The organism is Rhizobium grahamii CCGE 502, from assembly GCF_000298315.2.
Taxonomy (GTDB): Bacteria; Pseudomonadota; Alphaproteobacteria; order Rhizobiales; family Rhizobiaceae; genus Rhizobium; species Rhizobium grahamii.
In genome coordinates this window covers 55,918-105,761 of sequence record NZ_AEYE02000002.1, presented here as the reverse complement: position 1 = coordinate 105,761, position 49,844 = coordinate 55,918, and the positions used below count along the sequence as shown (strand labels likewise).

At 60.6% G+C, this 49,844-nt stretch carries 52 protein-coding genes and 1 tRNA gene (1 of these 53 running past the window's edge); 31 read left to right on the top strand and 22 right to left on the bottom strand.

Annotated features, from left to right (window positions below):
• The 7 genes from RGCCGE502_RS01135 to msrA form a co-directional block, all read left to right on the top strand.
• A partial coding sequence (locus RGCCGE502_RS01135) for an ABC transporter permease subunit (RefSeq protein WP_016552323.1) occupies nucleotides 1–433 on the top strand: 433 nt, incomplete at its 5' end.
• Nucleotides 433–1,581 carry an ABC transporter permease gene (locus tag RGCCGE502_RS01130; protein WP_016552322.1) on the top strand — a complete coding sequence of 383 codons (1,149 nt, stop codon included), beginning with the start codon at nucleotides 433–435 and terminating at the stop codon, nucleotides 1,579–1,581. The genes RGCCGE502_RS01135 and RGCCGE502_RS01130, both read left to right, overlap by 1 nt.
• Nucleotides 1,578–3,215 (top strand): ABC transporter ATP-binding protein, encoded by a 1,638-nt coding sequence (locus tag RGCCGE502_RS01125; protein WP_016552321.1) that lies wholly within the window; start codon nucleotides 1,578–1,580, stop codon nucleotides 3,213–3,215. The genes RGCCGE502_RS01130 and RGCCGE502_RS01125 overlap by 4 nt, the downstream gene beginning before the upstream one ends.
• Before the next feature lie 8 nt (nucleotides 3,216–3,223).
• A complete protein-coding gene (locus RGCCGE502_RS01120) occupies nucleotides 3,224–4,183 on the top strand; it encodes a 2-hydroxyacid dehydrogenase (RefSeq protein ID WP_016552320.1) in 960 nt (319 codons plus the stop codon).
• Nucleotides 4,184–4,273: 90 nt separating this feature from the next.
• Nucleotides 4,274–4,624 carry a hypothetical protein gene (locus RGCCGE502_RS01115; protein WP_016552319.1) on the top strand — a complete coding sequence of 117 codons (351 nt, stop codon included), beginning with the start codon at nucleotides 4,274–4,276 and terminating at the stop codon, nucleotides 4,622–4,624.
• A 171-nt stretch (nucleotides 4,625–4,795) separates the two neighbouring features.
• Nucleotides 4,796–6,100 carry a nicotinate phosphoribosyltransferase gene (pncB, locus tag RGCCGE502_RS01110; RefSeq protein ID WP_016552318.1) on the top strand — a complete coding sequence of 435 codons (1,305 nt, stop codon included), beginning with the start codon at nucleotides 4,796–4,798 and terminating at the stop codon, nucleotides 6,098–6,100.
• Nucleotides 6,101–6,491: 391 nt separating this feature from the next.
• Complete coding sequence (gene msrA, locus RGCCGE502_RS01105; RefSeq protein ID WP_016552317.1) at nucleotides 6,492–7,013, top strand: peptide-methionine (S)-S-oxide reductase MsrA; 522 nt, start codon at nucleotides 6,492–6,494, stop codon at nucleotides 7,011–7,013.
• Nucleotides 7,014–7,527: 514 nt separating this feature from the next.
• Here the strand turns inward: msrA and RGCCGE502_RS01100 are convergent.
• Nucleotides 7,528–7,617, bottom strand: a tRNA-Ser gene (locus tag RGCCGE502_RS01100).
• A gap of 229 nt (nucleotides 7,618–7,846) precedes the next feature.
• On the opposite strand from RGCCGE502_RS01100, the gene RGCCGE502_RS01095 reads away from it, so the two are divergent.
• The 9 genes from RGCCGE502_RS01095 to deoA all read left to right on the top strand — a co-directional run bounded on the left by RGCCGE502_RS01095 (nucleotide 7,847) and on the right by deoA (nucleotide 16,385).
• Nucleotides 7,847–8,164, top strand: coding sequence for a hypothetical protein (locus tag RGCCGE502_RS01095; protein ID WP_016552316.1), 318 nt, complete (start codon nucleotides 7,847–7,849; stop codon nucleotides 8,162–8,164).
• Nucleotides 8,165–8,423: 259 nt separating this feature from the next.
• A complete protein-coding gene (locus RGCCGE502_RS01090; protein WP_016552315.1) occupies nucleotides 8,424–9,416 on the top strand; it encodes a BMP family lipoprotein in 993 nt (330 codons plus the stop codon).
• Nucleotides 9,417–9,484: 68 nt separating this feature from the next.
• Nucleotides 9,485–10,996 carry an ABC transporter ATP-binding protein gene (locus tag RGCCGE502_RS01085; protein ID WP_016552314.1) on the top strand — a complete coding sequence of 504 codons (1,512 nt, stop codon included), beginning with the start codon at nucleotides 9,485–9,487 and terminating at the stop codon, nucleotides 10,994–10,996.
• 7 nt (nucleotides 10,997–11,003) lie between these two features.
• Nucleotides 11,004–12,107, top strand: coding sequence for an ABC transporter permease (locus tag RGCCGE502_RS01080; protein ID WP_016552313.1), 1,104 nt, complete (start codon nucleotides 11,004–11,006; stop codon nucleotides 12,105–12,107).
• A gap of 12 nt (nucleotides 12,108–12,119) precedes the next feature.
• Nucleotides 12,120–13,091, top strand: coding sequence for an ABC transporter permease (locus tag RGCCGE502_RS01075; protein WP_016552312.1), 972 nt, complete (start codon nucleotides 12,120–12,122; stop codon nucleotides 13,089–13,091).
• A 4-nt stretch (nucleotides 13,092–13,095) separates the two neighbouring features.
• Entirely contained in the window at nucleotides 13,096–13,485 is a 390-nt protein-coding gene (locus tag RGCCGE502_RS01070; protein WP_016552311.1) for a cytidine deaminase, read from the top strand.
• Nucleotides 13,482–14,285, top strand: coding sequence for a purine-nucleoside phosphorylase (locus RGCCGE502_RS01065; protein ID WP_016552310.1), 804 nt, complete (start codon nucleotides 13,482–13,484; stop codon nucleotides 14,283–14,285). Before RGCCGE502_RS01070 ends, RGCCGE502_RS01065 begins: the two co-directional genes overlap by 4 nt.
• Complete coding sequence (deoC, locus tag RGCCGE502_RS01060) at nucleotides 14,282–15,058, top strand: deoxyribose-phosphate aldolase (protein WP_016552309.1); 777 nt, start codon at nucleotides 14,282–14,284, stop codon at nucleotides 15,056–15,058. Before RGCCGE502_RS01065 ends, deoC begins: the two co-directional genes overlap by 4 nt.
• 1 nt (nucleotide 15,059) lies before the next feature.
• Nucleotides 15,060–16,385: a thymidine phosphorylase gene (gene deoA, locus RGCCGE502_RS01055; RefSeq protein WP_016552308.1), complete on the top strand. Its 1,326-nt coding sequence runs from the start codon at nucleotides 15,060–15,062 to the stop codon at nucleotides 16,383–16,385.
• Here the strand turns inward: deoA and RGCCGE502_RS01050 are convergent.
• From RGCCGE502_RS01050 to RGCCGE502_RS01020, 7 genes are all read right to left on the bottom strand, one after another.
• Nucleotides 16,369–16,890 carry a TIGR02281 family clan AA aspartic protease gene (locus tag RGCCGE502_RS01050; protein ID WP_016552307.1) on the bottom strand — a complete coding sequence of 174 codons (522 nt, stop codon included), beginning with the start codon at nucleotides 16,888–16,890 and terminating at the stop codon, nucleotides 16,369–16,371. The genes deoA and RGCCGE502_RS01050 overlap by 17 nt on opposite strands.
• Nucleotides 16,891–17,051: 161 nt before the next feature.
• Nucleotides 17,052–17,681, bottom strand: coding sequence for a uracil phosphoribosyltransferase (gene upp, locus RGCCGE502_RS01045; protein WP_016552306.1), 630 nt, complete (start codon nucleotides 17,679–17,681; stop codon nucleotides 17,052–17,054).
• 108 nt (nucleotides 17,682–17,789) lie between these two features.
• Nucleotides 17,790–18,758, bottom strand: a complete 969-nt coding sequence (locus RGCCGE502_RS01040) for an adenosine deaminase (RefSeq protein WP_016552305.1) — start codon at nucleotides 18,756–18,758, stop codon at nucleotides 17,790–17,792.
• Entirely contained in the window at nucleotides 18,755–19,975 is a 1,221-nt protein-coding gene (locus tag RGCCGE502_RS01035) for a phosphopentomutase (protein WP_016552304.1), read from the bottom strand. The genes RGCCGE502_RS01040 and RGCCGE502_RS01035 overlap by 4 nt, the downstream gene beginning before the upstream one ends.
• A 99-nt stretch (nucleotides 19,976–20,074) precedes the next feature.
• Complete coding sequence (locus RGCCGE502_RS01030) at nucleotides 20,075–20,650, bottom strand: TadE/TadG family type IV pilus assembly protein (RefSeq protein ID WP_016552303.1); 576 nt, start codon at nucleotides 20,648–20,650, stop codon at nucleotides 20,075–20,077.
• Nucleotides 20,650–21,264, bottom strand: a complete 615-nt coding sequence (locus RGCCGE502_RS01025; protein WP_016552302.1) for a TadE/TadG family type IV pilus assembly protein — start codon at nucleotides 21,262–21,264, stop codon at nucleotides 20,650–20,652. Before RGCCGE502_RS01025 ends, RGCCGE502_RS01030 begins: the two co-directional genes overlap by 1 nt.
• A 107-nt stretch (nucleotides 21,265–21,371) precedes the next feature.
• Nucleotides 21,372–21,782 (bottom strand): pilus assembly protein N-terminal domain-containing protein, encoded by a 411-nt coding sequence (locus RGCCGE502_RS01020; RefSeq protein ID WP_016552301.1) that lies wholly within the window; start codon nucleotides 21,780–21,782, stop codon nucleotides 21,372–21,374.
• A gap of 401 nt (nucleotides 21,783–22,183) precedes the next feature.
• Between RGCCGE502_RS01020 and RGCCGE502_RS01015 the strand changes: the two genes are divergently transcribed.
• From RGCCGE502_RS01015 to RGCCGE502_RS00970, 10 genes are all read left to right on the top strand, one after another.
• The gene (locus RGCCGE502_RS01015; protein ID WP_016552300.1) at nucleotides 22,184–22,381 is read left to right on the top strand and encodes a Flp family type IVb pilin; all 198 of its coding nucleotides are present in this window, start codon (nucleotides 22,184–22,186) and stop codon (nucleotides 22,379–22,381) included.
• A 99-nt stretch (nucleotides 22,382–22,480) separates the two neighbouring features.
• Nucleotides 22,481–22,993, top strand: a complete 513-nt coding sequence (locus tag RGCCGE502_RS01010; RefSeq protein ID WP_016552299.1) for an A24 family peptidase — start codon at nucleotides 22,481–22,483, stop codon at nucleotides 22,991–22,993.
• A 109-nt stretch (nucleotides 22,994–23,102) separates the two neighbouring features.
• Nucleotides 23,103–23,918, top strand: coding sequence for a Flp pilus assembly protein CpaB (gene cpaB, locus RGCCGE502_RS01005; protein WP_016552298.1), 816 nt, complete (start codon nucleotides 23,103–23,105; stop codon nucleotides 23,916–23,918).
• Nucleotides 23,919–23,929: 11 nt separating this feature from the next.
• Nucleotides 23,930–25,423, top strand: a complete 1,494-nt coding sequence (locus RGCCGE502_RS01000; protein WP_016552297.1) for a type II and III secretion system protein family protein — start codon at nucleotides 23,930–23,932, stop codon at nucleotides 25,421–25,423.
• Nucleotides 25,424–25,440: 17 nt separating this feature from the next.
• Nucleotides 25,441–26,172, top strand: coding sequence for a CpaD family pilus assembly protein (locus RGCCGE502_RS00995; protein WP_016552296.1), 732 nt, complete (start codon nucleotides 25,441–25,443; stop codon nucleotides 26,170–26,172).
• A gap of 15 nt (nucleotides 26,173–26,187) precedes the next feature.
• The gene (locus tag RGCCGE502_RS00990; protein WP_016552295.1) at nucleotides 26,188–27,465 is read left to right on the top strand and encodes a CpaE/TadZ family protein; all 1,278 of its coding nucleotides are present in this window, start codon (nucleotides 26,188–26,190) and stop codon (nucleotides 27,463–27,465) included.
• A gap of 28 nt (nucleotides 27,466–27,493) precedes the next feature.
• Nucleotides 27,494–28,963 (top strand): TadA family conjugal transfer-associated ATPase, encoded by a 1,470-nt coding sequence (locus RGCCGE502_RS00985; protein ID WP_016552294.1) that lies wholly within the window; start codon nucleotides 27,494–27,496, stop codon nucleotides 28,961–28,963.
• Between the two features lie 4 nt (nucleotides 28,964–28,967).
• Nucleotides 28,968–29,975 carry a type II secretion system F family protein gene (locus tag RGCCGE502_RS00980; RefSeq protein ID WP_016552293.1) on the top strand — a complete coding sequence of 336 codons (1,008 nt, stop codon included), beginning with the start codon at nucleotides 28,968–28,970 and terminating at the stop codon, nucleotides 29,973–29,975.
• Nucleotides 29,976–29,987: 12 nt separating this feature from the next.
• Complete coding sequence (locus tag RGCCGE502_RS00975) at nucleotides 29,988–30,971, top strand: type II secretion system F family protein (RefSeq protein ID WP_016552292.1); 984 nt, start codon at nucleotides 29,988–29,990, stop codon at nucleotides 30,969–30,971.
• Between the two features lie 84 nt (nucleotides 30,972–31,055).
• Nucleotides 31,056–31,688 (top strand): LysE family translocator, encoded by a 633-nt coding sequence (locus RGCCGE502_RS00970; protein WP_016552291.1) that lies wholly within the window; start codon nucleotides 31,056–31,058, stop codon nucleotides 31,686–31,688.
• A gap of 2 nt (nucleotides 31,689–31,690) precedes the next feature.
• Here RGCCGE502_RS00970 and RGCCGE502_RS00965 read toward each other — a convergent pair whose 3' ends face one another.
• Entirely contained in the window at nucleotides 31,691–32,518 is an 828-nt protein-coding gene (locus tag RGCCGE502_RS00965) for a tetratricopeptide repeat protein (RefSeq protein WP_016552290.1), read from the bottom strand.
• A gap of 142 nt (nucleotides 32,519–32,660) precedes the next feature.
• Between RGCCGE502_RS00965 and RGCCGE502_RS00960 the strand changes: the two genes are divergently transcribed.
• From RGCCGE502_RS00960 to RGCCGE502_RS00950, 3 genes are all read left to right on the top strand, one after another.
• Nucleotides 32,661–34,049, top strand: coding sequence for a leucyl aminopeptidase family protein (locus RGCCGE502_RS00960; RefSeq protein ID WP_016552289.1), 1,389 nt, complete (start codon nucleotides 32,661–32,663; stop codon nucleotides 34,047–34,049).
• Between the two features lie 117 nt (nucleotides 34,050–34,166).
• Nucleotides 34,167–34,517, top strand: coding sequence for a MarR family transcriptional regulator (locus RGCCGE502_RS00955; protein WP_016552288.1), 351 nt, complete (start codon nucleotides 34,167–34,169; stop codon nucleotides 34,515–34,517).
• Between the two features lie 10 nt (nucleotides 34,518–34,527).
• The gene (locus RGCCGE502_RS00950; RefSeq protein WP_016552287.1) at nucleotides 34,528–35,385 is read left to right on the top strand and encodes a C40 family peptidase; all 858 of its coding nucleotides are present in this window, start codon (nucleotides 34,528–34,530) and stop codon (nucleotides 35,383–35,385) included.
• On the opposite strand, the gene RGCCGE502_RS00945 is transcribed toward RGCCGE502_RS00950, so the two are convergent.
• From RGCCGE502_RS00945 to purU, 8 genes are all read right to left on the bottom strand, one after another.
• The gene (locus RGCCGE502_RS00945; protein ID WP_016552286.1) at nucleotides 35,378–36,769 is read right to left on the bottom strand and encodes an amidase; all 1,392 of its coding nucleotides are present in this window, start codon (nucleotides 36,767–36,769) and stop codon (nucleotides 35,378–35,380) included. The two genes, RGCCGE502_RS00950 and RGCCGE502_RS00945, sit on opposite strands and share 8 nt — an antisense overlap.
• Nucleotides 36,770–36,803: 34 nt before the next feature.
• Nucleotides 36,804–37,670, bottom strand: a complete 867-nt coding sequence (locus RGCCGE502_RS00940) for an ABC transporter permease (protein ID WP_040673854.1) — start codon at nucleotides 37,668–37,670, stop codon at nucleotides 36,804–36,806.
• A 1-nt stretch (nucleotide 37,671) separates the two neighbouring features.
• Nucleotides 37,672–38,619 (bottom strand): ABC transporter permease, encoded by a 948-nt coding sequence (locus tag RGCCGE502_RS00935; RefSeq protein ID WP_016552284.1) that lies wholly within the window; start codon nucleotides 38,617–38,619, stop codon nucleotides 37,672–37,674.
• Nucleotides 38,620–38,666: 47 nt separating this feature from the next.
• On the bottom strand, nucleotides 38,667–40,196 hold the full coding sequence (locus RGCCGE502_RS00930; RefSeq protein ID WP_016552283.1) for an ABC transporter substrate-binding protein: 1,530 nt from the start codon (nucleotides 40,194–40,196) through the stop codon (nucleotides 38,667–38,669).
• 112 nt (nucleotides 40,197–40,308) lie between these two features.
• On the bottom strand, nucleotides 40,309–41,316 hold the full coding sequence (locus RGCCGE502_RS00925) for a P1 family peptidase (RefSeq protein WP_019279595.1): 1,008 nt from the start codon (nucleotides 41,314–41,316) through the stop codon (nucleotides 40,309–40,311).
• 120 nt (nucleotides 41,317–41,436) lie between these two features.
• Nucleotides 41,437–41,631: a hypothetical protein gene (locus RGCCGE502_RS00920; RefSeq protein WP_016552281.1), complete on the bottom strand. Its 195-nt coding sequence runs from the start codon at nucleotides 41,629–41,631 to the stop codon at nucleotides 41,437–41,439.
• A 516-nt stretch (nucleotides 41,632–42,147) separates the two neighbouring features.
• Nucleotides 42,148–45,075 (bottom strand): aminotransferase, encoded by a 2,928-nt coding sequence (locus RGCCGE502_RS00915; protein ID WP_016552280.1) that lies wholly within the window; start codon nucleotides 45,073–45,075, stop codon nucleotides 42,148–42,150.
• Between the two features lie 108 nt (nucleotides 45,076–45,183).
• Complete coding sequence (gene purU, locus RGCCGE502_RS00910) at nucleotides 45,184–46,068, bottom strand: formyltetrahydrofolate deformylase (protein WP_016552279.1); 885 nt, start codon at nucleotides 46,066–46,068, stop codon at nucleotides 45,184–45,186.
• Nucleotides 46,069–46,404: 336 nt separating this feature from the next.
• On the opposite strand from purU, the gene RGCCGE502_RS00905 reads away from it, so the two are divergent.
• On the top strand, nucleotides 46,405–46,737 hold the full coding sequence (locus tag RGCCGE502_RS00905; RefSeq protein ID WP_040673861.1) for a hypothetical protein: 333 nt from the start codon (nucleotides 46,405–46,407) through the stop codon (nucleotides 46,735–46,737).
• Between the two features lie 2 nt (nucleotides 46,738–46,739).
• Here the strand turns inward: RGCCGE502_RS00905 and RGCCGE502_RS00900 are convergent, their stop codons facing one another.
• From RGCCGE502_RS00900 to RGCCGE502_RS00880, 5 genes are all read right to left on the bottom strand, one after another.
• Nucleotides 46,740–47,219 (bottom strand): DoxX family protein, encoded by a 480-nt coding sequence (locus RGCCGE502_RS00900; protein WP_016552277.1) that lies wholly within the window; start codon nucleotides 47,217–47,219, stop codon nucleotides 46,740–46,742.
• Between the two features lie 16 nt (nucleotides 47,220–47,235).
• On the bottom strand, nucleotides 47,236–47,994 hold the full coding sequence (locus tag RGCCGE502_RS00895; protein ID WP_016552276.1) for an HvfC/BufC N-terminal domain-containing protein: 759 nt from the start codon (nucleotides 47,992–47,994) through the stop codon (nucleotides 47,236–47,238).
• Nucleotides 47,995–48,004: 10 nt separating this feature from the next.
• A complete protein-coding gene (gene bufB / locus RGCCGE502_RS00890) occupies nucleotides 48,005–48,859 on the bottom strand; it encodes an MNIO family bufferin maturase (RefSeq protein WP_016552275.1) in 855 nt (284 codons plus the stop codon).
• Between the two features lie 66 nt (nucleotides 48,860–48,925).
• Nucleotides 48,926–49,210 carry a BufA1 family periplasmic bufferin-type metallophore gene (locus tag RGCCGE502_RS00885; RefSeq protein ID WP_016552274.1) on the bottom strand — a complete coding sequence of 95 codons (285 nt, stop codon included), beginning with the start codon at nucleotides 49,208–49,210 and terminating at the stop codon, nucleotides 48,926–48,928.
• Between the two features lie 41 nt (nucleotides 49,211–49,251).
• Nucleotides 49,252–49,521: a BufA1 family periplasmic bufferin-type metallophore gene (locus RGCCGE502_RS00880; protein WP_016552273.1), complete on the bottom strand. Its 270-nt coding sequence runs from the start codon at nucleotides 49,519–49,521 to the stop codon at nucleotides 49,252–49,254.
• Between the two features lie 228 nt (nucleotides 49,522–49,749).
• On the opposite strand from RGCCGE502_RS00880, the gene RGCCGE502_RS00875 reads away from it, so the two are divergent.
• Nucleotides 49,750–49,844, top strand: the beginning of a protein-coding gene (locus RGCCGE502_RS00875; protein ID WP_016552272.1) for a sigma-70 family RNA polymerase sigma factor. 472 nt of this gene lie beyond the right edge of the window; 95 of the gene's 567 nt are visible here — the first part of the coding sequence; its start codon is at nucleotides 49,750–49,752; its stop codon lies beyond the right edge, outside the window.

Here is a 49,844-nt window from a genome sequence, read left to right as displayed (position 1 = left end):
TTACTTCTGGCACCTGACGCTGCCGCTGATCTCGCTTTCGCTTGCCGCCTTCGCGACGACGACACTGCTGACGAAGAATTCCTTCATCGAGGAGATCAAAAAGCAGTATGTGGTGACTGCGCGGGCCAAGGGCCTGAACGAGCGGAAGGTGCTCTACGGCCACGTCTTCCGCAACGCCATGCTGATCATCATCGCTGGCTTTCCCGGCGCCTTCATCTCCGCCTTCTTCACCGGCTCGCTACTAATCGAGAACATCTTCTCGCTCGATGGGCTGGGGCGGCTCGGCTATCTCTCGGTGGTCAACCGCGACTACCCCATCGTGTTCGCGACGCTCTACATCTTCTCGCTGCTCGGCCTGTTCGTCAGCCTGATCTCCGACCTGATCTACACTTGGATCGATCCGCGCATCGACTTCGAGCGGAGGGACGTCTGATGGACACCGCCGCCAATCCAACGACCGCCACGCCGGTCAAGCCGCCGCGTAAGGGCCTGCTTTCGCCGACCAACATCAGACGCTGGAAGAATTTCAAGGCCAACCGGCGTGGCTACTGGTCGCTCTGGCTGTTCCTCGTGCTGTTCGTGCTCAGCCTGTTTGCCGAGTTCATCGCCAACGACCGGCCGATCGTCGCGTCCTACAAGGGCGAGATACTCTTTCCTGTGCTGGTCAATTATCCGGAAGAGAAGTTCGGCGGGTTCCTCGCCGAGACCGACTACCGCTCCGACGTGATCTCGGACGAGATCAACGCCAATGGCTGGATGATCTGGCCGCCGATCCGCTACTCTTATCGTTCGGTCAACTCGAATATCCCGCATTCGGCGCCGACCGCGCCCTTCTGGCTGATGAGCAAGGAGGAGCGTTGCTCCGGATATCCGCAGGGAGCGGCCGACCCCGGCTGCAACTTTGGCAACCTTAATTGGCTCGGCACCGACGATCAGGCGCGTGACGTGCTTGCCCGCGTCATCTACGGCTTCCGTATTTCCGTGCTCTTCGGCCTCGTGCTGACAATCTGCTCGGCCGTCATCGGCGTCACCGCCGGCGCGATCCAGGGCTATTTCGGCGGCTGGACGGACCTCTTGCTGCAGCGCTTCATCGAGATCTGGGCGTCGATGCCGGTGCTCTACATCCTCTTGATCATCGCGGCCATCCTGCCGCCCGGCTTCTTCGTGCTGCTCGGGATCATGCTGCTGTTTTCCTGGGTCGGTTTCGTCGGCGTGGTGCGCGCCGAGTTCTTGCGGGCGCGCAATTTCGAATATGTCAGGGCAGCGCGGGCGCTCGGCGTCGGGAACCGCACGATCATGTGGCGGCACCTGCTGCCGAACGCGATGGTGGCGACGCTGACCTTCCTGCCGTTCATCCTGTCGGGCTCGATCACCACGCTGACGTCGCTCGACTTCCTCGGCTTCGGCATGCCGCCGGGCTCGCCTTCGCTCGGCGAGATGATCGCGCAGGGCAAGGCCAATCTGCAGGCGCCGTGGCTCGGTCTGACCGCGTTCTTCACCATGTCGATCATGCTGTCGCTATTGATCTTCATCGGCGAGGCGGTTCGTGATGCATTCGATCCCAGGAAGACGTTTCAATGAGTGACGCTGCTGAAACACTGCTGTCCGTACGCGATCTCTCGGTGGCATTCCACCAGGGTGACGAAACATCGCTGGCTGTCGATCGCGTCTCCTTCGATATCCGCAAGGGCGAGGTCGTGGCGCTGGTCGGCGAGTCCGGTTCGGGCAAGTCGGTCTCCGCCAACTCGATCCTGCGGCTGCTCCCCTACCCCTCCGCAAGCCACCCCTCCGGCGAAATCCTGTTCAAGGGCAAGGACCTCCTGAAGGCATCCGACAAGGCGTTGCGCGAGGTGCGCGGCAACGACATCACGATGATCTTTCAAGAGCCGATGACCTCGCTCAACCCGCTGCACACGATCGAGAAGCAGATCGCCGAGATTCTCGAGCTGCATCAGGGCGTGACGGGACAGGCGGCGCGCAAGCGTATCCTCGAACTGCTGAACCAGGTGGGCATTCGCGAGCCGGAGAAGCGGCTGAAGGCCTATCCGCACGAACTGTCAGGCGGCCAGCGGCAACGCGTAATGATCGCCATGGCGCTGGCCAACCGGCCGGAGCTTTTGATCGCCGACGAGCCGACGACCGCGCTCGACGTGACCGTGCAGGCGCAGATCCTCGAACTGCTGCGGCAGCTGAAGGGCCAGCATGGCATGTCCATGCTGTTCATCACCCACGACCTCGGCATCGTCCGCAAGTTTGCCGATCGGGTCTGCGTGATGACCAAGGGCAAGATCGTCGAGACCGGCACGGTGGAAGAGGTCTTCCGCAATCCGAAGCACGATTATACCCGGCATCTCCTGGCCTCCGAGCCGCGCGGCGAACCGCCGGTTGCCGATTCTTCAAAGCCTGTGGTGATGCAGGGATCGGATATCCGCGTCTGGTTCCCGATCAAGGCCGGGCTGATGCGCAAGGTGGTCGATCATGTGAAGGCCGTCGACGGCATCGATCTGCAGCTGCGCGCCGGCCAGACGCTCGGCGTCGTCGGCGAATCCGGTTCCGGCAAGACGACGCTTGGCCTCGCGCTGACACGACTGATTTCCTCGCAGGGCCGGATCAGCTTTGTCGGCAAGGATATAGCCAGCTATTCATTTACGGAGATGCGGCCGCTTCGCAATCAGTTGCAGGTGGTGTTCCAGGATCCCTACGGCTCGCTCAGCCCGCGCATGTCGGTTGGCGACATTATCGCCGAGGGGCTCAAGGTGCATGAGCGCTCGCTCTCCTACGAAGAGCGCGACCAGCGAGTCTGCTGGGCGCTGGAGGAAGTCGGGCTCGATCCGCTGACCCGCTGGCGGTATCCGCACGAATTCTCGGGCGGGCAGCGCCAGCGCATCGCCATTGCCCGCGCCATGGTGTTGAAACCGCGCTTCGTGATGCTGGACGAGCCGACATCGGCGCTCGACATGAGCGTTCAGGCGCAGGTCGTCGATCTCCTGCGCGATCTGCAGAAGAAGCACGATCTCGCCTACCTCTTCATCAGCCACGACCTGAAGGTGGTGAAAGCACTGGCAAACGACGTCATCGTCATGCGCTTCGGCAAGGTCGTCGAGCAGGGATCGTCGGCCGATATCTTCGGCGCGCCGAAGGACGACTATACCAAGGCGCTGATGGCTGCCGCCTTCAACATCGAGGCGGTCCCGACGCCCACCGTCCAACAGTAAAGACGATCATGCCCGCAAAACCACCCATTCTCGTCGACCTGAAGTTCGACCCCGAAACCGTTGCCCGCATCCTGAAAACGGCCTTTGCGGATCGCGGCAGCATCAATCTCGCAGATCCCGTCAACAAGCATCGCGATCTGACCGGTATCGACTATGCGCTGCTCTGGAAGCCGGACGCGGACCTCTTCACGCGCGCCCCCAATCTGAAGGTCATCTTCTCCGGTGGCGCCGGCGTCGACAGCTTCATGAACCTGCCGGGCTTGCCTGACGTCCCCATCGTTCGCTTTTCCGACCGCAGCCTGACGACGCGAATGAGCGAATGGGTGGTGATGCAGTGCCTCATGCATCTCCGCCAGCAGCATCAGCACGATAAGGATCAACGCGCGCGCATCTGGGGCAAGCTGGTTCCGCCTGAGGCCGCCGAAATCAGCGTCGGCATCATGGGCCTCGGCGTGCTTGGGCAGGATGCGGCGTACAAGCTGAAGGTCATGGGCTTCAACGTCATCGGCTGGTCGCGCAGCCGCAAGGAGATCGACGGCGTCGAGACTTACGATTCCAGCCAGCTGGATGAATTCCTCTCCAAGACCGATTTCCTCGTGGGTCTGCTGCCGCTGACACCGGAGACCACAGGCTTCTACAATGCGGCGCTGTTTTCGAAGCTGAGGCAGGGCGGCGCGCTCGGCAAACCGGTGTTCATCAATGCCGGCCGCGGAAAGAGCCAGGTGCAGGCCGACATCGTCGCCGCGGTTAAGGGCGGCGTGCTCGGCGGCGCGTCGATCGATGTCTTCGCGGTCGAGCCGCTTGCCTCCGACGATCCGCTCTGGGGGCTGGAAAACGTGTTCATCACGCCGCACGATGCGGCAGTTTCCGATGAGACAGCACTCTTCCGCCACGTCGAGCGCCAGATCGCCCGCTACGAGGACGGCGAGCCGCTGCAATTCGTCGTCGATCGGCAGAGGGGCTACTAAGCGCCGGAACCATGCTGCTTTCCGTTCGTTTTTCTCCGAGGTGAGGTGGCGAGCCGATGACGGCTTGCGCGACATCGGAAGGAGGCAAGCATGGCTCAGCAGACCGAAACGCGCTGGGAAGAAGCGGACGGCAAGCTTCATGTCGAGGAGACGATTTCACCTGTGAAGGCAAAACAGGGCCGGACGGGAACCCGGATTCTCATGGTCTTGATCGTCGCGCTGGTGCTTGCCTTCATCGTATGGATTCCCGTCGAAATCTGGGGCAAGAAAGAGTCAGCGGACGTCGCGCCCCAGCAGCCGGGACAGCAGATCCAGTCGCAGCAGTCAGCACCGACACCATCGCCTTCGCTGCAGAGCGGCAATGCGGTGCCGACCGAGACACCGACTCAGCCGCCGGCGTCGAACACGGCGCCGGCAACGCCCAAGCCTCCTGCACAATAGGAACGGGCGGGTCAAGGCGGTCACACTACCAAGCTTCCTGTCGGACCGCCGGCGGGAAGCCTTTCTGTTTGCGCTGGACTTTACCGGCTGATTTTTCGATAAGAAAAGCACACGAACCGGTTTTCGTGCGCCGGTCGGCGCACCTTCCCCGGCTGGGAATGGGCGGAGTACATGGCCAAGACTGATATCGCACGGCGCGTCTACAATCACGCCTGGAAGCTCGATCCGATTGTTCGCAGCCTGATCGACACGGACTTCTATAAGCTGCTGATGCTGCAGATGATTTGGAAGCTCTACCCTGAGGTCAACGCCACCTTCACGCTCATAAACCGCACCAAGCGCGTGCTTTTGGCCGAAGAGATCGACGAGGGCGAACTGCGCGAGCAGCTCGATCATGCCCGCACCCTGCGTCTCTCCAAGAAGGAAACGATCTGGCTCGCTGGTAACAGCTTCTACGGCCGCGCGCAGATTTTCGAGCCTGAATTTCTTGCCTGGCTCTCGCATTTCCAGCTGCCGGAATACGAACTGTCGAAACGCGACGGGCAGTACGTGCTCGACTTCCATGGATCGTGGAAGGACACGACCATGTGGGAAATCCCGGCGCTCGCCATCATCAACGAGCTGCGGTCGCGCTCCGCCATGAAGGCGCTTGGACCGTTTACGCTCGATGTGCTTTATGCCCGCGCGAAAGCGCGTATGTGGGAAAAGGTGGAGCGGCTGCGCGAATTGCCTGGCCTGCGGATCTCCGACTTCGGCACGCGCCGCCGCCACAGCTTCCTTTGGCAGCGCTGGTGCGTCGAAGCCTTGAAGGAAGGCATCGGGCCTGCCTTCACCGGTACCAGCAACGTGCTGCTCGCCATGGATTCAGATCTCGAAGCCGTCGGCACGAACGCCCACGAGCTGCCGATGGTGGCCGCGGCCCTTGCCCAGACCGACAAGGAATTGCACAACGCGCCCTACAAGGTGCTGAGGGACTGGAACAAGCTCTATGGCGGCAACCTGCTGATCGTGTTGCCGGATGCGTTCGGAACGGCAGCGTTCCTGCGCGACGCGCCCGAATGGGTCGCCGATTGGACGGGCTTCCGACCTGACAGCGCACCGCCCGTCGAAGGCGGTGAGAAGATCATCGAATGGTGGAAAAAGATGGGCCGTGATCCGCGCCAGAAGCTGCTTATTTTCTCGGACGGCCTCGATGTCGACGCGATCATCCACACCTACAAGCACTTCGAAGGCAAGGTGCGGATGAGTTTCGGCTGGGGCACCAACCTCACCAACGACTTCGCCGGCTGCGCGCCGACCGAGATCTCCGGTCTCAATCCCATCTCAATCGTCTGCAAGGTCATTGACGCCAACGGCCGCCCGGCAGTGAAACTATCGGACAATCCGCAGAAGGCAACCGGTGACCCGGCGGAGGTTCAACGCTATCTGAAGTTCTTCGGTACGGAGGATCGCGTCGATCAGGCGGTACTTGTGTAGGCGCTAAGCCCGAGTCTTCCGCGCGGATCCCTGGGACATATTTTACAGCGGAGGACGGTTCGACATCCGATCCGACTTGCTACCCGGTGTTGCATTGGTTGAACCGCAGGACCCAATCTGCTGCGCACATTTCCTGGCCGTTCGAGAACCCGCCATCAGCCGATAGGCTCACTCTTCAAATCTCCGCGGGGCAGGATGTCGTCGAGCGAAGTTATGCCGCCGCCAAGGCTCCCTATGTCTGCTCCTACATGAAGCGGTAGCTTGAGCCGCTAGCCCTGAAAAGCAGACAGCAAAACGCGGTCTGGCAAAATGGGGCGTCAATCCCCATCTATGGCGCAAGAAATGGTCGCAGATGTCTGTGCCCATCGTTTGACTGGAAAGGACGTTTCCAATGACTGTAGAGCGTGCGGTACTGGCGGGCGGTTGCTTCTGGGGCATGCAGGACCTCATCAGGCGGCTCCCTGGCGTGGTATCCACTCGCGTGGGCTATACCGGTGGCGAGGTCGCCAATGCGACCTACCGGAATCATGGCAACCACGCCGAGGCGATCGAGATCCTGTTCGATCCGGCAAAGACCAGCTACCGGGACATCCTCGAGTTCTTCTTCCAGATCCATGATCCGACGACAATGAACCGGCAAGGTAACGATATCGGCGCCAGCTACCGATCGGCGATCTTCTACGCCGACGACGCTCAGCAAGCGACCGCCGAGGACACCATTGCCGACGTCGATGCCTCCGGCCTGTGGCCCGGAAAGGTTGTCACCGAAGTTGTTCCGGTCGGCGACTTCTGGGAAGCGGAGCCTGAGCATCAGGATTATCTGGAACGCATTCCTAATGGCTACACCTGCCACTTCGTGCGGCCTGGTTGGAAACTGCCGAAACGGCCCCGCAGCACGGCCGCCGCCGGATAACAGCGCGCTAGCTTGCCCGCGTGGCGTTCGAACGCGTACTGAGAAGAGGCCTTGCTGTTGGAGCAGGGCCTCTTGGTTTCAGGCGAATGGCTGGGGACAACAGCCGCCAACGCCGCCTCCGCAGCGAATGATCCGGTTCGTACCAACAATCGCCGGTCACGGTTGGTATACGTCACAGCCGCATCGTCCATAAGGGGTGCTTGAGTTCCTTTCCCAAAGCGCTACATTCGACTTACGGAATTCGCCTTCGATAGGCTGACCACGGAGGTACTGGCAGCCATCGTCGAGGCGGATTGAGGAAGGTCGGTACGATATCGTTCCGACCTTTTTCCTTCTCGCGGCTCATCTGAAGGCGGCCGTCACTTCACCCTACATCGTTGCTTTGCGAGGTACAGCGTCAGTACTCGCGAAAGGCTGGCTCAGACAATCGACCAGAAATGCGGGCTGAAACACGGGCGCTAGGCGCAAGCTTGCCGCTAAACAGCTGAAATGACGCAATCCTCGGAAAGCCAAATGGCGGACAGAGAGGGATTCGAACCCTCGGTACGCTTTCACGTACACACGCGTTCCAGGCGTGCGCCTTCAACCACTCGGCCACCTGTCCTTTGGCGGTCTGCATCGCGGCGGATGCAAATCGTCGGAACGGCCGCGATATATACCGATGAATTTTTGTCGATCAACCCAAATCTAACAGTTTTTTGACTTCTTGCGGTAAAAGTGCGCTCAGGCCCTCCATTGCAGCTCCACCCCTCCATAACTATCTTTTGTAGAGGTTGACGAATGACGCGGCTGGCCGGGAAAATACCTGGCATGTTTGATCGCCGGAGAGTTTGATGCGTTTCCTTTTGCGTTTGGCAAGTCTCGTTGCGCTGGCCGTCGCCGTCATCGCCGGTACGATTGATTCCATTCAGTCCGTTGCCGCCTCGTCGGTAGTCATCACTCCCATGGGTGACGCATGGCAGGACCTCAGCCCCTCGTCGCTGGAAACCCTGCAATCCACCGTCGCCTATTACATCCATCCGCGCTTCTACACGCTTGCCTTCCAATGGCTGATGCTCCAGCCGGCCTTTGCCGTGTTCCTGGTGCTGTCCCTGATGTTGTGGATGGTGGGCTACAAGAAGCCCCCGGTGGCTGGCCGCTTTGCGGCATGACAAGCGGTCTTGGCGAAGCCAAAAATGCCGAGAAAAATCGCAACCCGACGATGATTTTGTACAAAATTCAGCCCGCCTGAGCTGATTTTTGGCAATTGCGGCAAATCTTTACCAGTCGAAAAATTTCTCGTGAATTTTTTTTTGAGCCATGCAAGGATGCGCGCAGCCAGGCCTCCGGGGGGAGGTCGGTGGTTCCGCAGACATGCCTAAACGGCTTGCGGGAGGACCCAAACAATTAGAAACAATAGGGCTGCAACTCATGAAAAAATCCCTTCTGACTCTCCTGGCCGTGGCTGCCATGTCCACGACGGCGCTCGCCGCCGACGTCAAGCCGGCGCTCGTGTACGGCACCGGCGGGAAGTTCGATAAGTCCTTTAACGAAGCAGCCTACAACGGCGCTGAAAAGTTCAAGAAGGAAACCGGGATCGCTTATCGCGACTTCGAGCCGACCGGCGACACCCAGGGCGAGCAGGCCATCCGTAACTTCGCGAGCCGCGGCTTCAACCCGGTTATCGCCGTGTCCTTCGCCTGGACTTCGGCCATCGAGAAGGTCGCAGCCGAATTCCCCGACACGAAGTTCGTCATCGTTGACGCCGTCGTCGACAAGCCGAACGTCCGTTCTGTCGTCTACAAGGAAGAAGAAGGCTCCTTCCTCGTCGGCACGCTGGCCGGCCTCGCTTCGAAGACCGGCAAGGTTGGCTTCGTCGGCGGCATGGACATTCCGCTGATCCGCAAGTTCGAATGCGGTTATGAGCAGGGCGCCCGCTCGGTCAAGGCCGATGTCGAAGTGTTCCAGAACATGACCGGTACGACCGGCGCTGCCTGGAATGACCCGGTCCGTGGTGGCGAACTCACCAAGAACCAGATCGACCAGGGCGCTGATGTCATCTACGCGGCAGCCGGTGCGACCGGCCTCGGCGTCCTGCAGACAGCAGCCGACAACAAGAAGCTTTCGATCGGCGTCGACAGCAACCAGAACCACCTGCACCCCGGCTCCGTCCTGACCTCGATGGTCAAGCGCGTCGACCTTGCCGTCTACAACGGCTTCAGCGACGTCAAGGCTGACAAGTTCACGGCCGGCGTGCTCGCGCTCGGCGTCAAGGAAGACGGCGTTGCAGCCGCCATGGACGACAACAACAAGGCGCTGATCACGCCTGACATGCAGGCTGCGCTCGACAAGGCCAAGGAAGGCATCATCGCGGGGACCATCAAGGTTCACGACTATACCTCGGACAATGCTTGCCCGAAGTGATCCGTGACTGAGACGGGCGTATGGCGAACTTGTTTCGCCATACGCCCTTTTCGTATTTGGAGCCTGCTGTGACAGACACGCCCGCTATCGAACTTGTGGGCATCGACAAGAAATTCGGTGCCGTTCACGCCAACAAGGACATCAATCTTGCCGTTGCCAAGGGCACGATTCACGGCATCATCGGCGAAAACGGTGCCGGCAAATCGACCCTGATGTCGATCATCTATGGCTTCTACCATGCCGACAGCGGTGAAATCCGCGTCAACGGCAATCCCGTCACCATCAAGGACAGCCAGGCCGCGATCGCGACCGGCATCGGGATGGTGCACCAGCACTTCATGCTGGTCGACAATTTCACGGTGCTCGAGAACATCATGCTCGGCGCCGAGGGCGGCGCCCTGCTCGCTAAAGGCGTTTCTTCCGCGCGCGCCGAGCTGCGCCGCCTTGAGAAGGACTACGGCCTCGAAGTGAATCCCGATGCGCTTATCGAAGAGCTTCCGGTCGGGCTGCAGCAGCGCGTCGAGATCCTCAAAGCCATGTACCGCGGCGCCGAGATCCTGATCCTCGACGAGCCGACCGGCGTGCTGACGCCTGCCGAAGCGGACCACCTTTTCAAGATCCTTCGCGTCCTGCGCGACCAGGGCAAGACCGTCATTCTGATCACTCACAAGCTGCGCGAGATCATGGCGATCACCGACACCGTTTCAGTCATGCGCCGTGGCGAGATGGTTGCGACCCGCAAAACATCCGAGACGACGGTCGAGGAGCTGGCCGAACTGATGGTGGGTCGCCGCGTCCTGCTGCGCGTGCAGAAGGGCGAAGCCAATCCCGGCAAGGTGATCCTGTCGGCTCGTAACCTGACCGTTAGGGACAATCGCGGCGTCACCATGGTCGACAACGTGTCCTTCGATGTCCGCGCTGGCGAGATCGTCGGCATTGCCGGCGTTGCCGGCAATGGGCAATCCGAACTGCTAGAAGCAATTGCCGGCATCCGAAAGCCGCATTCCGGCGAGATTTTCCTCGACGGCCAGCCGATCGACAAGGCCGATCCGGCGCGGCTGCGAGAACTCGGTCTCGCCCACATTCCGGAAGACCGGCATCACATGGGGCTGGTACTGAAGTTCGAGGAATACGAAAATTCCGTCCTCGGCTACCACCGCAATCCCGCCTACAACAACGGCCCACTGCTCGACCTCGACGCGATCCGCAAGGACGCCATGGAGAAGATCGAGAAATACGACATTCGTCCGCCGAACCCGCGGCTGAAGACCGCTAACTTCTCCGGCGGCAACCAGCAGAAAATCGTCGTGGCGCGCGAAATCGAGCGCGATCCGACGGCACTGATCATCGGTCAGCCGACCCGCGGCGTCGATATCGGCGCCATCGAGTTCATTCACCGCCGGATCATCGAGATGCGCGACGCGGGCAAGGCGATCCTGCTCGTCTCCGTCGAACTCGACGAAATCCGCGCCCTTTCAGACCGTATCCTTGTCATGTTCGCCGGCCACGTGGTCGGTGAGAAGACGCCCGATGCCGGTGAACAGACCCTCGGCCTGATGATGGCCGGCATTGCCGCGTGAGGCCTTGATGAGCACTGCTTCCGTTCCACTTCCAAATTGGATCAACTACGGCCTCATCCCGCTGTTGAACCTGCTCGTTGCCTTCCTGATCTCCGGCTTTGTCGTCTGGCTGATCGGAGAGAGCCCACTTGCGGCTCTGTCGCTGCTGATCGAAGGCGCGCTCGGCAGCGGCGAAGGTATCGGTTTTACGCTTTATTACGCGACGAGCTTCATCTTCACCGGCCTCTCCGTTGCCGTCGCCATTCATGCCGGCCTGTTCAATATCGGCTCGGAAGGTCAGGCCTATCTCGGCGGTCTCGGCTGCGCGCTGGTAGCGCTGGCGCTAGACCACTATGTCCCATGGTATGTGACCATGCCGGTGGCGGTCGTCGGGGCTGGCCTGTTTGGCGCTGCCTGGGCCTTCATTCCCGCTTTCCTGCAAGCAAAGCGCGGCAGCCACATCGTCATCACCACCATCATGTTCAACTATATCGGCGCGGCGCTGATGGTCTACCTGCTGGTGCATGTGCTGATCGTGCCTGGCAAAATGGCGCCGGAAACCCGCACCTTCCTTGAAGGCGGCCAGTTGCCGAAGCTTGGCTGGCTGATGAACCTGTTCGGCGCCAAGCTTGGCGCCGCGCCGTTCAACGTCTCGTTCCTCATCGCTCTCGTTGCCGCCTATTTCGTCTGGCTGCTGATCTGGCGCACCAAGCTCGGCTTTGAGATGCGCACGCTCGGCGTCAGCCAGAGCGCCGCGGCCTACGCCGGCATTCCATACGCCCGTATCGTCATGATTGCGATGCTGCTGTCCGGTGCGCTTGCCGGCATGATGGCGCTGAACCCGGTCATGGGATCGTCCGCCCGTCTGCAGGTGGAGTTCGTCGGCGGTGCCGGCTTCGTCGGCATTGCCGTGTCGCTGATGGGGAGAAATCATCCGGTCGGGATCATCTTCTCCGCGATCCTGTTCGGCATCCTCTACCAGGGTGGTGACTGGATCTCCTTCGAGATGCCCAACATCACCCGCGAAATGATCCTTGTCATTCAGGGTCTCGTGATCCTCTTTGCCGGCGCGCTCGAATACATGTTCCGCCCCGCGATGGTTCGCGTCTACCAACAGTTCAAGGCCGCGTGAGGGGAACGGACGATGGATTATTATGACATCTTCATCAGCGTCCTGAGCTCCACGATCCGCCTGTCGATCCCGCTGATCTTCACGGCGCTGGCCGGTCTCTTCTCGGAACGTGCCGGCATCTTCGATATCGGCCTCGAGGGCAAGATGCTCGGCTCGGCGTTTGCGGCAGCCTGCGTCGCTTACCTGACGGGCTCGGCATGGCTCGGCCTCGGTGCCGGCATCATCTGCTCCGTGGCGCTCAGCCTCGTGCACGGCTTCGCCTCGATCACCAATCGCGGCAATCAGATCATCTCGGGCGTTGCGATCAACTTCTTCGTCGCCGGTATCACGATCGTTCTCGGCGGCGCTTGGTTCGGCCAGGGCGGCCGCACGCCGCAGCTGCTTCCCGAGGCTCGCTTTGTGCCGATCACGCTGCCGGGTGCCGATGCCGTCCGTGAAGTTCCGATCATCGGCCCGCTCTATGCCAACGTGATCTCGGGCAACAACATCCTGACCTATCTTGCCTTCGTCGCGGTGCCGCTTTCCTGGTGGATCCTTTATCGCACACGCTTCGGCCTGCGGCTGCGCGCCGTCGGCGAGAATCCGGGCGCTGTCGATACGGCGGGCATTTCGGTGAGCTGGCTGCGCTATCGCGCGGTCATGTGCGCCGGCATCCTATGCGGCTTCTCCGGGACCTATCTCGCGATCGCGCAATCGGCGGCTTTCATCAAGGATATGTCGGCCGGCAAGGGCTACATCGCGCTTGCGGCGCTGGTCTTTGCCAAATGGAAGCCGGTGCCCGTCATGTTCGCCTGCCTGCTCTTCGGCTTTCTCGATGCGCTGGCCAACTTCATGCAGGGCAAGCAGGTGCCGCTGATCGGCGAAGTGCCGGTGCAGATCTTCCAGGCGCTGCCTTATATCCTGACCTGTGTCCTGCTCGCCGGCTTCATCGGCGTGGCAATCCCGCCCAAGGCGGGTGGTGTCCCCTATACGAAGGAACGTTGAGAACATGTCCCACGATCTTTTCGAGGCCGCGCGCGGCGCGATGGCCTTCGCCCATGCTCCCTATTCGAAGTTCCCGGTCGGCGCCGCGATCCGCGCCGAGGACGGAAAGGTCTATACCGGCGCCAACATCGAGAACTTGTCTTTCCCTCAAGGTTGGTGCGCGGAACCGACGGCCATCAGCGCCATGATCATGGGCGGCGCCAAGAAGATCGTCGAAATGGCTGTCATCGCCGAAAAGCTGCCGCTCTGCCCGCCCTGCGGCGGCTGCCGGCAGAAGATCTCAGAGTTCGCTTCCAAGGATACGAAGATCTATCTCTGTGACGAGGTCGGCGTGCAGAAAACGATGACCATGGAAGAGCTTCTGCCGTTCAGCTTCGAGACTGAACTCGGATGAGCGCCGCGCTCGACGTGCTTGCCGGAAGGCTCGGCGGCCTTTCGCCGCGCTACGGTATCGTGCTTGGCTCCGGTCTCGGTTCGCTTGTCGGCGAGGTGACGGACGCGCAACGGATTCCATACCGCGACTTACCGGGCTTCCCGGTCAGCGCGGTTTCGGGTCATGCCGGAGAAGTGGTTGCCGGTTCGCTTGGCGGAGTGCCGGTTATCATGCTGTCCGGTCGCGTGCACTTCTATGAGAAGGGCGATGCTGGCGCGATGAGGCTGCCCATCGAAGTTCTCAAGGGTCTTGGCATCGAGACCCTGATCCTGACCAATTCCGCGGGATCGCTGCGAGACGATATGCCGCCCGGTTCGGTGATGCAGATTACCGATCATATCAACTATTCCGGCATGAACCCGCTGATCGGCGAGGAAAGCGATCGGCGTTTTGTCGGCATGACCAGCGCCTATGATGCCAGCCTTGCCGACAAGATGCGCAAGGCCGCCGAGAAACTCGGCATCCCCTTGTCGCAGGGCGTCTACATGTGGTTTTCCGGCCCAAGCTTCGAGACACCGGCTGAAATCCGCATGGCCCGTATCCTCGGCGCGGACGCGGTTGGGATGTCGACCGTGCCGGAGGTCATTATCGCGCGAATGCTGGGCTTAAGGGTTGCAGCGGCGTCGGTAATCACCAACTATGGAGCGGGCATGACAGGTGGTGAGCTGAGCCATGAGGAGACCAAGGACATGGCTCCGATCGGCGGCTCCCGCCTCGCCGCCATACTCAAAGAAATGATTGCAGGAGATCGCGCACAATGACCAGTCATTCCAGCAAGGAGACGGCCGCCGTCGCCCTTTCCCTCCTCGATCTCACCAACCTCAAGGATGATTGCACCGAGGCTCAGATCGACGCGCTGTGCGCCCGGGCGCAGACCCCTTATGGCAACACGGCGGCGATCTGCATCTGGCCGCGCTTCGTTGCCCGCGCCCGCGCCCAACTTGGTACCGCTCATCCGGTACGGATCGCGACGGTCGTCAACTTCCCCTCGGGCGAGATGGAAGTCGCCGACGTTGCAGCGGAAACCCGCGAAGCGATTGCCGACGGCGCCGATGAAATCGACCTCGTGATCCCCTATCGGAAGTTCATGACCGGCAGCGGCAGGGCCGTCACCGACATGGTCGCGGCCATCCGCGCCGAGTGCAAGGGTCCGATCCTGCTCAAAGTCATTCTCGAAACCGGCGAAATCAAGGATGCGGCGCTGATCCGTCGCGCCGCCGAACTCGCCGTCGAAGCGGGTGCCGACTTCATCAAGACGTCAACCGGCAAAGTCGCCGTCAATGCGACGCTGGAAGCCGCCGACATCATGCTTCGGGTCATTCGCCAAAGTGGTCGGAAAGTCGGCTTCAAGCCGGCGGGTGGTATCGGGTCGGTAGCCGACGCGGCGCTCTACCTGAGCCTCGCAGAAACGATCCTGGCACCCGATTGGCCGATGCCCTCCACCTTCCGTTTCGGCGCATCCGGTTTGCTCGACGACATTCTTGCCGTCCTTAGCGGTACGCAATCGGCGCCCGCCGCTGCATCGAGCTATTGAAATGATCCCGCAGGAGATCATCCGCCAAAAGCGAAACGGCGGAACGCTTTCCGAAGAGGACATCCAATCGTTCATTGCCGCGCTTGCTTCCGGTCAGCTCTCCGAGGGACAGATCGGCGCTTTTGCCATGGCGGTCTGGTTCAAGGGCATGTCGCGCGAGGAGGTGGTGGCGCTGACGCTGGCCATGGCGCGTTCCGGCGAAACGCTGAGCTGGACAGACATCGACAGGCCGATCGCCGACAAGCATTCGACAGGCGGCGTCGGCGACAATGTTTCACTGATGCTCGCGCCGATCGCGGCTGCATGCGGCCTGGCCGTCCCGATGATATCGGGTCGTGGTCTTGGCCACACCGGCGGCACCTTGGACAAGCTGGAGAGCATTCCCGGCTATACCATCACGCCTGATGCGGCTGTTTTCCGCAAGGTCGTGAAGGATGTCGGCTGCGCCATTATCGGCCAGACCGGCGCGCTTGCTCCCGCCGATGGCAAACTCTATGCCATCAGGGATGTAACGGCGACGGTCGACTCGATCCCTCTCATCACGGCCTCGATCCTTTCAAAGAAGCTCGCGGCCGGACTGCAGACGCTGGTGCTCGACGTCAAGGTCGGCACGGGCGCATTCATGGCCGAGCCGAAAGACGCAGAGATGTTGGCACGCTCGCTCGTCGATGTCGCCAACAGCGCGGGTGTGCGGACGTCGGCGCTGATCACCGACATGAACCAGCCGCTGGCGGATGCGGCAGGAAACGCCGTGGAGATCCGCAACTGCCTGGATTTTCTGGCAGGCAGAAAGAAGAACACCCGGCTGGAGGCTGCCGTTCTGGCGTTTGCGGCCGAGATGCTGATGGAATCCGGCGTGGCCTCCTCAGTGCAGGATGGCGAAACGCGAGCCGCTGACGCCGTTTCGTCGGGTAGGGCCGCCGAATGCTTTGCCCGCATGGTGCGCCTGCTCGGCGGCCCCTCGGACCTCCTGGAAGAGCCGGACAAATACCTTGTCCACGCGCCGGTAACCAAGGCGGTTCTCGCGACTCAATCCGGTTGGCTCTCCGGCTGCGACGTTCGTGAGATCGGCATGATCGTCGTCGACCTCGGGGGCGGACGACGGCATCCCGAGGACAGGATCGATCACCGCGTCGGGGTATCCGACATTTTGCCGCTTGGCACCCATGTCGAACAGGGCGATCCGATTGCGCTGGTACATGCAGCCAACGAGGATGCCGCAGACGCGTCAGTCGCCGCGCTGGCCGCCAACTACAGGATCGGCGAGCGTCAGCCTGTCATCCCCGATGTCGTTTGCGAGCGTATCGTGGCTATTGCTTCAAACTGAGCGATCCGCCCGCAACGGAATAGGAAGCAAGCTTCTTGAGGAAGCTCATGCCAACGAGCGTGGAGGTAAGGGCGTCATCTTTCAGCACGAAAGCTTCCACCTCCCGCACGCGGATGCCCCCGATTTCCACCCGATCAAGCGTCACATGCGCCGCCTTCGTCTGCCCATTCGCGGTATCGACCGAATAGCGAAAATCCAGTCGGTTGCCGGTATAGCCAAGGCGCCGGGCGAAGCTCTCGTTCAGAGCGACATAGGTTGCGCCCGTATCGATCAGGCCCTGCACCGGTCGACCGTTGATCTTGAAGTCTCCGGAGTAATGTCCTTGGGCGTCGGCTCGAAGCCGCATTGTGCCGCCAGCGGCGGCCGTGGCAGGCGCCTGATCAGCGCTACCGGTAACGAAGTTGGCCGAAAGAGCCACTTCGCCGCCACGCTTTCCCATGATGGATGGAACTTGCGTCGCAAGCACGGCGGCAACGCTTGCAAAAATGACGGTACGCACGAGCATCGGGACAGAAATCCTTCCTGTATAAACCCCGCGTCATGCGTGGCCATGCTTACAGGTCCTACACCATATTTGCTGACAAGTTGCTAATGCCGGCAAGGCAAATGGCCCGGCAAACTTGTCCGGGCCACAGGCAGCAATGAACTTGGTAAACGAATTGCGAATTACTTCGTGCCGTACATGCGGTCGCCCGCATCGCCGAGACCAGGCATGATGTAACCCTTCTCGTTCAGGTGGCTGTCGATCGAGGCCGTGAAGACCGGCACATCGGGATGCGCGTCGCGGAAGTTCTTGATGCCCTCAGGGGCGGCCAGAAGGCAGAGGAAGCGAATGTTATGCGCGCCACGCTCCTTCAGCTTATCGATCGCGGCGATCGACGAATTGCCGGTGGCCAGCATCGGGTCAACGACGATGATCAGGCGCTCGGAGATATCTTCAGGCGCCTTGAAGTAATATTCGACCGGCTGCAACGTCTCATGGTCACGGTAGACGCCGATATGCGAAACGCGTGCCGACGGCACAAGATCAAGCATGCCTTCAAGAAGGCCGTTTCCAGCGCGCAGAATCGACGCGAAAACCAGCTTCTTGCCTTCGAGGATCGGCGACTCCATGGTCTGCAGCGGTGTCTCGATGGTCTCCATCGTAAGCTCCAGATCGCGGGTCACTTCGTAGCAAAGCAGCGTCGAGATTTCGCGCAGGAGCCGGCGGAAACTCCCGGTCGATGTCTCCTTGCGCCGCATGATCGTGAGTTTGTGCTGCACAAGCGGGTGATCGATGACCGTTACGCCGTCCATGGCCGAGCCCTTCCTATCGTTGTTCGTATCGGATGTTTCTTTCATGGAAATTGCCTCCACCGCAAGAGCGGAGGCCATTTTGCAACGCTGATCCCCAGGGCTGGGGGATCACATCCGGGCAAACAGTGCCTGGCGCGTTGGCTCATCGACGAAGGCCGCTTCGATGCCGGTTCGGGTCATCTCGTTGATTGCGGCATCGTTGAAGCCGAAGGCGTCGGCGGCCAATTCGTACTCGCGCTCCAGCGAGGTATGGAAGAACGGCGGGTCGTCGGAACTGATCGTCACGCGGACCCCAGCCTCCTTGAGCTTTCGCAAAGGGTGAGATGCGAAGTCCGGAAAGACGTTCAGGGCAATATTCGAGCCGGGACAAACCTCCAGCACGGTTCCGAGATCGGCGAGCCGCTTGACGAGATCCGTGTCCTCGATCGCACGGACGCCATGTCCGATGCGCGAAGGCCTGACAACTTCGAGCGCATCGGCAACGCTGAAGGCGCCGCAGACTTCGCCAGCATGGATGGTAAGGCCGAGCCCGGAATCGCGGGCGATGTCGAAAGCACGTGCATAGTCGGCAACGCGACCCATCCGCTCCTCGCCGGCAAGATTGAAGCCGGTGATCAGCGGGTTCTTCGCCTTGGCCGCATATTCGGCTGCGCCGACGACACTTTCGGGGCCGAAATGCCGTTCGCCAGTGACGATCAGGCGCGCCTCGATGCCGCTTTTCGTCTTTGCTCGACGAATGCCTTCGCACACGCCCTCGATGTAGGCGTCTGCACCGAGCCCGATCCGCTTGCCGTGATCAGGAGAGACGATCAGCTCGCTGTAGATGGTGCCGATACCCGCGAGCTCATCCAGATATGATTCGGTCAGCAGCGCATAGTCTTCCTCGGTCTTGTAGACCTCGGAGACCTTGTCGTAGCACTCGAGGAAGCTCGCAAAGTCATGCCAGACATAGACGCCATCCGCGAGATACGCGCTGATGTCGATGTTGTATTTCCGGGCCTGCGCCAAGGTTAGCGCCGGCGGCGCGGCACCCTCCAGGTGGCAGTGAAGCTCGACCTTCTTCAAATGCGATGTCATAGAAAACTTCTCCCGTGTGCCCCCGGCGGAATCCGCAAGTGGCGGGCGATCGTCTCGCCAATGTCGGCGTAGGTGGTGCGAATGCCGATATCGCGAGATCGCATTCCAGGTCCATAGGCAATGATCGGCACGCGTTCGCGCGTGTGATCCGTCCCGCGCCATGTCGGGTCGCAACCATGATCAGCGGTCAGAATAACAAGGTCGCCGGGCTTCAGCTTGCCGCCGACCTCGGGCAGCCTGGCGTCGAAGGCTTCAAGCGCAGCGGCATAGCCCGCGACGTCCCGGCGGTGGCCGTAGACCATGTCGAAATCGACAAAGTTGGTGAAGACCAGTTCGCCATCTTCCGCAGTATCCATGGCCGTGAGGCTGGCGTCCATCAACGCCTCGTTGCCGTTCGCCTTGATCACTCGGGATACACCCTTATGCGCAAAGATGTCGCCGATCTTGCCAATGGCATGGACCTTGCGGCCTTCCTTCACAAGTCGATCGAGAAGCGTCGGCTCCGGCGGCGGCACCGAAAAATCGCGACGGTTTCCGGTGCGCTGAAACGTCGAGGCCGTTTCCCCAACGAATGGCCGAGCGATGACGCGACCGATGTTGTATTGGTCGAGCAGCGCCCGCGCGATCGCGCAAAAGGTCATCAGCCTGTCGAGGCCGAAATGTGTTTCGTGCGCGGCAACCTGGAAGACGGAGTCCGACGAGGTGTAGCAAATCGGCTTTCCGGTCCGGATATGCTCTTCGCCGTGGCGGGCAATGATGTCGGTGCCGGAGGCGTGGCAGTTGCCTAGAATTCCTGGAACATCAGCCGCCCTGCAGAGCGCCTCGGTGAGCTGCGCCGGAAACGCTTCGCCTTCCGTCGGAAAGTACCCCCAGTCGAATGTCACCGGCGTCCCAGCGATCTCCCAGTGACCCGATGGCGTGTCCTTGCCGCGGGAAACTTCGCTGGCGGAACCGAACATAGCGTAGGTTTTCTCTGGCACCGGCATCCCGGCCGGGAAGCGACCCGAGGCGGCCTTGGCAAGATGAACGAGACCCAGGGCTGACATATTCGGAAGCTTGAGGGGGCCGGAGCGCAATCCCTCGCGATCACCGGCACCGGCCGCGCAGAATTCCGCGATGTGTCCGAGTGTATTGGCACCCTCATCGCCATAGGCAGTCGCATCGGGCGCGCCGCCGACACCAAATGAATCCAGAACAAAAAGAAAGGCTCGCGCCATGCTCCACCCAGCGACAAAAATTGACGGCCCGCGTAGTGCGGGCTGCTGCTGCTCAAGCCTTATAACGGTGGAGGGCGCTTGGCAAACGAGCTTGGGACCTCAGCAATCGCCACACGTGACAGTCGGGCTCGCCCGCGGCAGATAGAGGTAGCTGCGGCTGATGGTGATCGTGCTGTCGTTCGGCACCAAATAGGGCGCGAACAAGAAGAGCTTGTAGGGAACGCTGAGTTCGGTGCGAACCAAGAAGGTATTGGCCTTCTTCATCTCGGTCGGTATCGTCGTGGCAGAATTTAATGCGTAAGGACGGCTGCCATCCTGTGCCCAGGACCATGCCACCTTTGGGGTTGCAGTGCCGTCGATCGCGATGCCAGTGATCTTCACCACGAGACCTGTGGAGCCATAGGGTACGAAAGCCGCAGTGGCGACCGCCGGCATGTCGGTGAGCCAAGCCTTGGTCACGCTTTTTTGTTGAGTCACGATGTCGGTAATCATCCCGGCCGCCCGACTGGCGCGCTTGCTGATGCTGAGACCAACGGTGATCTCAAAGGCGCCGACGTACAGCATCACTAGGATCGGGAACAGGATGGCGAATTCGATCGCACCCACGCCCTGGCGATCCCGAATGAAGCGTCTCGCGAGCCTGCGAAGTTGAATCACCGCGTCACGAGCTACCATCAGTACTGCTCGTTCTGGAAGGCTGTCGTGGCGACGATCAGGAAATAGGAGGAGGAGCCGTCGGTGGGGCGGACGCTGCTAATGTAAGGTCGAATCAGATCGGTGATAATCTGCCAGCGGTAGTAGGCCCTGACCATGTTGATCGTACCCGATCCGCCAGGCAGGTACTTGAAGTCAGAGGTCTTGATATCTGCATAGGTGCTGGTGGACGTTCTCGGTATCGTCGTGGGAACGGCGGCAAACGTGCTGAAGTTCTGCACGTCGATGAACAGTTTGCTTGGCGTCGCAACTTCCGTCGAAGAGCATGTTATCAGAATTGCGATTTCATTGCAGAACGCCGTCCGGAATGCCGTTGCATTCGTGTTTGCAGGTGTGATCTGTCCCGTCCGCATCTTTCTGCTCATCGTATCGACGGCATTGGACACCAATTGCTCACCCGCGAACGCGACGAACGTCTCGATGATGGCAAAGACAACCATGAAATAGGGAATAGCCAGGAGAGCGAATTCGATCGCCGCTGCACCGTCACGCGAGCGCGCAAATGCGGTCAATCGCGGCCTCTTCCACCGATGAAGGCGGGCGGTCGCGTCCGCTACTTGATCCGTTTCCTTCATGGCATGCATCCGAGGACAGCTACGACTACACTGTTGTAAGGTGTGATCGTTGATTTTCCGTTTCAGGTCGGATCAGAAGTTTAACGGAAAATGTCGTTTGATGACTGTCACTGGCCCGCGGCTGCGGTTTCAGCGCCCTGCTGGCTGTGCTGTTCGCAATTTGGGGTACAGGAAAGAACCGAACGCTCCGTCTGGCGGAAGACGCGGACCGTGTTTGCCTCGTCGATCGATACCAGGATGCTCTCATCCAGAATTGCGTTACCGTCAGCATCGAGCAGCACAAGGTTGGTCGTTCCGAAACTGCGCCCGGTAAGGACGATCGTCTTGGAATCAGCGACCGTTGCGTCCGCCACCTTTGCGTTGCCTACAATCACCTTGCTGACCGGACGGTCGAGCTTCAAAACGCGCGCTTGATCCATATAGACGCGCAATACGTCCTGTTGAGCGAGCGCGGATCCACCTAAGCCGAGGATGGCAAAAAAGCAGGCGGGAATGATCCTCTTGCCACTCGACGACATTTTCGATCTCTTTCGGGTTTCGGCGATTTCACGGAACAGGATGAGAAAAATTGGTGAATGAAGCCTTAAACCTATTCAAATTTGTCCATGATGCCGGCTTTGTGAACCAGATAGAAACAGCTTTTCGCTAGCGAAGTGCCTGCTTCCGGTCCTTGCGCGTTCGCGCAAGGTTATCTTTGGAACATCACAAGCGTCGATTACTGCGCGATATGCCAGATTTTCCTCAAATTCTAAGTAACCAGGAAAGAAAATACTTACCACGCCAGATCGTCTAGTCGTGTTTACGAACCGGTAACCCAACTCTTTAAGTTGATGGAAACAGGCTTTGGCTAAATTGTGGCAATCCGATCAACGGCAACAGTTGGCGGACGTGCTGAACCTCAACTGGAGTAGGAGTTACCATGACCAAGCTTGTTAGCCGTTTTCTGAAGGACGAATCCGGCGCGACCGCAATTGAATACGGCCTGATCGCAGCGCTGATCTCCGTCGCCCTCATCACCGGCGCCAGTGCACTCGGCGGCAAGTTGAACGTTCTGTTCAACAACCTTTCCGTGACCATGAACTCGGCAGCCTCCAAGGCTCCGGCTACCGTTCCCTGATCAGCGGCTTAAGGCGGCGGCGAGACCGCGCTTTGCCTAAGTGAAAATCGGGCTCACAGTTAACGCTGTGAGCCTTTCTATTCATGGGGATTCAACGGAATGATCTCGGCAGTCGTATTTGTGATTTTCCCGCTCTGCCTTGCCATCGCGGCGTTCTCTGACTTGTTCACGATGACGATCCCCAACCGTGCGTCAGTAATTCTCGCCGTGACGTTCCTCGGGGTCGCAACAACGACAGGAATGCCCTTCATTGTGTTGGGGACGCACTTGGTTGCTGCATTTGCAGTTCTCGCCGTCTGCTTTGTCCTATTCGCCCTAAATATCATGGGTGGCGGCGACGCAAAGCTGCTCGCCGCGGCGGCTCTCTGGTTCGGCTTTGGCCCGGCTCTTGTTGAATTTCTGGTTTATGTCGGCGTATTTGGCGGCATCGTCACTCTTTTGATCCTTCTGATCCGTACACAAGCCCATGTTATCCTGGCGGCCGGGCTACCGGTTCCGAGTTCGATTCTTCTCGCCAAGAAAATCCCGTACGGCATTGCTATCGCCGCGGGCGGCTTTATTGCCTTTCCCTCCTCACCGGTCTTTGTTGCGGCACTAGAAGGCCTGAAATAGCGCCATTTAAGCCTCCGTTAACTTAAGATCGAAGGTTTTCATTAACCATAATTACACCAATTGTGAGCCATTCTTCGGGCGAATACCGCGAATCCCCGAGGAATGATCGATGAGACCCGCCCGCCTTTTGATACTTGGAGTGGCTGTCGTTGCTGCCGGCCTTGCCGGCGTGCTGGCGATGACTCTCGCGGGCCGCGGCTCCGTTGTCACCCAGGTTCAGTCGGTGGTCGAAAAGGAGCCAACCGTCAGTGTGCTCGTCTCCAGCGCCAACCTCCCGGTCGGCGCGCGATTGGATGACAAGGCGGTTCACTGGATGGGTTGGCCGCAAAGTGGCGTCGTCCAGGGCTTTATCACCGAAGCGGACAAGCCTGATGCCCTGAAAGACCTGCAGGGTGCCGTCGTCCGCCTTCCGATTTTCGAGGGCGAGCCGATCCGCGCGGAAAAGATCGCCGACTCAAACAGCCGCATCATGTCTTCGCTCCTGCCTTCCGGAAAACGTGCCGTCGCAACCGAAATCTCGGTTTCGACAGGTGCAGGCGGCTTCATCCTGCCGAATGACCGCGTCGACGTCATCATGGTTCGAAAGGCGAAGGAAGCGGACAAGTATCTGACCGAGACCGTGCTCAGCAACGTCCGCGTGCTCGCGATCGACCAACAAATTCAGGAAAAGGAAGACGGCTCGAAAGCCGTGGTCGGTACCACTGCAACGCTGGAACTAACCCCCGACCAAACCAAGGTGCTGGCCGTCGCGCAGCAGATGGCAGACCGGCTGTCACTGGCCTTGCGCTCGGTCGCGGATGCCCAGGAACAGGATACCAGCGCTGCGGACTACCTCCTCAGCGGCGACAACGGCAGCGCCATCGTCCAGGTCATCAAATCAGGCTCAATCGTTACAGACGCCGCCAGCGCGCCGAAGGCCGAGTAAAGGAAATGGGAATGGGCAGTTTGACGCGCCACATGAAGCCCTTGATGGCAGGGTGCTTGTCTTTTGCAATCGGGCTCTCCGGCGCCGCACCTGGCGTTCTTGCTACAAGAGCTGCATACGCAGTTTCAGATGGGATCGTTAACATCACTCAGGCTGGACCTGGTGCACACCGCAGTCTGAAGCTCGGCTTGAAGAAGGCGATCGTCGTCGACCTGCCCGTCGACGCGCATGATATCCTCGTCTCGGACCCTTCCATGGCCGACGCGGTCACCCGTAGCTCGCGCCGCATCTATCTCTTCGGCAAAACCGTCGGGCAAACGAACATCTTCATCTTCGGCGCCGATGGCCAGCAGATCGTCAGCCTCGATATCGCGATCGAGCGCGACGTCGCCGGCCTGGAAACCAATCTCCGGCGCTTCATTCCGGACTCCAACATCAAGGTGGAAATCGTATCGGACAACATCGTGTTGACCGGAACGGTTCGCACGCCCCAGGACGCGGCACAGGCCGCTGATCTGGCCCAGGTCTTCCTGAAGGGCGGCGAAGCGACGACGCGTACGGAAACGGCGACCAGTTCAGGTGGAGATGGGTCCGTGGCCCTGTTCGCTGAGGGCCGCCAAACCTCGCAGGTCGTCAACCTTTTGCAGATCCAAGGCGAAGATCAGGTCACGTTGAAGGTGACGATCGCAGAAGTTCGCAGGGAAGTGCTGAAACAACTCGGCTTCGACAATCTGGTTTCGAACTCCAGAGGCCTCACGGTCGCCCAACTCGGTTCCCCCAACACAGATAGCGCCACCGCGATCGTGGGCGGCGGCCTGGCGGCTCTCTTCAAGAGCTCCATAGGGAAATACGATATCTCCACCTATCTAAGCGCACTCGAGCAGGCAAAGGTCGTCAACACGCTGGCCGAGCCGACACTAACGGCAATTTCCGGCCAGGCCGCAACGTTCAATTCCGGCGGCCAAGTGCTTTATTCCACGACGGACAACGACGGAAACGTCACGATCGTCCCGTACAACTATGGCATCAATCTCGCCTTCAAGCCGGTGGTTCTGTCCTCCGGCCGCATCAGCTTGGAGATCAAGACGAACGTATCGGAGCCAGCGCCTTCGGTTTCCGGCTCGACTCCGACCTACCAGCGTCGCGCGGCTGAAACATCGGTTGAACTTCCGTCCGGTGGTTCGATCGCGCTCGCCGGTCTGATCCGCGACGACGTTGCGCAGACCTCGAACGGAACGCCCGGCGTCAACAAGATTCCCCTACTCGGCACTTTATTCCGGCAGCGCACGGTGGAGCGCAACGAGACCGAGCTGGTCATCATCGCGACGCCCTATCTCGTCCGCCCGGTTGCCCGCAACGAACTCAACCGTCCGGACGACAACTTCAGCCCGGAAAACGACGCAGCGGCTTTCCTGCTCAACCGCGTCAACAAGGTTTACGGCGGCCGCGAAACGCCGGTCGCCGACGCTCAATTCCATGGCTCCATCGGGTTCATCTACAAATGAGCGCAGCAGGATCAGCGATGGCACAACACAGAGATCAGCCGATGGCCCACAAGCAGAACACTGCGTATGAATACCGCTTTTCGAAATCGCTGCTGACCGCGATCACAGTGGCGACCGCCCTGCTCTCCGGCTGCGCCTCCCACGACCAGCTGACGACCGGCGGCATTCCTGACGACTATCGTCAGCGTCACCCGATCGTGGTTGCCGAAGCCGAGCAATCGGTCGATATCCCGGTCGCTTCGACGGATCGTCGTCTGAACATCGCCCAGCGCGACATGATCCGCGGCTTTGCGCAGAATTATACGTCGCGGGCGACCGGACCGGTCTACCTATTGACGCCCGAAGGATCGCCCAACTCCTCCGCAGCACGTCAGCTCCGCGGCCAAGTGCGCGCAGAGCTCTCGGCCCGCGGCGTCGCCAGCTCCAAAATCGTCAACAGCACCTATGCCGCCACGGGCATCGGGGACTCGGCTCCCATCCGCCTGACCTTCGTCGGCACGACTGCGATGACCTCGCAGTGCGGACAGTGGCCGAGGGATATGATCAACGATTTCAACAACCAGAACTACTACAACTTCGGCTGCGCAACGCAGAATAATTTGGCCGCGCAAATAGCGAACCCTGAAGACCTGATCGCGCCGCGCGGCATGACCCCCATCGATGCGACCCGGCGCAACGCGGCGATCAAGGAATACCGTGAGCGCACGAGCAACATCGAGGACGTCAGCGGCAGCGCCGATAGCTTCTGAACGGTAGGATTGAAGATGAGCACCGTCGAATACGAGATCAAGAATACCACCGAGCTACGGAACGCCGAGGACGCCATTCGCATGGCCGAACTCGAAAACATGCGTCCACTGCCTCGCATATCGGTGCATGCCTTCTGCGAGAGCGAAGAATTGCAGCGGGTCATGGAGCGTTGCGGCCAGGATCGCCGAATGTCTAAGGTCGGCTTGCGGATCACCAGCGGTGGCATCGCAGCCGCTGCGAACATGTTCGCGTCGGCGCCGACGCCAAATCTCATCATTCTCGAAACCAGGGCCGGAGCCGGCAATCTGCTCACCGAACTGGCGCCGCTTGCCTCGGTATGCGACCCTTCCACCAAGGTCATTATCGTCGGCTATTACAACGACATCGCGCTTTACCGCGAACTCGTCCGCAACGGCATTTCCGAGTATATGGTCCAGCCTGTTGCCATGCCTGACATCATGATGGCGATGGCTACTATCTTCGTTGACCCGGATGCGGAACCGCTTGGCCGCAGCATCGCCTTCATCGGCGCCAAGGGCGGCGTTGGTTCCTCGACAATCGCCCACAACTGCGCCTTCGGTATTTCCAACCTATTCTCGACGGAAACGATCCTTGCGGATCTCGACCTGCCTTATGGCACTGCCAATATCGACTTCGACCAGGACCCGACCCAGGGTATCGCCGAGGCGGTCTATGCGCCTGACCGTCTGGATGAGGTGTTTCTTGATCGTCTGCTGACGAAGTGCTCGGAGCACCTGTCGCTGCTTGCCGCCCCTTCCCTTCTCGATCGTGCCTATGACTTTGAAGGACATGCCTTCCAGCCCGTTCTCGAGGTATTGCAGCGCAATGCCCCTGTTACCGTCCTCGACGTACCACATGCCTGGTCGGAATGGACGCGTTCGGTGCTCGCGAGCGTCGATGAGGTCGTCATCTGCGCCTCCCCCGACCTCGCCAACCTCCGCAACGCCAAGAACATGATGGACGCGCTGCGTAAGATGCGGCCCAACGACAAGATGCCGCATCTGATCCTCAATCAGGTCGGCATGCCAAAACGGCCGGAGATCAGCCCGTCGGATTTCTGCGAGCCGCTGGAGACCGATCCGATCGCCATCATCCCATTCGACGCCCACCTCTTCGGGAATGCGGCCAATAGCGGCCGTATGATTTCGGAGATGGATGCGAAGTCGCCAACCGCGGAAACATTTTCGCAGATATCACACATCGTGACTGGGCGGATTGCCGTCAGAAAGGCGCGCAAAGGTAGATTGCTCGGCCTGCTGAAGCGCAAGTAACGCCCGCAAGAGTAGATTGGAATAAGGCATGTTCGGAAAACGCGGAAACGAGGGATTTGGCAAGGCCGGCGGCACAATCGCGCCGCCTCCGCCAGTGCAACAGCCCTCCCCGTCTGCACCTGCGGTTCTCGTCGAACCCCAGCGCGAACCTCCGCGCCAGCAGGTTCCCCCGCCGCCGATGCAGACGCCGCAGCGCAAGCGCCCTGCCCGCACCGACGAGTATTACGATACAAAGGCGCAGGTTTTCTCCGCGCTGATCGACACGATCGACCTTTCGCAGCTTGCCAAGCTCGATGGTGAGAGCGCCCGTGAAGAAATCCGCGACATCGTCAACGACATTATCACGATCAAGAACTTCGCGATGTCGATTTCCGAGCAGGAAGAACTGCTCGAGGACATCTGCAACGACGTCCTTGGTTATGGTCCTCTCGAGCCGCTGCTGGCGCGAGACGATATCGCCGACATCATGGTCAACGGCGCCGGGCAAACCTTCATCGAAGTCGGCGGCAAGACCATCGAGTCCGAAATCCGCTTCCGTGACAATTCGCAACTGCTTTCAATCTGCCAGCGCATCGTTAGCCAGGTTGGTCGCCGTGTCGATGAATCGAGCCCGATCTGCGACGCACGCCTACCGGACGGATCGCGTGTCAACGTCATTGCACCGCCGCTCGCCATCGACGGACCGGCGCTTACAATCCGTAAGTTCAAGAAGGACAAGCTGAACCTCGAGCAGCTCGTTCGGTTCGGCGCCATCACACCCGAGGGCGCGACGCTGCTCCAGATCATCGGCCGCGTTCGCTGCAATGTCGTCATTTCAGGCGGTACGGGCTCTGGCAAGACGACGCTGCTCAACTGCCTTACCCGCTACATCGACGCGGATGAGCGTGTCATCACCTGTGAAGACACTGCCGAACTGCAACTTCAGCAGCCACACGTGGTACGTCTGGAAACACGCCCGCCGAACATCGAAGGCGAAGGCGAGATCACCATGCGCGATCTCGTCAAGAACTGCCTGCGTATGCGACCAGAACGCATCATCGTCGGCGAAGTGCGCGGACCTGAGGTTTTCGACCTGCTGCAGGCAATGAACACCGGTCACGACGGCTCGATGGGCACGATCCACTCGAACTCGCCGCGTGAATGCCTGAGCCGTATCGAATCGATGATCGCCATGGGGGGGTTCACGCTGCCGGCAAAGACGGTGCGCGAAATTATCTCCGGTTCGATCGATATCATCGTCCAGGCGGCCCGCCTGCGCGATGGTTCGCGCCGCATCACGCAGATCACCGAAGTGATCGGCATGGAAGGCGACGTCATCATCACCCAGGACCTGATGCGCTACGAAATCGAGGGCGAAGATGCCTCGGGCCGGCTAATCGGCCGGCATAAGTCGACCGGCATCGGCAAGCCGCATTTCTGGGATCGCGCCCGCTACTTCAATGAAGAGAAGCGCCTTGCTGCCGCGCTCGACGAAATGGAAGCCAAGTCCAAGGATTAGTGAAATGTTCGGGTTCGATCCTGTCGTGTTGGCCATTGTCGTGCTCGCCGCCGTTGCGGCGGGCGCTGTTTGCTATGGCCTTCTTTTCACCCGGATGGAAACCGAAAAGAAATCGGCAAGCCGCGTCAACCGTGTCGCCTCAGCGGAAGCAGATAAAGCCAGCGTCAAGGCAGCCCGCGACCGCGTTCAGGAAATGTCGAAGCGTCGAAAGTCGGTGCAGGACAATCTGAAGGATCTCGAGAAGCGGCAACAGGAAAACACGAAGAAGAAGCTGTCATTGAAATCGCGGCTGACGCAGGCCGGTTTAAAGATCACACCAGGGCGCTTCTACACGTTCAGCGCCATCTTCGGCTTCATCCTGATGTCCGTGGCTTTTCTCGCTGACGCCTCTGTTGTGGTGGTGCTCGGTCTGCCCATTGTCGCCGGGCTTGGGTTGCCGCGCTGGGTGCTCGGCTTCCTGATCAAGCGGCGGCAGAACAAGTTTCTCGACGAATTCCCCAACGCGCTCGACGTGATCGTGCGTTCGATTAAATCGGGCCTGCCGCTGAATGATGCTATCCGGCTGATCGCCAACGAGGGTAAAGACCCTGTGAAGAGCGAATTCCGGCGTGTGATTGAATCGCAACAGGTCGGTCTCAGCGTGCCGGATGCCTGCGCCCGCATGGCCAATCAGATGCCGCTGCAGGAAGTGAGCTTCTTTGCCATCGTCATCGCGATCCAGTCGCAGGCGGGTGGCAACCTGTCGGAAGCCATCGGCAATCTGGCAAAGGTCCTGCGCGATCGAAAGAAAATGAAAGCGAAGGTGAAGGCGCTTTCGATGGAAGCGAAGGCGTCCGCTGTCATCATCGGCGCGCTGCCCTTTATCGTGGCAACGCTCGTCTATCTCACCTCGCCCGAATATATGCTGGTCCTATTTACCGACCCCCGTGGCCACCTGATTATGGGCGTTTCGGCCGTCTGGATGTCGATCGGTATGTTCGTCATGCGCAATATGGTCAATTTCGACATTTGATGGAGACGGGCGATGTCATCTGATCTCGCGACCACACTGACTGACCCTTCCATGCTGATCGCAGTGCTGGTGGCGATCGCAGTGTTCGCCAGCCTGTACACGATTGCTGTTCCGTTTTTCGAGCGCGGCGACCTCAGCAAGCGCATGAAGGCCGTGTCGACCGAGCGCGAGCAGATCCGCGCCCGCGAACGCGCGCGCATGAATGCCGATTCGTCGGGGAAAGCCTCGCTTCGCAACCAGAACAACCATTCGGTTCGGCAGATCGTGGAGAAGTTCAACCTCCGCGAGGCGCTGGTCGACGAAAACACCATGAATAAGCTCCGCGCCGCCGGGTTCCGGTCGGAGAATGCGCTGAACATGTTCCTCGTCGCACGCTTCCTGCTGCCGTTCCTGTTCTTCGGCCTCGCAGTCTTTTGGGTGTTCGGCCTCAACAATCTTGCCGACAAGCCGACGATGATGCGTTTCCTGGTGACGTTGGGGATCGCCTATGCGGGCTTTTATGCTCCGAACATTTTCATCTCCAATCGGATGGGGAAGCGCCAGCATTCGATCAAGCGCGCTTGGCCGGACGCGCTCGACCTGATGCTGATCTGCGTCGAGTCGGGCATCTCGATCGAGGCAGCCATGCGTCGTGTATCGGAAGAACTCGGCGAAGCCTCGCCACCGCTGGCGGAGGAAATGATTTTGACGACGGCCGAACTCTCCTTCCTTCCCGATCGGCGCGTTGCGCTTGAGAACCTCGGCCTGCGCACGCAGATCCCATTGGTGCAGTCGGTCACCCAGGCCCTGATACAGGCGGATCGCTACGGCACGCCGATTTCACAGGCACTGCGCGTCCTTGCGCAGGAAGGTCGCGACGAACGCATGAACGAGGCCGAGAAAAAGGCCGCAGCTTTGCCGCCGAAGCTGACGGTGCCGATGATCCTGTTCTTCCTGCCGGTTCTCGTCGCTGTCATCCTCGGACCTGCCGGTATCAAGGTGGCGGATAGTTTCTAAGTTTTCATTCCAGCGAGACTGGCGATCTCGAGGCGTTGGGCTTAGGTTCAGCGGCATCTCTCCGCGAGCGAGCAGGAGCCAGCGATGTCGTCCGCAAGCATCTTCCTGAGTATTATTGCAGCCCTGTCGATCGGGGCGATGAGCCCCGGCCCAAGCTTTGTCCTCGTTTCACGGATTGCGATGTCGCGTTCACGCCTGGACGGGCTTGCGGCTGCGCTAGGCATGGGGATTGGTGGCGTTGCCTTCAGTGTCTTGGCGCTAGCCGGACTGACGGCGCTGCTTGCGCAATTCGAATGGCTCTATCTGGCTCTGAAGGTGGCCGGCGGCGCCTATCTGGTCTACATCGCCGTTAGAATTTGGCGTGGCGCACGCGAGCCGATCCATATCGGCGATGCAGGAAGCGACAATCGTGCGCTGGCTCGAAGCTTTGCCACGGCCCTCCTGACCCAGCTCAGCAACCCCAAGGCGATCGTCGTCTATGCAAGCATCTTTGCTGCCTTGCTACCGAAGACCGTTCCGCTCGGGTTGATTTTCGCATTGCCAGTTGGCGTTTTTGCCGTCGAAGCAGGCTGGTATGCGGTCGTGGCGCTCGCATTCTCGGCAAAGCATCCGAGGCGGCTATATCTGGCGGCGAAGACATGGATCGATCGCCTTGCCGGTACGGTCATGGCCGGGCTCGGCGTGCAGCTCGTAACCTCGGGACTTGCCGGTCGCTGACGTCAGTTGGTGCTCGTGGCTGAACTGCTATTGTCCTTGGCCGCGAGTTTTTGCCAGGAATTTTGTTGCGACAGCATCGAGCGCAGATAGGCGACATTGGCGTCTGCCTGTTCTTGTGAAAGCTCTCCGCGCGCAATCTTTTCTGCCTCGAGGAAGCGGCCCTGGAGGCCGACGACGAGCGCCAGATTCTGGCGGACCCTGCTATCAGCACTAGGCTGCCCCGCGGCCTGGCGCAGATAAGTCTCCGCTGTCCTGAGGTCGCCGGTCAGCACATAGGACATGCCGAGGTTGGACAAGATCGATGCCTCGCCGGGTTGGATATCGAGGGCTTCGCGATAGCGCTGACGTGCTTCGGTGGGGCGGCCGAGCTGATCGAGGATCGCTCCTTCCGCCGATGTCAGCTTCCAGTCCGGACGGTCCGGGGTCTGCGCGCGGCCAATCGTATCAAGCGCCTGCTGCAATTGACCGGCCGCAGCCTGAGCCTTTCCATAGGCCGCCAGCACGGTACGATCGGTCGGGTTGGAAATGGCAACCTGTTGCATGACAGCAAGAGCCTGGACGTCGCGGCCTTGCATGCGCAGGAGGTTCGCGTAGTTCACACCGTTGACGGCATCGCGCGGGTTCTTTTCATAGGCCTGTCCGACGCGCTCGGTCGAGCCGCGCAGCTCGGCTTCGTTCATCGTTTCTACCGGCTTGGTGAGTGTCGGTATCGATCCCGTCGTCATCCGGTCCTTGGTTGTCGTGCAGCCGGCCAGCGCCAGCACGACGAGCGCGGTCGCGACGCCCTGAAAAATCCGGGTTTTGAGAAAACTATTGGCCGAAGCAGGCATCGTGCGTCCCTGAGATCCGAAATCGGCGTCTGACCTCAAAACGGAACAGGGAAAGGTTTTGACGCAATCTTCACTCCAGCAATAGTCTGTTAACCCTAACAGACCGTTAAGATGCGATTCCCGGACGCCCCTAAGGATACCCATGGCCCCCTATCAGTTCATCGAGAGACCGACCCCGTTCAACACCAAGGGCGGCTCAACCCTGCCGATCTTTGCCGTCACCCCGGCGCACATCGAAACCGGCACGATCGATCCGATCGCACTCGATTGGGCGAAGAAGGCGGGCTACAAGGCCGAGAGTGGCTCGCTGCTGCTCATTCCGACGGAAGACGGTCATCTCGGCGGCGCGCTGTTCGGGCTCGGCACCAATCCCTCCGAGCACCCGTACATCACCGGTAAGCTTGCGCGCACATTGCCGGCCGGCGACTGGCACATCGAAACGGCGCCGCTGACGGCCAATCGCCTGTCGCTCGGCTTCGGCCTCGGCAGCTATCGCTACGACCGCTACAAATCGGAAAAGAACGCGGGCCCCACGCTGATGATCCCGCGGGATGCCGATGGCGCGGATATCAAGCGGCAGCTGGCCGGCGTCTTCCTGGCCCGCGACCTGATCAATACGCCGACCAACGACATGGGGCCGAACGAGTTGGAAGCGGCATTCCGTGGTCTGGCCGCCCACTACAAGGCGGAGATCAACGTCGTCAGCGGTGACGATCTCAGGCAGAACTTCCCGTTGGTCCACACTGTCGGTCGCGCCAGTGCCGATGCGCCGCGCCTGCTTGAAATGCGGTGGGGCAAGAAGGGTCATCGCAAGATCACGCTGGTCGGCAAGGGCGTGTGCTTCGACACCGGTGGTCTCGACATCAAGCCGGCATCCTCGATGCTGCTGATGAAGAAGGACATGGGCGGCGCAGCAAACGTCATGGGCCTCGCCCTGATGATCATGGACGCCAAGCTCAAGGTCGATCTCCGCGTCATCATCCCGGTCGTCGAAAATTCGATCTCGTCGAACGCCTTCCGCCCGGGCGACATCTACCGGAGCCGCAAGGGCTTGACCGTCCAGATCGACAACACCGACGCAGAGGGCCGCTTGATCCTCGCGGATGCGCTTGCCTATGCGGACGAGGATGCGCCCGACCTCATGATCGACATGGCGACGCTGACGGGTGCGGCCCGCGTCGCGCTCGGTCCCGACCTGCCGCCCTTCTTTACCGATGATGCCGAACTTGCCCAGGATTTGACCGAGGCAAGCCTTGAGACCGACGACCCGCTGTGGCGGTTGCCCCTCTATTCCGGCTACGAAAAGGACATCCGCGCGAAATTTGCCGACATCACCAATGCCCCGGCGGGCGGTATGGCCGGTGCGATCACCGCTGCTTTGTTCCTCAAGCGCTTCGTCTCCAACACCACGAGCTGGGCGCACTTCGATATCTATGGCTGGGCGCCTTCGGAACGACCGCACTCTCCAGGCGGCGGCGAAGCGCAGGCCATTCGCGCGCTTTACCATCACATCCGGCAGAGCGTGCGCTAGGCGGCGATCGTTAAAATTTTATTCACCGTGACGGGCGGCAAAATCTGCCGCCCCATTGCGTCGTGCGATGCGCTGCCGGAGAATGGAACGCGGGCGTAACGAATTTCCGGAGGACCCATGCCGCTCGAACTGACGGCTTCGCAGGCGTTGGGCCTCTGGCATGGTGTGACGCTCGATCAGGTCAGGCTCGACAATCGCGATTTGACGTTGCGCCAGATGGCGATCCTGCTGCATATCTATCTGGTGCCGCCGCCGCACACCGTGCGCGGCCTGGCGGCGACACTCAATGTGACCAAGCCGGTGATAACCCGCGCACTAGACACGATGGGCGAGATGGGTCTGGTCGACCGCGTGCGCGACGAACGCGACCGGCGCAACGTGGTGATAAAGCGCACCGTCGGAGGTGCGCTCTATCTGGAAAAGCTTGGCGATCTCGTGCGCGACCAGGGTCGTCGCCTGACGCCGTGAAAGGGATACAATGACGATGCTTGATCGCCGCCTGCATGCCTACCGGCCGGACCTCGCCGAGGCTGGGCTCGAAGGACGAGTGGAAGCCCTGCGCTTCGTTGCCGGCACGCCGGCGCGTGTGGCCGTGCCAGTCGTCGGACTGAGGCCCGCGCCTGATCTTGCCAAGGGAATCGATACAGAACTGCTCTTCGGCGAGGACGTCACCGTGTTCGACCGTGCCGACGGCTGGTGCTGGGTCAAGGCCGCCTCGGACGGCTATGTCGGCTATCTCCCCGAAACCGCCCTTTCGGATGCGCGGGCTGAACCCACGCACATCGTCACGGTTCAGCGGACGTTTCTCTATCTCGAGGCCGAGCTGCGCAAACCCTATAAAAGCATCCTTTCGATGGGCAGCAGGGTCCGGATCGTCGGGGAAACCGAAACGCGCGGCAACCGTTATGCGATGCTTGAAGACGGGACGGCAATCTTTGCCAAGCTCGTGCAGCCGATCGGGGCTGGTGACGGCGGGGACTATGTGGACGTCGCGACGCGATTCCTGGAGACCCCCTATCTCTGGGGCGGCCGCTCCGGACTTGGCATCGACTGCTCTGGTCTTGTGCAGCTTTCGATGCTGATGACAGGGCGAAGCGCGCAGCGCGACACCGACATGCAATCAGCGACCCTCGGCGAACCTATCGACCGATCCGAACTACGGCGCGGGGACTTCGTTTTCTGGAAGGGGCACGTTGCCGTTCTGGAAGATCCGGAAACGATCATTCATGCCAACGGCCACACGATGACGGTTGCCCGCGAAAACTTCGAGGATGCCGTAAAGCGCATCGGCTGGCTATACGAACAGCCGACCGGCTATCGCCGTCTAGTCACCTGACGGGTGGCTTCGGCCATGATCTCACCCCGCCTGTCCAGCTCTCGAAAGCCTTCGACAGCCTCAAGACACGCATGTCGTCGAATCGCGGACCGACAATCTGCAGACCGACCGGCATGCCCGATCGCGAGAAACCGCAGTTGATCGACGAGGCAGGCTGCTCGGACATGTTCCACGGCACCGTGAAGCAGATATGCTCGAAGGGGCGCGCCGGATCGTTCGTTGGCGAAGCCCACTCGGCGGGATAGGAGACGATGGGATTGGTTGGCGAAATCACGGCATCGACCTCAGTGAACAGACTGCCGCAACTCTTGCGCATCTCGATCGTCTGATTGAAGCCCCTGATGGCGCCGGCGCCGCTGATCGAGGCGCCGCCTTCCGCCCAGGCGTAAATATAGGGCAAGATCTTGCTCCGCCGCTCTGGGCTCAAGCTCTCGATATCGGCCCAGAAGCGGGAACGCCAGAAGGCGTCCAGCCCGTCCAGCATCTCCCGCGTCAGAACGGGCTGAACCGGAATGACAATCGCACCTGCATCTTTAAATCTCTGCGCTGCGGCCCCAACCGCCGCGCCCACCTCGTCGTCCACGGCAAGGCCACACCCGGCATCGAGCATCAACCCGATCCTCAGGCCGCGGACGTCGATATCCAGGTCCGTCCAGTCGAAATCGTTCGGCGGTAGGCTGGTGCCATCCCGCCAATCCGGGCGCGAAAGCGTCGCCATTGCATAGGCTGCATCTTCGACGGTCCGCGTCATCGGTCCCGCGCAGCGGCCAACGTAGAAGGGATCGACCGGAATACGGCCGTGGCTCGGCTTGAAGCCGAAGGTCCCCGTCCAACCGGCCGGTAGTCGCACCGAGCCGCCGATATCGGTGCCGATATGCAGGGGCCCGTAACCGGCCGCCGCCGCTGCCGATGCGCCAGCGCTCGAACCTCCGGGATTTTGTGACGTATCCCAGGGATTTCGGCTCAACCGATGGAAGCTCGAAAGTCCCGAGGAGAGCATCCCGTAGTCCGGGCAGGTCGTCTTCGCAAACAGCACCGCGCCGTCTTCGCGCAGCCTTGCAGCGGCGGGGGCATCCTCAGCCGCTGGCACCAAGTCCATGGCCCTGGTTCCGAGCGGCACCGGCTGTCCCTTGGTTGCGATGAGCTCCTTCAGCGTCGCCGGAATACCATCGAGCACGCCAAGCGTCGCACCCCTCATCCAGCGATCGGTGGACGCTTTCGCCTGCTGGCGCGCCGCTTCTGGATCATAGGCGTAAAGGGCACAAATGGCGGGCTCCCAGGCCTCGATGTGCCGTTCCAATGCCAGCCAGTATTCGAGCGGGGACAGGCTTCGAGCAGCGAAGCGCTGTCTCAATTCGCGGATCGTCAAATCGGTTTCGGACATCGCACTGTCATCCGGGACTATGTGGTTTCGAAGACTAACGGCGGTTTGCCTCGCGCGGGTCGAGCATGTCGCGCAGGCCGTCACCCAACATGTTGAAGCCGAAGACGCAGAGCGCGATGGCAAGCCCCGGAAGGATCGCCAGCCACGGCGCAAGTCCAAGGTAGGTCTGTGCGTCCGCGAGCATGCGACCCCATGTCGGCGCAGGCGGCGCGATGCCGAGACCGAGAAAACTGAGACCGGCTTCGGTCAGCACGGCCAACCCAAGTTGAATCGTTACCTGAACGATGATCTGGCTCATGATGTTCGGCAACACGTGGCGGACCGAGATCATGAAGCGGCTATTTCCGATGGCACGGGCAGCGAGCACATAGTCCCGGCTCCAGGCCTGCAGGGCTGTTGCCAGCGTGATACGCGCAAAGACGGGAACCATGAAGGTTGCAATGGCGATGATGGCGGTAAGCCGGCCCGGACCGAGAAAGGCTCCCAGCATCATCGCCGAGAGGATCGGCGGCAGCGCGAAGACGACATCGCAGGCACGCATCAGCAGAGCTTCGAAGGCTCCGCGCACGGCGGCGGCCGAAATGCCGACGACCGAACCAAGCGTACCCCCTATTGCCACAGCGGTGATGGCGATCGAAAGTGAGTTCCAGCAGCCGACCATCATCATCGACAGGACATCCCGGCCAAGGTGGTCAGTGCCGAGAACACCTGATGTCAAGGGCGGCCGCAGCTTGTGAATGATTTGCATCTTCGCTGGCGGCAGCGGTGTCCAGAGCAAAGACAGGAGCGCGACAGCAACGAGAATGGCAACGATGCCGCCGCCGATTACCAAATTCGTTCTCCGGCTAATGTTGAATCGTCGCCGCTGAACGACCGTCTGACTTGATACGAGCGGCGCCATGTCAAATGCCTTTCCGCAAGCGCGGGTCGATCGCAAGATACGAGAGATCGACGATGAAATTCATGACGATAACGAGCCCCGCAAAGAACAGAACGACATCCTGCATGACGATGATGTCGCGTTGCGACAGCGCCTGATAGGCAAGCCGGCCGAGGCCCGGAAGGTTGAAGACGTTTTCGACGAGAACGGCACCAGCGACCAGGAAAGTGAACTGCAGGCCGAGGATCGTCAAAACAGGAACGAGCGCGTTCGGCACTGCGTGGCGCCACAGGATCCGAGGCTTCGACAGTCCCTTGGCAAGCGCCGTTCGAGTGAAATCCTCATGCAGGGTTTCCAGGACGGCAGAACGCGTGACGCGGGTCAGGACGGCGGCTTGCGGCAAGGCAAGTGCTATTGCGGGCATCACGAGCGCCTTGAGGGCGGGCCAGATACTGGAACTCCATCCCGGGAAGCCTCCGGCCGGCATCCAGCCAAGCGCAGTGGAAAAAAGCATGATCAGCAACAGCGCCACCCAGAATCCCGGAAGCGCGATGCCAAGCTGCGAGAAGATCGAAGCCACGGCGTCCGGCACGCCGCCTCGATGCGCTGCCGCAAGAGCGCCCAAAGGGATGGCGATGGCAATGGAGAGCGCGATTGCCATCAGCGCAAGAGGTAGCGTAACCGCCAACCTCTCGAGGATCAGGCCAGCAACCGGGACACCATAGGTATAGGATTGGCCGAGATTGCCCCGGAATACGCCGGCGAGCCACTCGCCATAGCGCCACAGGAGCGGCTGATCGAGGCCGAGCTCGTGCCGAAGAGTCGCGAGCGTTTCCGGCGAGGCCGACGTTCCGAGCATAATGGAGGCGGGATCGCCCGGCAGCAGGTCCATCACGACGAATATGAGGAGGGAAACGATAGCAAGCGTGACGATCAGACCAACGAGGCGACGCGACAAAAGCGTTATCATGTCAGGTCCGGTTCTGTTCGCCGCCTCGCCATGTCATTCATCCGCAATCAGTCTTCCCAGGAAACGCCAGTCAGGACGTTCGAGGGAATGGGCTCGTTCTCCCAGAGGCCCTTCAGCTTCTTGTCCCAGACGCCGAGCTTCGGCATGACGAAAAGATAGAGCGCCGGCACATCATCGGCCAGAATCTTCTGAGCCTCGCCGTAGATCTTCGCTTGTGCAGCGGGATCCGAGGTCTCCTGCACCCTCTTCATCAGATCGTTGAAAGCCGGATTCTTGTAGTTGAAGTAGTACGGATCACGGGCGTAGATGTCGATGTCGAGCGGTTCGGCGTGGGCGACGATCGTCATCTCATAGGCGCGGTCCTTCATGACATCCTGCACCCACTTGGCCGGGAATTCGGTGGGCTCGATGTTCATCGTCACGCCGATGTCCGCGAGCATTGCCTGCATGACCTCAGCACTTCGTGGCGCGTAAGCCATTTGTGGCGACTTGATCGTGAAGGTGAAACCATGGGGGTAGCCTGCTTCTGCAAGCAGCGCCTTGGCCTTCTCAGGGTCGTAAGGCAGGACACCGGTAAGATCGACGTAGCCCGGGTCGTTCGGCGTGTAATGGCTGCCGATCGGTGTGCCGAGTCCGGACCAAGCCCCGTCAACGACGGTCTTCCGATCGATTGCCATCATCAGCGCCTGGCGCACGCGCTTGTCGTCGAAGGGCTTCCTGGCGTTGTTCATGCCAGCCACGACCTTCAGCTCGGTGTTGCCGATCTTGGTCGCAAGCCTTGCATCGCCGTCGAACGAACTCATCAGCTCGGGCGCCGCGAACTCAGGAATGGCATCGACATCGCCCGCCTTCAACGCGGCGGCTTGCGCCTGCGGGTCGGCAATGAAGCGGAAGGTCACCTTGTCGAGCTTTACCGCGACCTCCTTGTTCCAATAATCGGCGTTCTTCTCGAGTTCGACCTTGTCGCCCTTCGCCCAGTTCACGAACTTGAACGGGCCGGTCCCGACGGGCGTCGTCTTGTCCGCTGCGGCAGACTTCGGGCCGACCATCACTGAGGCTGGCCAACCGAGCCAATAGAGGAGACTACCCGTAGGCGCCGAGAGATGCAGGACAAGCGTTTCCGGGTCGGGCGTATCGATGGATGCGATCGAGGCGAAGAAGCGTTTTTGCGGATTTATCGAGTCAGCGCCGCGGGCGCGGTCGAGCGCAAATTTGGCTGCTACCGAATCGAAAGCCTCGCCGTCGTGGAATTTAACGCCACTCTGCAGCTTGAACGTATAGGTGAGACCATCGGGGGAAACCTCCCAGCTCTTGGCGAGCTGGGGCTGGATCTTGCCGGACTCGTCAATTGCCACCAGGCCTTCAAAAACGTTCTGCCAGGTGACCTGGCCGATCGCGACCGGCGCTGCGATCGTCGGGTCGAGACCAGTCGGTTCGACAGCCATGCCGAGGGTCAGAGTGGTCTTGGCGGCCTCCGCTGGGGTAAGCCCCAGCACAGCCAGGCCGGCCGACACGGCGGCGCCAAAATAAAGTCGCCTAACCAGCTGCGCCGACGGCACGAGCGAAACCTTCGTCATTCTGTTCCCTTGTCTGGCCGCCGCAACGGCGATGGCCTTTTTTTGCTAAGGTGTCACTGTCGGAGTCCACACAATGGCGAGCGTGTGTTCTCGGCGTAGCCTACTCTTTAGGCTATCTCGTGCGATCCGGGTAGCGGTCTCGCCAAGCCTGCTGCGCGCCGGCAACCGGAAGTGCGGTGGCCTCGTAAACGCCACGCGCGATGGCGCGCGCCATCACGATCGTCGCGAAATGGCAGAGTTCCAGAAAGGCGGGAAGGTCCGGCCGTGGTTTTTTGCTTGTGGAAGCAGCAAAAACGGTGTCGCCATCAAGCGGCAGGTGAGCCGGCAGCAGAGCGCGCGCAAAGCCGTCATGCGCCATGATCGCCAAGCGGTGTGCCTCTTGCTTGCTCAACTCGGCATCGGTGACAATGGCGCCGATTGTTGTTGCCGTGATGCTCACGCCCTTCAGCCGCATGCGGGTGTCGGCTTCAGAGATCGGTGAGGGCAAGCCGAGACCGCCAAATTCTCCGTTCAGTTCGAACGGCGCCGACCAGAAGTGTGGCCCCTCGCCCACCGTCGCCGAACCGAGTGCGTTCACGGCGACGATCGCTGCGATCTTTAATCCGGTGCCGGTCTCCGCGCTGGCCGAGCCGAGTCCCCCTTTGAACGTCGCGGTCGTCGCTCCCGCGCCCGCGCCGACAGTCCCGAGGGCAAAGTGCCCTTTCGCCGACGCCTTGAAGGCTTGGTAGCCCATGTCGCGATAGGGCGACTGCAGACCCCAGTCCTTATCGCCACCGTTCAGCAGATCCATGAGAATTGCCTGGGGAACGATTGGCACCTTCACATCGCCGACCGGAAAGCCGCGACCGACCTCGCGGAGCCCAGCCTGTACACCGCCTCCTGCATCCAGCCCAAAGGCCGAGCCGCCCGAAAGCACGAAGGCATCCACCGCGCCGACCGTCATCGAGGGATCGAGAAGGCTCGTGTCACGACCGCCGGGGGCGCCGCCTAATACCACGCCGGATGCAGTGGCCGGTTCGTCGAACACGATGGCGGTCACGCCCGAGCCGAGCTTCAGGTCGGTCGCGTGCCCGACGGAAACGCCTTCAATGTCGGTGATCAGATTGAGCAAGCGCGCCATCCTCGTTTGAACAGGAGCGCGCGATAGGATCGCAATAGCGGTCAAAACACAAGACCGGCCTCACCTTGGGCAAGACCGGTCTCAAATCTGTCAGGGCTGGTTCGGCCGTGTCTCATGCGCTCAGGCATGGATGGGCTTCGGGTCACGTCGGGTCATCAGATCATGGATCGCAAGCTTCACCTCCGCCGGCGAGCTGAAATGCTGCTCGTCCAGGTCGTGAACGTGGTACTTGACTGCGATGAACTTCAACCGGTTCTCATCCGGGATGACGATCCCGACGGGAACGCCGGCGTATTCGATTACTTCTTTTTTCATGCGTAGAACTCCTGCCGCGCGGTATGCGCTGGCGATGGCGAATTGACTTGTCTGATTCCGTTAGAGGTGGACGAAGGTCACATTCGACAGTTCGGGCGGGAGAGGGCGCCCGGACGGTCATTGCCAAGCACAAATCGCCCAAGGAAATCGGCGAGAGTATTGATGTCAGTCATGTCTCGTTCCTTTCGTTGGCGTTGCGCTTGCTTGAGGCCCCGTTGGTGGGACCCGGCGATGACTGCGCTATAATCTATCTATTCTGTAGACTATATCTCGCAGTCTGTCAGAAACATATTCCGAAACGTGTCAAAAAATCGACCATTCGGAAAATTTCATTCCATCATACTCGAATTGACTGCAAGAACCCTATCAAGTCTTTGTGCAATTCGCGTGACAGCCTGACGCTCTCTTTCGATCACGGAGCAGACATAGGAAGCATCACTGATTCCGGCAATGGGCCTTTGGTTAAAAAACCGTAAGCCTTGAAATGACCGAAATGGTTAACGAGGCGACCGCCATCTACCAGCCTTCCGAAAGTACCTTTTCCAGCATGTCGACGAAGAAATCGGCGCTTTCTGGCGTCAGGCAAAGCGGTGGTTTGATCTTCAACACGTTCAGGTGATCGCCGGTCGGCTGCATCAGGACGCCGAGATCGAGGAGCCGATCGCAGATCGCCGCGGTCTCTTCCGTCGCCGGCTCCAGCGTCGTTCTGTCGCGAACCAGTTCCAGTCCAAGATAGAGCCCCATGCCATGCACGGCGCCAACGAGCGGATAGGTTTCGATCAGCGCCACAAGGCGACCCTTGAGGTAATCGCCGACGTCACGTGCGTTCTGCTGCAGCTTTTCGTCGGCCATGATATCCAGCACGGTCATGCCTGCGACGCAACTGACCGGACTGCCGCCAGCCGACGAGAAGAAATAGCCTTCCTTCTCCAGCGCACCGGCGATGGCCCTGGTGGTGATGACGGCACCGAGCGGATGCCCGTCCCCCATGCCCTTGGCAATGGTGATGATGTCGGGCACGACACCCTGCTGCTCAAAGCCCCAGAAATGGTGGCCAAGCCGTCCATACCCCACCTGTACTTCGTCGGCGATGCAGACGCCGCCGCGAGCTCGAACCTGCCCGTAAACCGCGGAGAGGTAACCGTCCGGCAGCGATATGCCCCCAGCATTTCCATAGACCGGCTCGGCGATGAAGCCCGCCAATCCCTCGCCCTTGGTGTCGATGCCCTCGAGGGCCTCAATGACCGCTTCCAAATACCCGGTGGCTGATTCAGAACCGCGGAACATACCCCGATAAGTATTTGGCGACAGAACGGCATGGACCCAGTCGGGCCGCGTCGTCAGGGCCTGCGGATTATCGGCGATCGACGTGGATACGGCGTCGCTTGCAACCGACCAGCCGTGATAGGCCTCGAGCAGGCTCAGCACATGCCTGGATCCGGTATGCGCCCAAGCCAGTCGGAGCGCCAGATCGTTGGCCTCCGATCCACTGTTGACGAGAAAGACTGCGTCCAACCCTTCGGGGGCAAGAGAAGCCAGGCGCTCGGAAAATTCCGCAATGGCGGCATAGTGGAAGCGCGAATTGGTGTTCAGCCGCAACCATTGTTCGCTGATCGCCTCGGCCAGGCGCGGGTGGCCGTGACCAAGAATCGTGACGTTGTTGAGCATGTCGAGGTAGGCTCGCCCCTCGACATCGAACATATGCTCGTTCCACCCGCGCTCCATTTGCGGTGGCGCCTCATAGTAGTGCTTCTGCGGCTTGGCGAGATGAGCTTGGCGGAGAGCGAGTAATTCCGTGGACGCCGGCTTCGGCGCATCGACGCCGGTTCCGAGAAGTGCTGCCGGCGACGGGCATAATTCGGACCAGGCAGCCGCCTCCCGAGGAGCGCAAAACAGCGGCGGCTCGGCGCCCACGAGAGTGGAGAGCTGTACCCGCAGCCCGCCGAGAGATCCGCTTTCGCCGGAGATCGCACCGAGGGGCTGCCCTGGTTCCACGTCCGCCTCATCTTCAATCGAGGGCTCTATACCGTCGAGATGAAGGCTGATGCCCTCGCCTGCCAGAACGAAATGGTGGTTTTTCCAGCTGACCTTCCCGGCGAAGGGGGCGGCAACCGTGGTACCGCCAGCAAGGCAAATGTCGGAATGCAATGTGTGAGTCGCCGGCGACGTGGCGCTGTGAAGCTTGGAACGCGACAACCGGTACTCGCCATAGCGCGTTGCCGACGTCCCGGTCTCGGCGGCAGCGCGGGCAAGCAGGCGCCAATCCATGTCGGCTTGCGACCAGTTGCCCACGGCGAAATGCGGGCTCGAAACGCCGAGATCGACGAAGGAAATTGTCGCCGGATCGATATCAGGAAGGAGTGGACGCCAGCCCTCCGTCGACAGCACGGCCGTACCCATACCAACCGCCTTCAGGACGGCAATCTCCATCAGTTCGTAGGGAACGGAGACCGCCGTATCGAAAATGCGGCGCTCCAACTCGAGATTGCCGCGAACATAGTCGTTCTCCGGGTCGATCGAGATCTGCTGCTCGCCGCTGGCGACGAGAATGACCGCGCGGGCGACGACCAGCGGCCAGAGCGCGCGAAGCTCCTCCTCGGTCAGCGGATAGACCTCGTGATATGCCTTCACCGCCGGAAGAACGTAGAGCGGGTCGCCATCCGCCTGATGCAGCAGCGAGGCACAGGTCACGGCCAGATCCCCGATCAGCCAGCCGCGGATGATATCACCGAAATCGATGACACCGTCGGGTACCAGCCGCCCCCGGCTGTCGCGATGGCTGACGACATTGTCGCCTGTCACATCATGGTGCACGGCCTGCAACCGCAAAGACGGCGCCAACGGCTGGATTCGCCGCACGGCCGATACCATTGTCTTGGCGATGCGATCGCGCGCGGCGCTGTCGGTGATCGCCGATAGCAGCTGGACGGCGACGGGACCCGCACGGCGCAGATCCCATTGCAGGCTGCGATCGAGGCCTGGATGCGTGAAATCGGCGAGCGATTGCGCCAGACGGGCGCAAAGCGCCCCAAGTGCCGCAACCGACTCCTTCGGTAAGTGCTTGCGATGCGTCAGCCCCTCGCCCTCGAGATACTCCAACAGCCGAACCTGATAGGTCTGGTCGCGGACGGTAACTGCGACGATGTCCTGTCCATCGGTCGAGGGGATTACATGCGGAACGCGCGGCGCCCCCTCTTTCGAACTGATGTGATGGATGGCCGCATTCTGGGCTTCGAGCTCCAGGGTCTCGTAGGTGACGTGGCAAATCTTCAGGACATAGCGCCGCTCGCCGGTATCCAGGCAATAATTGCGATCCTGCTGGCTGCCGAGTTCGGTGAGTGTTCCCGATAGGCCATATCGCGACTGAAGAAGGTCGCCGGCTTCCGCGGCGGTCACGTCTGGGCGTGGCAACGTCGCGCGATAGGCAAGCGTCTCGTCAGTCATGGCATCCCCCGCGGCATGATTCGATTTTGCAGACTAAGCAGATAATCGAATCCTTGCCACCGGCAAGCGAGGAGATCGCCGTCGTCGACGGCGAATCCCTCGTGGCTGTCAGCCCATGCGCTCGGAGGCGTAACTGCCCGGGCTTGCAGGGAATACGATGGTGCGGTTGCCGTTCAGGAAGACGCGACGATGGATATGGGCATGAATAGCGCGGGCCAGCACCTGGCTCTCGACGTCGCGGCCGATGGAGACGTAGTCGTCGGCACTCTGAGCGTGGGTGATGCGGGCCGTATCCTGCTCGATGATCGGACCTTCGTCGAGGTCGGCAGTGACATAATGCGCCGTGGCGCCAATCAGCTTCACGCCACGCTCATAGGCCTGCTTGTAGGGGTTGGCACCCTTGAAGCTCGGCAGGAACGAGTGATGGATGTTGATGATCCTGCCGGACATCTTGCGGCACATGGCATCGGAAAGAACCTGCATGTAGCGGGCGAGCACGATCAGTTCGGTGCCGGTCTGATCGACGAGATCAAGGAGCTGAGCCTCCGCCTGTGGCTTGTTTTCCTTCGTCACCTTGATGTGGTGGAAGGGGATATCGTGGTTCACCACGACCTTCTGATAGTCGAAATGATTGGAGACCACGCCGACGATCTCAATCGGTAGCGCGCCGATCTTCCAGCGGTAGAGCAGGTCGTTCAAACAGTGGCCGAAGCGCGACACCATCAGGAGCACCTTCATACGGCTGTCGCCGTCATGGATTTCCGTCTCCATGTCGAATTTCTCGGCGACAGGCTTGAACCCCTCCTTGAGCGCCGCAAGCCCGACCCCTTCTTCGGAAATAAAGCTGACGCGGGTGAAGAATTTTCCGGTATCGAGGTCGTCGAACTGCGACGAGTCGATAATGTTGCAACCCTGATCCGCCAGGTAGTTGGCGATAGCCGCCACGATCCCGCGCGTCGACTTGCACGTCACCGTCAATACATAGCTCGTCATCTGTTCCGTCCTTCTCGCGGCGCCTATCGGCGGCCTGCTTAGATCAAAGCAAAAGTCACGGATAGAGTACCGCGCCTTCATTCATGCAACTATCTGCATGAGAGACTGTCAGAAGCTTGCAGGCTCTTTCGTGTCTCCCCGTCGCGACCAACTTACGGCAGACAGCACGAAATTCCGTTCCGCTTGCGCCGTCAAGACGCGTATCCCCGCCGTGGCAGCGCTACGGCCGAACGGGGTCACGTTTTCGAGATGACGGGCGGCAGAATGAGCCCCTCGCTTGATGCACGCGGTGTCCGCGCCTACATCGATGAAGGAAATGAATCTGGATCCGGCAAGATGTGGTTCGCGAGAGCGTTGTTGATCGCCTTGGCAGTCGGCGCAACCTTGGCGCCGGGCTCGAGCTTTGCTGCAGATTGGCGGCGCGCCGGTGAGGCTCCCGTCCAATCGGACTATCCCTTTGCAAACCTGCCCGGCGTCAAGGCCCAACCGGACCCGAAGGACGAGGAACAATACAATTGCCGGACGGAAACGCGTCCGCTCCGTCGTTCCTATAACAAGATTTTCCGGACCGGCGGCCTGCCTACCCTGGTCTATGTCTGCGATCGCGACGGCGTCGAAAGCGTCGGCACGCAGGTGCCGCTGCGCGGACACTACCAGCCGGTCCGGTGAGCCTATCGCGCGTTGTTGCCAAAATGGCGCGCTATCAGGTGGTCAATCGAAATCCGCCCCGGTCCACCGGCAATGATCACTAGGAAGCATACCGCCCAGGTGCCATGCGTCGGCCAGGCATCCGGATAGACGAACAATTCGATCACCAATGTCATGCCGAGCAGGGCAAGGGCGGAAAGCCGACTTGCCAGTCCGATCACCAGCAAGAACGGAAAGAAGTGTTCCGCAAAGGCTGCCAGATGGGCGGCGATCCAGGGGTCGACGAACGGCAGCTTGTATTCGGTCTCGAACAGATAGACCGCGTTGTCGGTCACGTGCCAGCCATCCAACTTCGTCTGGCCGGACTGCCAGAACACGGCGCCGATCGACAGACGAGAAATCAGGGCGATCAAGTCATGCGGAATTCGATCGAGCAGCCGCAATGCTCCATAGAGCCTGTGCTGCGGCGTAAGCCCTCGGGGCATCGTCATGTCATTGTGCATGGTGCGTCTCCAGACATCAATCGCGAACGGAACGGAATGCGCCGGCTCTCAGGGCGCACGCGAGATTGGCGGAAAGGTCGAAGGTCGGAGCCTCGGCGACGGCAGTCCCGACCGCGCCGGAAAGCGGCATGCCGGTTGACAGCGCCTCCAAAAATACGGCGCCACCGGGCAGCAGGCGGTGAACCTCAACGCTCATATGAGCGCGGGTGATCATGGCGTCTTCGTCCCGCCAATCGACAATTGGCGCGAGCTCGATCTCGCCAACGTTCATCGCCCAGATCGTCACGATGGGATGGGCCGACCGCAGAACCGACATGGCCGGATGCCGCTCGAAGACGAGGCCTGCTAGCTTCTCCGGAGCGGTCTTGGCAAGGACGGCCAGATCCAGTGGCGCAGCGTCGGCAGCGTGATAGGCGCGACTGCGCGCGCGTTCGAGGCGAATGACATCCGGCAGATAGGCGAGGTCTTTTGCCGGTTCGAACGACGCCACGAACTCCGGGAAGTCATCCCCATAAGACAATAACAGCGGCGAAGTCGGCGGGTGGTGGCGAATGAATTCCGATACCATCGCCGCAAAGAAATCTTCGCCAACGATCTTTTCCGCAATCGGAAAGCGCGAAGCCAGCACCCCGGTCAATCCAACCGTCATGTTGTTGCGATAGACGTTGAACCGCCTCTCGGGCGGCGCAGCGTTCCACGCTGCCAGACCAGACGGGATCTCTGCCTCGCGGATGATCAAGGCATGCGCGAAATTTGCCTGTGTTGGGAGGGACATCGCTCACCCCCTATGCGGCTTGGGCATCGGCGGCGCGGCGCAAGATGGCGTCGGCAGCCTCGGCCTCGGCCTGCAGCACGGGCCAATCGGGAACGTCGTTGTCCCATTCCACAAGGCTTGCGATCGGCCCTGTTCGGGCAATGAGTTCCTCGTAAAGCGCCCAGACAGGATCCTTGACCGGCGTATCGTGCGAATCGATCAGTAGCGGCGCGCCGAGATCGTCAATCGTTTCCGAATGGCCGCTCAAATGGATTTCGCGCACATGATTGATCGGGAAGCGGGCCAGATAGTTGCGAGGATCCATGTGGTGGTTGGTGGACGCAACGAAGACGTTGTTGACATCGAGGAGCAGGCCACAGCCGGTACGGCGCACGATTTCACTCAAGAACGCCGTCTCCTCGATCGTGCTCTCCTCGAACAAGAGGTAGGTCGCGGGGTTTTCGAGCAGCATCTGCCGTTTCAGCATGCTCTGCACTTCGTCGATGTGCTCGACAACGCGCGCCAGCGTCGCTTCGGTGTAGGGCAACGGTAACAGGTCGTTCAGAAATACGCTGTCATGCGTCGACCAGGCGAGATGTTCGGAGAAGCTCTCGGGCTCATAGCGGTCGCAGACAACCTTCAGTCGTGCGAGATGCTCCCGGTCGAGCGGCTGCATCGATCCGATCGACAGGCCGACGCCATGGACCGACAGGGCGTAATCTTCCCTCAATCGACTCAACTGCGCGTGCGGTGGACCGCCCGCTCCCATGTAATTCTCGGCATGCACTTCGAAAAAGCCGATCGGCTGGCCGGTGGCGTTGATGTTTGCGAAATGCTCCGGCTTGAAGCCAACACCTGCGCGGCGTGGCAGTTCGGACGGTTTCATGGCTGATCTCCAACGTCGGGGACAGCGACACGATCGTCGTGCCGCTGCCGGTAACTGCTCGACCAATCAGGCCGGAGCCGGGCCTTGCATCAGCGAGCCGTGGCCGTTCGGCGTCTTCATCGAAACGCAGGTGCCCGCCGGAACGAGTTTCCAGGAGTTTTGCTGATAGTCGACCTTGGATGTGCCGGCGCATGTCGTGCCAGGCCCGGCAGCGCAGTCGTTTTGTCCCTTGAGAGCGATGCCATAGCACTTCTCTTTCGAGGTATCGGCCGCAGAAACCTGCACGGTGCCCAGCAGGGACAAAGCAGTCGCCACGGAAGCGGCAAAGACGGTTGCTGAAGCGTTGGACATGATGATCTCCGGTCCTTGAAACTACTGATGTCGGTAGGCAATCAGGCCGGCATCAACGAGCCGTGACCCTTCGGCGTCTTCATCGAGGTGCAGGTGCCGGTGGGGACGAGCTTGAAGGAAGCCTTGTCGTAGCTCACGGTCGACTTGCCGGCACAATCATGCTTGCCGGCGGCGCAGTCGTTCTGGCCTTTCATTGCGACGCCGTAGCATTTTTCCTTGGCATCGGCGGCAGAGGCCGCCGGCGCCGCGATCGTTGCAAGCGCGGAAGCAAGCGAGCCCGCGAGAGCCAGGGTAGCGATGCTGTTTTTCATGGTTCCGTCTCCGTTTAAAGGACAAGCCGTGATTGGCTTGCACTGGGGTCTACGGAAGCATCCGGTGAGTTGTTACAGCAGTGGTCGTGATTTTTTGTGCGGCCCCATCTTGCCGCGTCCTCGATTGCGAGAGAAAACGCTTGCGCAGCAAAGCCTTCCGGCCGGATCGAAAAATCGGCTCCAATGTCGGTAACAAAAACGTGTGGCGGTCCGTAGAGGATAATGCGGATGAGGTATTCGACGCGTGAAGAGGAATGGGCAGGGTGGATGCGTGGCGCTCTCAAAGGCGACACACAGGCCTATCACCGCTTTCTCGCCGCCGT

Coding starts and splice junctions, on each gene's coding strand:
- RGCCGE502_RS00900 (WP_016552277.1), bottom strand. CDS start 47,219: ATGCACAATGACATGACGATGCCCCGAGGGCTTACGCCGCAGCACAGG.
- RGCCGE502_RS01120 (WP_016552320.1), top strand. CDS start 3,224: ATGCCCGCAAAACCACCCATTCTCGTCGACCTGAAGTTCGACCCCGAA.
- RGCCGE502_RS01125 (WP_016552321.1), top strand. CDS start 1,578: ATGAGTGACGCTGCTGAAACACTGCTGTCCGTACGCGATCTCTCGGTG.
- pncB (WP_016552318.1), top strand. CDS start 4,796: ATGGCCAAGACTGATATCGCACGGCGCGTCTACAATCACGCCTGGAAG.
- RGCCGE502_RS00955 (WP_016552288.1), top strand. CDS start 34,167: ATGCCGCTCGAACTGACGGCTTCGCAGGCGTTGGGCCTCTGGCATGGT.
- RGCCGE502_RS00940 (WP_040673854.1), bottom strand. CDS start 37,670: ATGGCGCCGCTCGTATCAAGTCAGACGGTCGTTCAGCGGCGACGATTC.
- deoA (WP_016552308.1), top strand. CDS start 15,060: ATGATCCCGCAGGAGATCATCCGCCAAAAGCGAAACGGCGGAACGCTT.
- deoC (WP_016552309.1), top strand. CDS start 14,282: ATGACCAGTCATTCCAGCAAGGAGACGGCCGCCGTCGCCCTTTCCCTC.
- RGCCGE502_RS00960 (WP_016552289.1), top strand. CDS start 32,661: ATGGCCCCCTATCAGTTCATCGAGAGACCGACCCCGTTCAACACCAAG.
- RGCCGE502_RS01010 (WP_016552299.1), top strand. CDS start 22,481: ATGATCTCGGCAGTCGTATTTGTGATTTTCCCGCTCTGCCTTGCCATC.
- RGCCGE502_RS00980 (WP_016552293.1), top strand. CDS start 28,968: ATGTTCGGGTTCGATCCTGTCGTGTTGGCCATTGTCGTGCTCGCCGCC.
- RGCCGE502_RS01050 (WP_016552307.1), bottom strand. CDS start 16,890: ATGCTCGTGCGTACCGTCATTTTTGCAAGCGTTGCCGCCGTGCTTGCG.
- purU (WP_016552279.1), bottom strand. CDS start 46,068: ATGACGAGCTATGTATTGACGGTGACGTGCAAGTCGACGCGCGGGATC.
- RGCCGE502_RS00915 (WP_016552280.1), bottom strand. CDS start 45,075: ATGACTGACGAGACGCTTGCCTATCGCGCGACGTTGCCACGCCCAGAC.
- bufB (WP_016552275.1), bottom strand. CDS start 48,859: ATGAAACCGTCCGAACTGCCACGCCGCGCAGGTGTTGGCTTCAAGCCG.
- RGCCGE502_RS00920 (WP_016552281.1), bottom strand. CDS start 41,631: ATGAAAAAAGAAGTAATCGAATACGCCGGCGTTCCCGTCGGGATCGTC.
- RGCCGE502_RS01075 (WP_016552312.1), top strand. CDS start 12,120: ATGGATTATTATGACATCTTCATCAGCGTCCTGAGCTCCACGATCCGC.
- RGCCGE502_RS01040 (WP_016552305.1), bottom strand. CDS start 18,758: ATGACATCGCATTTGAAGAAGGTCGAGCTTCACTGCCACCTGGAGGGT.
- RGCCGE502_RS01070 (WP_016552311.1), top strand. CDS start 13,096: ATGTCCCACGATCTTTTCGAGGCCGCGCGCGGCGCGATGGCCTTCGCC.
- RGCCGE502_RS01130 (WP_016552322.1), top strand. CDS start 433: ATGGACACCGCCGCCAATCCAACGACCGCCACGCCGGTCAAGCCGCCG.
- RGCCGE502_RS01020 (WP_016552301.1), bottom strand. CDS start 21,782: ATGTCGTCGAGTGGCAAGAGGATCATTCCCGCCTGCTTTTTTGCCATC.
- RGCCGE502_RS01115 (WP_016552319.1), top strand. CDS start 4,274: ATGGCTCAGCAGACCGAAACGCGCTGGGAAGAAGCGGACGGCAAGCTT.
- RGCCGE502_RS00945 (WP_016552286.1), bottom strand. CDS start 36,769: ATGTCCGAAACCGATTTGACGATCCGCGAATTGAGACAGCGCTTCGCT.
- RGCCGE502_RS00925 (WP_019279595.1), bottom strand. CDS start 41,316: ATGGCGCGCTTGCTCAATCTGATCACCGACATTGAAGGCGTTTCCGTC.
- RGCCGE502_RS00995 (WP_016552296.1), top strand. CDS start 25,441: ATGGCACAACACAGAGATCAGCCGATGGCCCACAAGCAGAACACTGCG.
- RGCCGE502_RS00930 (WP_016552283.1), bottom strand. CDS start 40,196: ATGACGAAGGTTTCGCTCGTGCCGTCGGCGCAGCTGGTTAGGCGACTT.
- RGCCGE502_RS00935 (WP_016552284.1), bottom strand. CDS start 38,619: ATGATAACGCTTTTGTCGCGTCGCCTCGTTGGTCTGATCGTCACGCTT.
- RGCCGE502_RS00950 (WP_016552287.1), top strand. CDS start 34,528: ATGACGATGCTTGATCGCCGCCTGCATGCCTACCGGCCGGACCTCGCC.
- RGCCGE502_RS01015 (WP_016552300.1), top strand. CDS start 22,184: ATGACCAAGCTTGTTAGCCGTTTTCTGAAGGACGAATCCGGCGCGACC.
- RGCCGE502_RS00905 (WP_040673861.1), top strand. CDS start 46,405: ATGTGGTTCGCGAGAGCGTTGTTGATCGCCTTGGCAGTCGGCGCAACC.
- RGCCGE502_RS00895 (WP_016552276.1), bottom strand. CDS start 47,994: ATGTCCCTCCCAACACAGGCAAATTTCGCGCATGCCTTGATCATCCGC.
- RGCCGE502_RS00970 (WP_016552291.1), top strand. CDS start 31,056: ATGTCGTCCGCAAGCATCTTCCTGAGTATTATTGCAGCCCTGTCGATC.
- RGCCGE502_RS01000 (WP_016552297.1), top strand. CDS start 23,930: ATGGGCAGTTTGACGCGCCACATGAAGCCCTTGATGGCAGGGTGCTTG.
- RGCCGE502_RS00885 (WP_016552274.1), bottom strand. CDS start 49,210: ATGTCCAACGCTTCAGCAACCGTCTTTGCCGCTTCCGTGGCGACTGCT.
- RGCCGE502_RS00965 (WP_016552290.1), bottom strand. CDS start 32,518: ATGCCTGCTTCGGCCAATAGTTTTCTCAAAACCCGGATTTTTCAGGGC.
- upp (WP_016552306.1), bottom strand. CDS start 17,681: ATGGACGGCGTAACGGTCATCGATCACCCGCTTGTGCAGCACAAACTC.
- RGCCGE502_RS01090 (WP_016552315.1), top strand. CDS start 8,424: ATGAAAAAATCCCTTCTGACTCTCCTGGCCGTGGCTGCCATGTCCACG.
- RGCCGE502_RS00975 (WP_016552292.1), top strand. CDS start 29,988: ATGTCATCTGATCTCGCGACCACACTGACTGACCCTTCCATGCTGATC.
- RGCCGE502_RS01025 (WP_016552302.1), bottom strand. CDS start 21,264: ATGAAGGAAACGGATCAAGTAGCGGACGCGACCGCCCGCCTTCATCGG.
- RGCCGE502_RS01030 (WP_016552303.1), bottom strand. CDS start 20,650: ATGGTAGCTCGTGACGCGGTGATTCAACTTCGCAGGCTCGCGAGACGC.
- RGCCGE502_RS00985 (WP_016552294.1), top strand. CDS start 27,494: ATGTTCGGAAAACGCGGAAACGAGGGATTTGGCAAGGCCGGCGGCACA.
- RGCCGE502_RS01080 (WP_016552313.1), top strand. CDS start 11,004: ATGAGCACTGCTTCCGTTCCACTTCCAAATTGGATCAACTACGGCCTC.
- RGCCGE502_RS00990 (WP_016552295.1), top strand. CDS start 26,188: ATGAGCACCGTCGAATACGAGATCAAGAATACCACCGAGCTACGGAAC.
- RGCCGE502_RS01095 (WP_016552316.1), top strand. CDS start 7,847: ATGCGTTTCCTTTTGCGTTTGGCAAGTCTCGTTGCGCTGGCCGTCGCC.
- RGCCGE502_RS01065 (WP_016552310.1), top strand. CDS start 13,482: ATGAGCGCCGCGCTCGACGTGCTTGCCGGAAGGCTCGGCGGCCTTTCG.
- RGCCGE502_RS00880 (WP_016552273.1), bottom strand. CDS start 49,521: ATGAAAAACAGCATCGCTACCCTGGCTCTCGCGGGCTCGCTTGCTTCC.
- RGCCGE502_RS01035 (WP_016552304.1), bottom strand. CDS start 19,975: ATGGCGCGAGCCTTTCTTTTTGTTCTGGATTCATTTGGTGTCGGCGGC.
- msrA (WP_016552317.1), top strand. CDS start 6,492: ATGACTGTAGAGCGTGCGGTACTGGCGGGCGGTTGCTTCTGGGGCATG.
- cpaB (WP_016552298.1), top strand. CDS start 23,103: ATGAGACCCGCCCGCCTTTTGATACTTGGAGTGGCTGTCGTTGCTGCC.